Raw genomic sequence first — 56,387 nt, 5'->3', positions numbered from 1 at the left:
TGGGCGTGGGCCGGCAGATCGCGGTCAACTGCGTGTCGCGCCAAGCCAAGGTGCAGTTGGAAATGGGCGGCAAGAACCCGCAAATCATCCTCGACGACGCCGACCTCAAGCAGGCTGTCGAGTTGGCGGTGCAGAGCGCGTTCTACTCCACCGGCCAGCGTTGCACCGCGTCGAGCCGCTTGATCGTCACCGCCGGTATCCACGACAAGTTTGTCGCGGCGATGGCCGAGCGCATGCAGTCGATCAAGGTCGGTCATGCATTGAAGGCCGGCACTGATATCGGCCCGGTGGTCTCCGAGGCCCAGCTCAACCAGGACTTGAAGTACATCGACATCGGCCAGAGCGAAGGTGCGCGGTTGGTCAGCGGTGGTGGTGTGGTGACCTGCGACACCGAAGGTTATTTCCTGGCGCCGACGCTGTTCGCCGACAGTGAAGCCTCGATGCGCATCAGCCGCGAAGAAATCTTCGGCCCGGTCGCCAACGTCGTGCGCGTGGCTGACTACGAGGCGGCGCTGGCGATGGCCAACGACACCGAGTTCGGTCTGTCGGCCGGTATCGCCACCACCTCGTTGAAGTACGCCAACCACTTCAAGCGCCATTCCCAGGCGGGCATGGTAATGGTCAACCTGCCGACCGCCGGCGTGGATTACCACGTGCCGTTCGGCGGGCGCAAAGGTTCGTCCTATGGTTCGCGGGAGCAAGGCCGCTACGCGCAAGAGTTCTACACCGTGGTGAAGACCTCCTACATCGGCTCGTAATACGCAACACCGGACGGCGCCGGGCTCCGGCGCCGACCGTACAATTTGATTTCCCGCATAAAAATAAATAGTGGAAGTAGATTACATGCAAGAGACCAAGCCGACGCACGTCCGCTATTTGATCCTGCTCATGCTGTTTTTGGTGACGACGATCAACTATGCCGACCGTGCCACCATCGCCATCGCTGGTTCCAGCCTGCAAAAAGACCTCGGCATCGATGCCGTCACCCTCGGTTATATCTTCTCCGCCTTCGGCTGGGCCTACGTGGCCGGGCAGATTCCTGGTGGTTGGCTGCTCGACCGTTTCGGTTCGAAAAAAATCTATGCCCTGAGCATTTTCACCTGGTCGTTGTTCACCGTGCTGCAAGGCTATGTCGGTGAATTCGGCATGTCCACGGCCGTGGTGGCGCTGTTCATGCTGCGCTTCCTGGTCGGGCTGGCCGAAGCGCCTTCCTTCCCGGGCAACGCCCGTATCGTCGCGGCCTGGTTCCCCACCGCGGAACGCGGCACCGCCTCGGCGATCTTCAACTCGGCGCAGTATTTCGCCACCGTACTGTTCGCACCGCTGATGGGCTGGATCGTCTACCGCTTCGGCTGGCAGCACGTGTTTATCGTAATGGGCGTGATCGGTATCGTGTTCTCGCTGGTCTGGCTGAAGGTGATCTACAGCCCGCGCCAGCACCCGATGATCAACGAGGCCGAGTTCAATCACATCGCGTCCAATGGCGCGATGGTCGACATGGACCAGGACAAGGGCAAGGAAAAGAAAGCCGATGGTCCGAAGTGGGATTACATCCGCCAGCTGCTGACCAACCGCATGATGCTCGGCGTGTACCTGGGCCAATACTGCATCAACGGCATCACCTACTTCTTCCTCACCTGGTTCCCGGTGTACTTGGTGCAGGAACGCGGCATGACCATCCTCAAGGCCGGTTTCATCGCGTCCTTGCCAGCCATCTGCGGCTTTATCGGTGGCGTGCTTGGCGGGGTGATTTCCGACTACCTGCTGCGCAAGGGCCACTCGCTGACCTTCGCCCGCAAGGCGCCGATCATTGCCGGCCTGCTGGTGTCCAGCAGCATCGTGGCGTGCAACTACGTCGACATCGAATGGATGGTGGTGGGCTTCATGGCCCTGGCCTTCTTCGGTAAAGGCGTCGGTGCATTGGGCTGGGCCGTGGTCTCCGACACCTCGCCAAAACAGATCGCCGGCTTGAGCGGTGGCCTGTTCAACACCTTCGGCAACCTGGCGTCGATTACCACGCCAATCGTCATCGGCTACATCATCAGTTCCACCGGTTCGTTCAAGTGGGCGCTGGTGTTTGTCGGTTGCAACGCGCTGATGGCGGTGTTCAGCTACCTGGTGATCGTGGGCCCGATCAAGCGTGTCGTGCTCAAGGAACCAACGGCCAGGGATGCCGACATTTCCAGCCTGTCTGAAGCCAAATCCTGAGGAGCGGCGTCGATGAATCTGATTGAACATGCCGATTCGCCCCGTTACATCCGCCTGCATGAGCGGGACAACGTAGTGATCGTCGTCAACGACCAGGGCGTACCGGCCGGGACCGAATTCCCGGACGGCCTGGTCACCGTCGACTTCGTGCCGCAAAGCCACAAAGTCACCCTGGAGGATATTCCCGAGGGCGGCGAGGTGATTCGCTACGGCCAGGTCATTGGCTACGCGCTGCAGCCGATCCCGCGTGGCAGCTGGGTCAAGGAAGACCAGCTACGTATGCCCACCGCGCCACCGCTGGACAGCCTGCCGCTGTCGACCGACGTGCCGGCGGCCGATGCGCCGCTTGAGGGCTACACCTTCGAGGGTTATCGCAACGCCGACGGTACCGTCGGCACGCGCAACATCCTGGGTATCACCACCACGGTGCAGTGTGTGACCGGCGTGCTGGACCATGCGGTCAAGCGCATCAAGGATGAGCTGCTGCCCAAGTACCCGAACGTCGATGACGTGGTGGCGCTGACCCACAGCTACGGCTGTGGCGTGGCGATCACCGCCACCGATGCCTATATCCCGATTCGCACCGTGCGCAACCTGGCGCGCAACCCGAACCTGGGAGGCGAGGCGCTGGTGATCAGCCTGGGCTGCGAGAAATTGCAGGCCGGGCAGGTCATGCACGAGGGCGACAGTTCGGTGGATCTCAGCGAGCCATGGTTGTATCGCTTGCAGGACTCCAGCCATGGTTTCACCGAGATGATCGAGCAGATCATGGAACTGGCCGAGACCCGTCTGAAGAAACTCGACCAGCGCCGTCGCGAAACCGTGCCGGCCTCGGAGCTGATCCTGGGCATGCAATGCGGCGGCAGCGATGCGTTTTCCGGCATCACCGCGAACCCGGCCCTGGGCTACGCCTCGGATTTGCTGCTGCGGGCCGGTGCGACGGTGATGTTCTCCGAAGTCACCGAAGTGCGCGATGCGATCTACCTGCTGACGTCCCGGGCGCAAACCCGTGAGGTCGCCGAGGAGCTGGTGCGCGAGATGGACTGGTACGACCGCTATCTGGCCAAGGGCGAAGCCGATCGCAGCGCCAACACCACGCCGGGCAACAAGAAGGGCGGGCTGTCGAACATCGTCGAGAAATCCCTGGGCTCTATCGTCAAGTCCGGCAGCAGCGCTATCAACGGCGTGCTCGGCCCGGGCGAGCGCTTCAAGCAAAAGGGCTTGATCTTCTGCGCCACGCCCGCCAGCGATTTTGTCTGCGGTACGCTGCAACTGGCGGCGGGGATGAACCTGCATGTGTTCACCACCGGACGCGGTACGCCGTACGGTTTGGCGATGGCGCCGGTAGTGAAGGTCTCGACCCGCACCGAACTGGCCCAACGCTGGCCCGACCTGATTGATGTCGACGCCGGCCGGATCGCCACCGGGCGTGCAAGCATCGAAGAGTTGGGCTGGGAGCTGTTCCACTACTACCTGGATGTGGCCAGCGGCAAGAAACAGACCTGGGCCGAGCGGCACAAGTTGTACAACGACATCACGCTGTTCAACCCCGCGCCGATTACCTGATCTGGCGCTGATCGCGAGCAAGCTCGCTCCCACAGGGATGTGGGGTGCATGTGGATTTTGTGATCGCTGGAGATCCAGTGTGGGAGCGAGCTTGCTCGCGATGGGGGCGGTGCATTCAGCATTGATGCAAGCTGACCTGGCGCCTTCGCGAGCAAGCTCGCTCCCACAGGGATATGGGGTGAGTGTGGATTTGTGTCCGATCCAGTACAAATGTGGGAGCGAGCCCGCTCGCGAAGAGGCTCGACCAGACGCCAACGCCGTGAGTGGCTATCATTAGCCACCTAACGACACCCTCCTCAAGGTTCCCCGGCATGCTGGCAATTTTCCTCGAAACCCTGAACATCACCGCGCCGGTGTTTGCCATGCTGTTTCTGGGGACGCTGCTCAAGCGTATCAATTGGATCAACGACAACTTCATCTACATCGCCTCGTCGCTGGTGTTCAACGTCACCATGCCGGCGCTGTTGTTCCTCGGCATCCTGCATGCCGACCTGCATGCGGCTTTGCAGCCGGACCTGCTGATCTATTTCTCGATCGCCACCCTGGCGAGTTTTGCCATGGCCTGGGGCTGGGCGATCTGGCGGTGCCCGCGTGAAGATCGCGGTATCTACACCCAGGGCGCGTTTCGCGGCAATAACGGGGTAATCGGCCTGGCGCTGGCGGCGAGTATGTACGGTGACTACGGCATTTCCCTCGGCGCGATTCTCGCGGCGCTGGTGATCCTGTTCTACAACACCTTGTCGACCATCGTGTTGGCGGTCTACAGCCCGGTGATCAAGTCCGACCCATGGAGCATCTGCAAAAGCGTGGTCAGCAACCCGCTGATCATCAGCGTGCTCGCCGCCGCGCCGTTCGCCTATTGGCAAATCGGCCTGCCGAACTGGTTCGAGACCTCGGCCAGGTACTTGTCGCAAATGACCTTGCCCTTGGCGTTGATCTGCATCGGCGGCACGCTGTCGCTGGCGGCCTTGCGCAAAAGCGGCAAGATGGCCCTGAGTTCGAGTCTGGTGAAAATGGTCGGCCTGCCCCTGGTGACCACGTTGGGCGCCTGGCTGTGGGGCTTTCGCGGCGCCGAGTTGGGGATCCTGTTCCTGTACTTCGGCAGCCCCACCGCCGCCGCCAGCTTCGTCATGGCCCGCGCCGCGAATGGCAACCATGAGTTGGCGGCGGCAATCATCGTCATCACTACGCTGATGGCGGCGATTACCACCAACGTGGGGATTTTTGTGCTGCAGTGGGGTGGGTGGATCTAGCCGCGGATTTGCAGTGCCCTTTCGATCCATTCGCGAGCAGGCCCGCTCCCACATTCGATCGCATTTCCATGGAAGAACGCAGTCAATGTGGGAGCGGGCTTGCTCGCGAAGAGGCCTGGCCTGTCACCGCAAGGCTTGGGCCTTCACTCAGATTTCTGGTAGCTATCAATCACTTCCTGCGCCGCCCGAAACGCATCGATCGCCGCAGGCACGCCCGCGTATACCGCGCAATGCAGCAGTGCCTCACGAATCTCCTCTACCGTGCAGCCGTTGTTCAAGGCGCCGCGCACGTGGCCTTTGAGTTCCTGGGGGCACTTGAGGGCGGTGAGGGCGGCGAGGGTGATCAGGCTACGGGTTTTCAGCGGCAGGCCTTCGCGGCTCCAGACACTTCCCCAGGCGTGCTCGTTGACGAAATCCTGCAGTGGCTGGGTAAACTCGGTGGCGTTGCCCAGGGCGCGATCGACGAAGGCGTCGCCCATCACCTGGCGACGCATGTCAAGGCCGGTCTTCGGGGTGTCGGTCATGGCAAATCCCTCTTGTGGTGTTGGCGGCGCCAGGCGCGCACGGAAGTGAACAGCAAGAACGCCAGCAGCGCCGGCAGTACATAGAACAGCATCAGCCGTTCCAGTTGGCCGGCCAGGGGCATGCCGGTGGTGAACGACACCACGTGCAACCCGTAAGCCAGGTACAAGCCCAGCAACAGCAGCCCTTCGGCGCGGGTGACGCGGTAGCCGGAATAGAATACCGGCAGGCACAGCACCGCCACGCCGAGCATTACCGGCAGGTCGAAGTCCAGGGCATTGGGCGAGACCGAGAGCGGCGAAGGGGCGGCGAGGGCGGTCACGCCGAGTACGCCCAGCAGGTTGAACAGGTTGCTGCCGATCACGTTGCCCACCGCAATGTCCCGCTGGCCACGCAGTGCGGCGATCAGCGAGGTGGCGAGCTCCGGCAGCGACGTACTGACGGCAACGATGGTCAGGCCGATGATGCGCTCCGACAGTCCCAGGTCCGTCGCCACTTCCACTGCGGCGCCCAGTAACAGGTGCCCGGCGAAAACCAGCATGGCCAGGCCCGACGCGATCATTACCAGGCTTTTGGGCCAGGCCATGTCGACCACTTCGCCCAGCGGATGCGGTCGTCCCGAATGCCGGGACTGGCGCAGCAGCAGCGCCAGGTACACCGCCAGGGCTATCAGCAGCAGCGCTCCGTCCAGTCGGCTCAGCTCTTCGTTCCAGGCCAGTACGAAAACCAGCAGGCAAGCGCCGATCATCAGCGGGATGTCCAGGCGCACCAGTTGTCGCGAGACGCGCAACGGAATGATCAGGGCCGACAGGCCTAGAGTCACGAGGAGGTTGAAAATCGTGCTGCCGATGACGCTGCCCACGGCGATGTCGGCGTTTTGCGCCAGGGTCGCCTGCAGGCTGACAGCCATCTGTGGCGCGCTGCTGCCGAAGGCGACGACGGTCAGGCCGATGATCAGCGGACGCACCTGCAAGCGCGCCGCCAGGCCGACAGCGGCACGCACCAGCAGCTCGGCGCCGGCGATCAGTAACAGCAAGGCGCCGAGCAGTTCGATCAGGCTGAGCAGGGATAAAGCGTTGATCAGGGAAATGGCCGAACTCCGTCTGTCAGTCGTCGAGGGCTTGTACGCGCACCCGCGCGGTACCGCTACGCAGCATGCCCAACTGTTCGGCAGCGGCGCGCGATACATCGATCAGTCGGCCGCGTGAATACGGACCACGGTCGTTGATGCGGACCACGACGCTGTCGTTGTTTTTCAGGTTGGTGATTTTCACCCGGGTGCCGAACGGCAGCTGGCGATGAGCGGCTGTCAGGCCGTGCTGGTCGAAACGTTCGCCGCTGGCGGTGCGTTTGCCGTGATGCCGGGAACCGTAATAGGAGGCGACGCCGGTCTGGTCGTAGCCGTGTGGATCGACCGTCCCGCTCTGGCTGGCACAGCCGGCCAGCAGGGACAGCAGGGCGCAGGCGCCGAGGAGACGCTTCATGTAGGGGGTTCCACATCAGTGTGGTTGTGAAAGTTATTGTGGCGAGGGAGCTTGCTCCCGCTGGGTCGCGGAGCGACCCCCAACAATCCGTTGCCAGATAGAGGGGACTGCTGCGCAGTCCAGCGGGAGCAAGCTCCCTCGCCACGGGGGATCGAGCCAGACAGCGAGACTGGCTCCATGGCCATCAGCCCTCGAGCTTGCTTTTTAGCAGTTCGTTGACCTGTTGCGGGTTGGCCTTGCCCTTGGAGGCTTTCATGGCCTGGCCGACGAAGAAGCCGAACATCTTGCCGCGCTTGGCTTCGTCCGCCGCGCGGTACTGTTCGACCTGCTCGGCATTGGCCACGAGCATTTCATCGAGCACGGCGCTGATCGCACCGGTATCGGTAACCTGCTTCAAGCCGCGCTTCTCGATGATCTCGTCGGCGCTGCCTTCGCCATTGGCCATGGCTTCGAAGACCATCTTGGCGATCTTGCCGGAAATGGTGTTGTCCTTGATCCGCAACAGCATGCCGCCCAGTTGCTCGGCCGAGACCGGCGACTCGTCGATCTCCAGGCCCTGCTTGTTCAACAGGCTGCCCAGTTCGACCATCACCCAGTTGGCCGCCAGCTTGGCGTCGCCGCCGATGCTCACGACTTTCTCGAAGTAATCGGCCTGTTCGCGGCTGGTGGCCAGGACGTTGGCGTCATAGCTCGACAGCCCGAACTGCGCCTGGAAGCGCTCGCGCTTTTGCGGCGGCAGTTCCGGCAGGGTGGCGCGCACTTCGTCGAGGAACGAGTTCTCGATGACCACCGGCAGCAGGTCCGGATCGGGGAAGTAACGGTAGTCGTTGGCTTCCTCCTTGCTGCGCATCGGACGGGTCTCGTCCTTGTTTGGATCGTACAGGCGAGTCTGCTGGATGACCTTGCCGCCGTCCTCGATCAGTTCGATCTGGCGCTGGATCTCGCTGTTGATCGCCTTCTCGATGAAGCGGAACGAGTTGACGTTCTTGATCTCGCAGCGGGTACCGAACTCGGTCTGGCCCTTGGGCCGGATCGACACGTTGCAGTCGCAGCGCAGCGAGCCTTCGGCCATGTTGCCGTCGCAGATGCCCAGGTATCGCACCAATGCGTGGATCGCCTTGACGTAGGCCACGGCTTCCTTGGCGCTGCGCATGTCCGGCTCGGAGACGATTTCCAGCAACGGCGTGCCGGCGCGGTTCAGGTCGATGCCGGTGGCGCCGTTGAATTCTTCGTGCAGGCTCTTGCCGGCGTCTTCTTCCAGGTGCGCACGGGTGATGCCGACGCGCTTGACCGTGCCGTCCTCCAGGGCGATGTCCAGGTGGCCCTTGCCGACGATCGGCAGTTCCATCTGGCTGATCTGGTAGCCCTTGGGCAGGTCCGGGTAGAAGTAGTTCTTGCGGGCGAACACGTTGTGCTGGCCGATCTCGGCGTCGATCGCCAGGCCGAACATCACCGCCATGCGCACCGCTTCGGCGTTGAGCACCGGCAATACGCCGGGCATGCCCAGGTCTACCAGGCTGGCCTGGGTGTTGGGCTCGGAACCGAAGGTGGTCGAGCTACCGGAAAAGATTTTCGATCGGGTGGTGAGCTGGGTATGAATCTCCAGCCCGATCACGACTTCCCATTGCATGTGTTTCTCCTCAGAAGCCGGTTGGGGTGCGGGTGTGCCAGTCGCTGTTCAACTGATACTGGTGCGCCACGTTGAGCAGGCGGCCTTCCTGGAAGTACGGCGCGAGCAGCTGCACGCCCACCGGCAGGCCATCGACGAAGCCGGCCGGCATGGACAGGCCCGGCAAGCCGGCGAGGTTGGCGGTGATGGTGTAGACGTCTTCCAGGTACTCGGCGACCGGGTCGCTGTTCTTGGCGCCGAGCTTCCAGGCCGGGTTCGGCGTGGTCGGGCCGAGGATGATGTCGACCTCGTTGAAGGCGGCCATGAAGTCGTTTTTCACCAGGCGGCGGATTTTCTGCGCCTTGAGGTAGTAGGCGTCGTAGTAGCCGGCGGACAACGCGTAGGCGCCGACCATGATCCGGCGCTGCACTTCGGCGCCGAAGCCTTCGCCACGGGAACGCTTGTACAGGTCGACCAGGTTCTGCGGGTTTTCGCAGCGATAGCCGAAGCGCACGCCGTCGAAGCGCGACAGGTTCGAGGAGGCTTCCGCCGGAGCGATCACGTAATACGCGGGAATCGCGTGCTGCATGTTCGGCAGGCTGATTTCCTTGATGCTCGCGCCGAGCTTCTCCAGCTCTTTGACGCTGTTGTGGATCAGTTCGGCGATGCGTGGGTCGAGGCCGGCGCCGAAGTATTCCTTCGGCACGCCGATCCGCAGGCCTTGCAGCGAGCCGTTGAGGCTGGCGCTGTAGTCCGGCACCGGTTCATCGATGCTGGTGGAATCGTTCGGGTCGAACCCGGCCATGCCTTGCAGCAGGATTGCGCAGTCTTCGGCGGTGCGTGCCAGCGGGCCACCCTGGTCGAGGCTGGAGGCGTAGGCGATCATGCCCCAGCGCGAGACGCGGCCGTAGGTCGGCTTGAGGCCGGTGAGGTTGGTGAACGCCGCCGGCTGGCGGATCGAGCCGCCGGTGTCGGTCGCGGTGGCAGCGGGCAACAGGCGCGCAGCCACGGCGGCAGCGGAACCACCGGACGAACCGCCCGGTACGTGCTCCAGGTTCCAGGGGTTTTTCACCGCGCCGTAGTAGCTGGACTCGTTGGCCGAACCCATGGCGAATTCGTCCATGTTGGTCTTGCCCAGGGTCACGGTGCCGGCAGCGGCCAGCTTGGCGACCACGGTGGCGTCGTACGGGGCCTTGAAGTTGTCGAGCATCTTCGAGCCGCAACTGGTGCGGATGCCCTGGGTGCAGAACAGGTCCTTGTGGGCGATCGGCGCGCCGAGCAGGGCGCCGCTCTCACCGTTGGCGCGACGGGCGTCGGCGGCCTTGGCCTGGCTCAGGGCCAGTTCTTCGGTGAGGCTGATGAAGCTGTTGAGCTGCGGGTCGAGCTGGGCAATGCGCGCCAGCAGGGCCTTGGTCAGCTCTTCGGAGGAAAATTTCTTGTCGGCGAGTCCGCGGGCGATCTCGGCCAGGGTCATGTGATGCATGAGAGGCTCTTTCCCTTTAGTCGATGACTTTCGGAACCAGGTACAGGCCGTTTTCGACCGCCGGTGCGATGGACTGGTAGGCCTCGCGGTTATCGGACTCGGTGACGACGTCGGCGCGCAGGCGCTGGCTGGCTTCCAGTGGGTGGGCCAGCGGCTCGATACCGTCGGTGTCGACCGCCTGCATCTCGTCGACCAGCCCTAGAATGCTGTTCAGGGCAGAAGTAATGTGTGGAAGATCGGCTTCATTGAGGCCCAGACAGGCCAGATGAGCGATTTTTTCCACGTCGGAGCGTTCAAGCGCCATGGGATTCTCCAGTGGAAAACAAAACGGACGCAGTCTGTCCGTGTGTTAGATTGTCGGAACACTACCGCATTCTACGGCCCTACGGCCGCGATCTCGGGGTTTGGTGCACAGAAAAGCGGCCAATTTAACATATTGGCGCCTTGCCCAAAATCCCTGTCGTTGTTAGAGTTTGCCGCACTTTTTTACCCACGCGTTGCCTAGGGTCCCTTTCCCATGTTCAAGAAACTGCGTGGCATGTTTTCCAGCGATCTTTCCATCGACCTGGGCACTGCCAACACCCTTATTTACGTGCGCGAGCGCGGTATCGTCCTGAATGAACCCTCGGTCGTGGCCATCCGCACCCACGGTAACCAGAAAAGTGTCGTGGCTGTCGGTACTGAAGCCAAGCGCATGCTGGGCCGCACACCGGGCAACATTGCAGCCATTCGCCCGATGAAGGATGGCGTGATCGCCGACTTCAGCGTCTGCGAAAAGATGCTGCAGTATTTCATCAACAAGGTTCACGAAAACAGTTTCCTGCAGCCCAGCCCTCGCGTGCTGATCTGCGTGCCCTGCAAATCCACCCAGGTGGAGCGTCGCGCCATCCGGGAATCGGCCCTCGGTGCCGGTGCCCGTGAAGTATTCCTGATCGAAGAGCCGATGGCCGCTGCCATCGGTGCCGGCCTGCCGGTGGAAGAAGCCCGCGGTTCGATGGTCGTCGATATCGGTGGCGGTACCACTGAAATCGCCTTGATTTCCCTGAATGGCGTGGTCTATGCCGAGTCCGTGCGTGTCGGCGGCGACCGTTTCGACGAAGCGATCATCACCTACGTGCGCCGCAACTACGGCAGCCTGATCGGCGAATCCACCGCCGAGCGCATCAAGCAGGAAATCGGCACCGCCTACCCGGGCGGCGAAGTGCGTGAAGTCGACGTGCGCGGCCGTAACCTGGCCGAAGGCGTTCCTCGTGCCTTCACCCTCAACTCCAACGAAGTGCTCGAGGCGCTGCAAGAGTCGCTGGCGACTATCGTGCAGGCGGTCAAGAGCGCCCTGGAGCAGTCGCCGCCGGAACTGGCGTCGGACATCGCCGAGCGCGGCCTGGTGCTGACCGGTGGTGGTGCGCTGCTGCGTGACCTCGACAAGCTGCTGGCCCAGGAAACCGGCCTGCCGGTGATCGTCGCCGAAGACCCTCTGACGTGCGTTGCCCGCGGCGGTGGCCGTGCGCTGGAAATGATGGACAAGCACACCATGGACCTGCTCTCCAGCGAATAAGCTGGCGGGATCGTCTATGTTGTTCGCTTCCGGGCAGCACTTTGCAGTGCTGCCCGTTGGCGTTTATCTTCTGTCATTCGTATCCAGGCCGGTTGATGCCGTATGAATAAAGACAACATTTGCCTGGGAGGAGCGGCCTATTAAACCGCTTTTTGCCAAGGGCCCCTCATTGGGCGTACGCCTGCTGGTGTTGGCCGTGCTATCGGTCGCGCTAATGGTGGTCGATGCCCGCTTCACGCTGCTCAAGCCGGTGCGCAGCCAGATGTCGCTGGTGTTGATGGAGTCCTACTGGATCACCGACCTGCCGCAGCGGCTGTGGCAGGGTGTGGCCAGCCAGTTCGGCAGCCGCACCGAACTGGTCGCCGAAAACGAAAAACTCAAGACCGAAAACCTGCTGTTGCAGGGGCGCATGCAGAAGCTCGCGGCCCTCACCGAGCAGAACGTGCGGCTGCGCGAGTTGCTCAACTCCTCGGCGCTGGTCAATGAGAAGGTCGAGGTCGCCGAGTTGATCGGCATGGACCCCAATCCCTTCACGCACCGGATCATCATCAACAAGGGTGAGCGCGACGGCGTTGTCCTCGGCCAGCCGGTGCTCGACGCCCGTGGCCTGATGGGGCAGGTGGTCGAGCTGATGCCCTACACCTCCCGCGTGCTGCTGTTGACCGATACCACCCACAGCATTCCGGTGCAGGTCAATCGCAACGGCTTGCGGGCAATTGCCAGCGGCACCGGCAACCCCGAGCGCCTGGAGCTGCGGCACGTGGCCGACACCGCCGACATCAAGGAAGGCGACCTGCTGGTCAGCTCGGGTCTTGGCCAGCGATTCCCGGCGGGGTATCCGGTGGCGACGGTCAAGGAAGTCATCCATGATTCCGGCCAGCCATTCGCCATTGTCCGGGCGGTGCCCACGGCCGCGCTGAACCGTAGCCGTTACCTGCTGCTGGTGTTCAGCGACAACCGCACGCCTGAAGAGCGCGCCAATGACGCCGCCGTGGCCCAGGAAGTCCAGGATCGGCAAGGTGGCGAATCGACGGCGCCTGCTGCGCCTGCACCCGCACCTGCACCCGCGTCGGTCCCGGCCACGGTGCCAAAACCCCAAGTGACGGCGCCCGTCACGGCAACCACCCCGCCGGCCGCACCCGCTGCGACGCCTGCCCGGCCGGCCGCCCATGCGACGACATCCCAACCTGCACGGCCCGCGGCCAAGCCACCGGCCTCGACACCCGCCGCAACGCCGGCGACCAGGGGAGCACGAGAAGAATGAGCAGTACTCGATCCGGTAACGGCTGGATGGTCTGGCTGACCTTCGCCATCGGCCTGTTGCTCAGTGTGTCGCCGCTGCCGCAGTTCATGGAGATCCTGCGTCCGTTGTGGCTGGCCTTGCTGCTGGCCTTCTGGGCGCTGGCCCTGCCGCACAAGGTCGGCATGGTTACCGCCTGGTGCCTGGGCCTGACCGAAGATGTGCTTTATGGCACGTTGCTGGGGCAGAACGCGCTTATCCTGACCTTGATCACTTTCCTGGTGCTCTCGCTGCAACAGCGCCTGCGGATGTTTCCCATGTGGCAGCAGAGCCTGGTGATCCTGGTGATCTTTGGCCTGGCGCAACTGGTGCAATTGTGGCTCAGCGCACTGACCGGTAATCGTCAGCCGACGCTGGCGCTGGTGTTGCCGGCCCTGGTCAGTGCGTTGCTCTGGCCTTGGGTCAGCTTCGGTTTGCGTGGCTTGCGCCTGCGTTTCAAGATCAACTGATGCGGTCGGGATCTCTAGACTTTTTTTGATACCTACATCCCAGTGGCGAGGGAGCTTGCTCCCGCTGGGCTGCGTAGCGGCCCCATTTTTACGGTCGCTGCGCAACCGAGCGGGAGCAAGCTCCCTCGCCACAAAAGCCGGCGCGTACAAGGGAGATGTCTTGATGAAACCGCTTTACCTTGCCTCGGGCTCGCCGCGTCGGCGTGAACTGCTCACGCAGATCGGCGTTCCCTTTACCACTATCGGCGCGGACATCGACGAAACTCCCCTCGACCACGAAACCCCATCGGCCTATGTCGAGCGCCTGGCGCGCGGCAAGGCCGAGGCCGGGCTGCACTCGTTGCAGAACGGCACCGATTGCTGTGTGCTGGGTGCCGATACCGCCGTGGTACTGGATGGCCGGATTCTCGGCAAACCTCAGGACCAGGCTGATGCCAAGTCGATGCTGCTGAGCCTGTCCGGTCGCGACCATGAGGTATTGACCGCGATTGCCGTGCTCGATGGCCAGCGTTGCGAGTCCCGGGTGGTTCGCAGTCGGGTGCGCTTTCGCCCGGTCACGGAGCAGGAAGCGATTGCCTATTGGGCCAGCGGTGAACCCCAGGACAAGGCGGGCGGCTATGGTATCCAAGGGCTGGGCGCGGTGTTCATCGCCGACCTTGAAGGCAGTTATTCGGCCGTGGTCGGCCTGCCACTATGCGAAACCGCAGAACTGCTCGGCCATTTCGGCATACCCTGTTGGCAAACCTTGAGCGCGCGCTGAGCGCCGTCTGACCAGATGCGGCCATAAATCGTGAATATGCCTGAACGAGACCCTGCCATGAGCGAAGAGATCCTGATCAACATCACGCCGATGGAATCGCGCGTGGCGGTGGTTGAAAACGGCGTCCTGCAAGAGGTCCATGTCGAGCGTACGCAAAAACGCGGGATCGTCGGCAATATCTACAAGGGCAAGGTGGTACGGGTGCTGCCGGGCATGCAGGCGGCCTTCGTCGATATCGGCCTGGACCGCGCGGCGTTCATCCACGCCTCGGAAATTTCGATGCGCGAAGGGCCGGCGGTAGAGAGCATCAGCGCCTTGGTCCATGAAGGCCAGAGCCTGGTGGTGCAGGTCACCAAGGACCCCATCGGCTCGAAGGGCGCGCGCCTGACCACCCAGTTGTCGATTCCGTCGCGCTATCTTGTGTACATGCCGCGCACCGCCCACGTTGGCATTTCCCTGAAGATCGAGGACGAAGCCGAACGCGAGCGTCTGAAGAAGGTTGTCAGCGACTGCGTTGAGAAAGAAGGCATCAAGGAGGCCGGCGGTTTCATCCTGCGCACGGCCGCCGAGGGCGCCGGGGCCGATGAAATCCTCATGGATATCCGCTACCTGCGCAGGCTCTGGGACCAGATCGCCGAGCAGATCAAGACCATCGCCACGCCGAGTGTGATCTACGAGGACCTGGGCCTGGCGCTGCGGACCCTGCGGGACCTGGTCAGCCCGAAGATCGAGAAAATCCGTATCGATTCCCGGGAAACCTTCCAGAAAACCACCCAATTCGTCGCCGAGCTGATGCCGGAAATCGCCGACCGCCTGGAGCACTACCCTGGCGAGCGGCCGATTTTCGATCTGTACGGCGTCGAAGATGAAATCCAGCGAGCCCTTGAACGCAAGGTGCCGCTCAAATCCGGCGGTTACCTGGTGGTCGATCCGGCCGAGGCGATGAGCACCATCGACGTCAATACCGGTGCATTCGTCGGCCATCGCAACCTTGAGGAAACCATCTTCAAGACCAATCTTGAAGCGGCCACGGCCATCGCCCGGCAACTGCGCCTGCGTAACCTGGGCGGGATCATCATCATCGACTTCATCGACATGGAAGACGAAGAGCACCAGCGCCAGGTGCTGCGGACCCTGGAAAAACAGCTCGAACGCGATCACGCCAAGACCAACATCATCGGCATTACCGAACTGGGCCTGGTGCAGATGACCCGCAAGCGCACCCGCGAGAGTCTTGAGCAGGTGCTGTGCGAGCCGTGCAGCAGTTGCCAGGGCCGGGGCAAGCTGAAGACTCCGGAAACCGTGTGTTACGAAATCTTCCGGGAAATCCTCCGGGAGGCACGCGCCTACCAGGCCACCGGCTATAGAGTGTTGGCGAACCAGAAGGTGGTGGATCGCCTGCTGGATGAGGAGTCCGGCAACGTCGCGGAGCTGGAGGCCTTTATCGGGCGCACGATTCGCTTCCAGGTGGAAACCATGTATTCCCAGGAACAGTACGACGTGGTGTTGCTCTGAAGCGGCGCGCGCAGCGCCAGGGCCACGAATATGAATGCCTTTGCCAGGGGAGCCCGCTGACATGGAGCGTCTGACACGCCTTATGGGGACGCTGACTCGCTGGGGGCTGGGCCTGTGTGCGCTGCTGCTGATACTGCTGGCCCTGTATGTCAGCCTCGGCCGAGAGTTGATCCCGCTGGTGGCCGAGTATCGCGGTGGAGTCGAGAGCCGGGCCGGCGAAGCGTTGGGCATTCCCGTGCACGTTGGTAGCCTCGAAGGCAGTTGGAGCGCCCTGGCGCCCGTCCTGGCGGCGCGCGACGTGGTAGTCGGCGAGGGGCCCAACGCCTTGCACCTGGATCAGGTACGTGCCGTGCCTGCGGTGTGGGACAGCCTGCTGGCGCGCCAGGTGCGCATCGCTCATCTGGAAGTCAGCGGCCTGAAGGTCAGCCTGAAAGAGGGCGCTGACGGCAAATGGTCCCTTGAAGGCCTGCCGGTGAAGGACGATCAGCCGCTCGATCCGCAGCAATTGCTTGAACGCATGCAGATGATTTCAAAACTGTCGGTGCTCGACAGTCAGGTCACCTTGCAGCCGCTGGACCATCCGCCCCTGAGCCTGACCTATGTTGGTCTGAGCTTGCGCACCGGTCCGGCTCGCCAGCGCCTGGACGCACGTCTTACCCTGCCTGACGGCCAGCCCGTGGCGCTCAACCTGCGCACCCGTATCCGCGCCAGCGATTGGCGAAATGGCGAGGGCGACGCCTACCTGAGCCTGCCGCAAAGCGACTGGTCGAAATGGCTGCCGAAACGCCTGACCCGGCAGTGGAATTTTGCCGAGATCAAGGCCGGTGGGGAATTCTGGCTCAGTTGGGGCGGGGGCACGGTGCAAAGCGCCGCCGTGCGGTTGAACGCGCCACAGATCCAGGGCGCCTATGCCGATCGCAAGCCCGTGCAGATCCACAACCTGGCCCTCAACGGATATTTCCAGCGCAGCAGCCAGGGGTTCACCGCGACCTTCGACTCGCTGGCGATGAACCTGGGTGAGACGCGCTGGGAAACACGCCTGCAATTGCAACAGAACGGCGCCACCGAGAAGGTCGAGGAGCGTTGGCACGTGCAGGCCGATCGCCTTGACCTGACGCCGCTCACGCCGTTGCTAAATGCCCTGGCGCCATTGCCCGAAGGTGTCGCCACGGCGATCGACCGGCTCAAGGTGACCGGTGGCCTGCGCAACGTGTTGCTGGATTACCGGCCACAGAACACCGGTGATCAGAAAATCAGCTTCGCCACCAATCTGGACACGGTCGGGTTTGACGCCTATCGCGGCGCCCCGGCGGCGCGCAACGTCTCCGGCAGCCTCAGCGGTGACCTCGGCGGCGGTGAGCTGCGCATGGACAGTAAGGATTTTTCCCTGCACCTGGACCCGATTTTCGCCAAGCCCTGGCAATACTTGCAGGCCAATGCCCGGCTGACCTGGAAGCTCGACAAGCAGGGATTCACCCTGATCGCACCGTACTTGAAGGTGCTGGGAGAGGAAGGGCGGATTGCCGGTGACTTCCTGATCCGCCTGCATTTCGACCACAGCCAGGAAGACTACATGGACCTGCGGGTCGGCCTGGTGGACGGTGACGGGCGCTACACCGCCAAGTACCTGCCGGCCGTCCTCAGTCCGGCGCTGGATGAATGGTTGCGCACCGCCATCGTCAAGGGCGCGGTGGACGAGGGTTTTTTCCAGTACCAGGGCTCGCTGAACAAAGGTGCCGAGGACGCGTCTCGCAGCATCAGCCTGTTTTTCAAGGTGCATGACGCCGAGCTGGCGTTCCAGCCGGGCTGGCCTTCGGTCAGCAAGGTCAGCGGCGACGTCTTTGTCGAGGACAGCGGCGTGCGTATCTATGCCAGCCAGGGGCAACTGCTGGACACCCAGGTCAAGGATGTCGCGGTAACCATTCCCCATGCGCCGGCCGGGCAGAATGTCCATCTGTTGTTGGACGGCGGCTTCGCCGGGGTATTGGGCGACGGGCTGAAAATCCTCCAGACCGCGCCCATCGGCACGGCCGAGACCTTCGCCGGTTGGGAGGGCGAGGGCGATCTGCAAGGCAAGGTGAACCTGGATATCCCGCTGGCCAAAGGTGAACAGCCGAAGATCCTGGTGGATTTCAGTACCGACAAGGCCCGGCTCAAGCTCAGCGAGCCGGCGCTGGAGCTGACCCAGCTCAAGGGCGACTTCCGTTTCGACAGCAACAAGGGGCTCAGTGGCAAGAACATTGCGGCCCGGGCATTCGACCGGCCGGTAAGCGCGCAGATTTTTGCCGAGGGCCGTGCCGGTGCGCTCGACACACGGGTGGTGGCGTCCGGGCGGGTCGAGGTCAAGAAGCTTACGGACTGGTTGAGCGTGACCCAGCCGTTGCCCATCTCCGGCGTGGTTCCCTATCAGTTGCAAGTGACGCTCAACGGTGCCGACAGCCAATTATCGGTCAGCTCCGATCTCAAGGGCGTGGCGGTGGATCTGCCGGCGCCCTTCGGCATGGCTGCGGATGTCGGGCGCGATACAGTGTTCCGTATGACGTTGCAAGGGGCGGAGCGGCGCTACTGGGTCGACTATGGCGACGTGGCCAGTTTCACTTACGCCGCGCCGAGCGGAAAAATCGCTGACGGGCATGGCGAATTGCTGCTGGGCGCCGGCGAGGCGGTTCTGCCTGGCGCCAAGGGGCTGCGGCTGCGCGGCACATTGTCGGAGCTGGACGTGAGCCCCTGGCAGGATCTGTTGGGCAAATATGCCGGCAAGGACCCGGGCGGCAGTGCCCGGCAGGTGCTCAGCAGCGCCGACCTCAAGGTTGGCAAGCTCACCGCCATGGGCACGACACTTGACCAGGCCTCGGTACAGTTGGACCGTAAGGCTGATGCCTGGGCCCTGCGGCTCGACAGCCAGCAGGCCAAGGGCAGCGTCAACCTGCCGGATGCGAAGGCCGCGCCAATCGGGATCCGCCTCGACTATGTGCGCCTGCCGGCCGCGGACCCGACGGTCCAGGCCGACGAAAACGCCCCGGACCCGCTGGCCTCGGTCGACCCGAGCAAAATCCCGGCGATGGATATCGCCATCGACCAGTTGTTCCAGGGGCCGGATCTCATTGGTGCCTGGTCGCTGAAAGTCCGGCCGACGGGCAAGGGCATCGCGCTGAATGACCTGGACATGGGCCTCAAGGGCATGGTCCTGCATGGCAATGGCGCCTGGGAGGGCCTGCCCGGTTCCACCAGCAGTTGGTACAAAGGCCGGATCAAGGGCAAGAACCTCGCCGATGTGCTCAAGGGCTGGGGGTTTGCGCCTAGCGTGACAAGCCAGGAATTCCATCTGGACGTCGACGGACGCTGGCCCGGTTCGCCTGCGTGGGTCGCCACCAAGCGTTTCTCTGGCAGCCTCGATGCGTCACTCAACAAGGGCCAGTTCGTCGAAGTCGAAGGCAGCGCCCAGGCCTTGCGGGTTTTCGGCCTGTTGAACTTCAACTCCATCGGCCGGCGCTTGCGCCTGGATTTCTCCGATCTGTTCGGCAAGGGGCTGAGCTACGATCGGGTCAAGGGCCTGCTGGTGGCGAGCAGCGGTGTGTACGTGACTCGCGAGCCGATCACCCTGACCGGACCTTCGAGCAACCTGGAACTCAACGGAACGCTGGACATGGTGGCCGACCGGGTCGATGCCAAGCTGCTGGTAACCTTGCCTGTCACCAATAACCTGCCGATCGCCGCGTTGATCGTCGGTGCACCGGCGGTGGGTGGGGCGCTGTTTCTGATCGACAAGCTGATCGGCGACCGCGTGGCGCGTTTTGCCAGCGTAAGATACGACGTCAAGGGGCCGTGGAAAGAGCCGAAGATCACTTTCGACAAACCGTTTTGACAGGTAGTGACAATCCCTTTGTGGGAGCGAGCCTGCTCGCGAAGGCATAGGATCAGTGCAAGTGATGTGAACTGACCCAGCGCTTTCGCGAGCAGGCTCGCTCCTACAAGGGAGATTCGATAGTAAGGAGGCACCATGCCAATCGCCGTGATTCAAATGGTCAGCCAGAGCGATGTGCTCGCCAACCTGGCCCGTGCCCGGGTGTTGCTGGAGCAGGCCGCGGCGGGTGGCGCACGGCTGGCGGTGCTGCCGGAAAACTTTGCGGCCATGGGCCGGCGGGACGTTGCCGATATCGCGCGGGCCGAAGCCTTTGGTCAGGGTCCGATCCTGCCGTGGTTGAAACAGGTCGCGCGCGACCTCAGGTTATGGATTGTGGCCGGCACGTTGCCGTTGCCGCCGGTGGGCCAGCCCGAGGCCAAGGCCCATGCATGTTCGTTGCTGGTGGACGACCAGGGCGAGATCGTCGCGCGTTATGACAAGCTGCACCTGTTCGACGTGGACGTGGCGGACAATCGCGGTCGTTACCGCGAATCCGATGACTATGCTTATGGAGGCAACGTGGTGGTTGCCGACACACCGGTGGGCCGGGTTGGCCTGACGGTCTGCTACGACTTGCGTTTTCCCGAGCTCTACAGCGAGTTGCGGGCGGCCGGGGCCGAGCTGATTACCGCGCCTTCGGCGTTTACCGCGGTGACCGGCGCTGCGCATTGGGACGTACTGATTCGCGCCCGGGCCATCGAAACCCAGTGCTACGTGCTGGCGGCCGCCCAGGGTGGGTTGCATCCGGGGCCCCGGGAAACCTTTGGCCATGCCGCGATAGTCGACCCGTGGGGGCGTGTGCTGGCGCAACAGGATCAAGGCGAGGCCGTGCTGCTGGCCGAGCGCGACGACAGTGAACAGGCGTCCATTCGGGCGCGCATGCCGGTGGCGAGCCATCGGCGCTTTTTCTCGCAGGGCGCCCGACAGCGACCTGTCCAAGACGACGAATTCAAGGCGTAAAACATATGAGCGGGTTGTTGTCCTCAGTCAGTGAACACCTTTTAGCCCCCGGCGGCGTGACCCTCGAAAGCCTGCAAGGCGTGCTGGGCGACCTGGCCGGTCCGGGCATCGATGCGGCCGACCTGTATTTCCAGGGACAGATTTCCGAGTCCTGGTCGCTGGAAGACGGCATCGTCAAGGAAGGCAGTTTCAACCTCGACCAGGGTGTGGGCGTGCGTGCCCAATCCGGCGAAAAGACCGGGTTTGCCTACAGCAACGCCATCACCCTTGAGGCCCTCGGCGCTGCGGCTCGTGCGGCTCGCTCGATTTCCCGGGCCGGGCAGAATGGCACGGTCCAGGCGTTCAGCAGCCAGGACGTGGCCCAGCTGTATGCGCCGGACAACCCACTGGAAGTCATGAGCCGCGCCGAAAAGGTCGAGCTGCTCAAGCGCATCGACGTCGCCACGCGTGCCCTCGATCCGCGTATCCAGCAGGTATCGGTGAGCATGGCCGGGGTCTGGGAGCGGATTCTGGTGGCCTCCACCGACGGTGGCCTGGCGGCGGATGTACGGCCGCTGGTGCGCTTCAACGTCAGCGTGATCGTCGAGCAGAACGGTCGTCGTGAGCGCGGCGGCCATGGGGGTGGCGGTCGTACCGACTATCGTTATTTCCTCAGCGAAGACCGCGCCATGGGTTACGCCCGCGAAGCGCTGCGCCAGGCGCTGGTGAACCTGGAGGCCATCCCGGCCCCGGCCGGTACGTTGCCGGTGGTGCTCGGCTCCGGCTGGTCCGGCGTGCTGCTGCACGAAGCCGTGGGCCATGGCCTGGAAGGTGACTTCAACCGCAAGGGCAGCTCGGCCTACAGCGGACGCATGGGCGAGATGGTCGCCTCGAAACTCTGCACCATCGTCGACGACGGCACGCTCGCCGGGCGTCGTGGCTCGCTGAGCGTCGACGACGAAGGCACCCCGACCGAATGCACCACGCTGATCGAGAACGGCGTGCTCAAGGGCTACATGCAGGACAAGCTCAATGCCCGCCTCATGGGCGTGGCCCGCACCGGCAACGGTCGCCGCGAGTCTTACGCGCACCTGCCCATGCCGCGCATGACCAACACCTACATGCTCGGCGGCCAGAGTGATCCGGCGGAAATCATCGCGTCGGTGAAGAAAGGCATCTACTGCGCCAATCTCGGCGGCGGCCAGGTGGACATCACCAGCGGCAAGTTCGTGTTTTCCACCAGCGAGGCCTACCTGATCGAAGACGGCAAGATCACCGCACCGGTCAAGGGCGCGACGTTGATCGGCAACGGGCCGGAGGCGATGAGCAAAGTGTCGATGGTCGGTAACGACCTGGCGCTGGACAGCGGCGTGGGCACGTGTGGCAAGGACGGTCAGTCGGTGCCGGTAGGCGTCGGTCAACCGACCCTGAAGATCGATGCGATTACCGTGGGTGGCACGGGCGCATAAAAATATTCAAGGATGTGCGCACGTCATCGTGGCGAGGGAGCTTGCTCCCGCCGGGCTACGCAGTAGCCCCAATGCGGTTGCTACGCAACCGAGCGGGAGCAAGCTCCCTCTCCACGGTAACTGCCGCCTCTTGCAGAGGAGTCAAGCTGTTACGATCAGCGCAGGCCGCGTTGAGTCTCGTCCAGCTCACGGATGTACTTGAAGATTTTACGGCTCGACGCCGGCGGCTTGTTCTGCGCCAGTTCGTGCTGGGCCTGACGGATCAGCGAGCGCAGTTGCTGGCGATCGGCGTCCGGGTAGTCGATGACGAATTTTTCCAGAGTGCCGTCATCGCCTGCGATCAGGCGATCACGCCAGCGTTCCAGGTTGTGGAAACGCTCGTTGTACTGCCGGGTGGAGGCATCGAGCTGGTCGAGCAGAACCAGGATGGCGTCAGTGTCCTGGTCGCGCATCAGCTTGCCGATGAATTGCAGGTGCCGTTTACGCGCGATATTCGCGGTGTGCTTGGGCGCATCGGCCAGGGCCCGGCGCAAGGCGTCGGTCAAGGGCAGTTTGGCCAGCAAGTCAGGCTTGAGTGTTGTCAGGCGCTCGCCGAGGTCAACCAGAGCATGCAGCTCGCGTTTGACCTGGGATTTGCTTTTTTCACCCTCGTAGAGGGAGTCGTCGTAAGAATCAACCATGGTGGCAGTCCGCAAAGAAACGCCGCCATGATAACCAGTCGGGGGCCGCTTGTCCGGCCCGGTCGCTCGATGGCCATTACCGAAAGCAGAATTTGAGTGGAGAACACCATGAGTGCAGTTCAAAGCGTCGGCCCGCAAGCATTGCCGGCACTGCAGGAACAGGTCGAGCAGATCCTCGCCGAAGCCAGGCGACAGGGCGCCAGCGCGTGCGAAGTGGCGGTGTCGCTGGAGCAGGGGCTGTCGACGTCGGTGCGCCAACGCGAAGTGGAGACCGTCGAGTTCAATCGCGACCAGGGCTTTGGCATCACCCTTTACGTGGGACAGCGCAAGGGGTCGGCCAGCACCTCGGCCAGCGGCCCTGACGCCATTCGCGAAACAGTTGCCGCTGCACTGGCGATTGCCCAGCATACGTCGGAAGACGAAGCCTCCGGCCTGGCCGATGCCGCGCTGATGTGCAAGGAGCTCAAGGACTTCGATCTGTTCCACGCCTGGGACATCACGCCCGAGCAGGCCATCGAGCAGGCACTGCGCTGCGAAGCGGCAGCATTCGACGCCGACAGCCGGATCAAGAATGCCGACGGCACTACGCTCAATACCCACCAGGGATGCCGCGTCTATGGCAACAGCCATGGTTTCATCGGCGGGTACGCATCGACGCGTCACAGCCTCAGCTGCGTGATGATCGCCGAGGCCGACGGGCAGATGCAGCGCGACTACTGGTACGACGTGAGTCGCCAGGGCACATTGCTGGCGGACCCGGTGAGCATCGGCCAGAAGGCTGCGCAACGGGCCGCCAGTCGCCTGGGCGCGCGGCCTGTGCCGACCTGTGAGGTGCCGGTGCTGTTCTCCGCCGAGTTGGCCGGTGGCTTGTTCGGCAGCTTCCTGTCAGCGGTGTCCGGCGGCAACCTGTACCGCAAATCCTCGTTCCTCGAAGGCGCGCTGGGCCAGAAACTGTTTCCTGAGTGGATGACCATCGACGAGCGTCCGCACCTGATGCAGGCCATGGGCAGTTCGGCTTTCGACGGGGATGGCCTGGCCACCTATGCCAAGCCGTTCGTGGAAAACGGCGAGCTGGTTTCGTACATCCTCGGCACCTATTCGGGTCGCAAATTGGGCATGCCGAGCACCGCTAACGCCGGTGGCGTGCACAACCTGTTCGTCACTCATGGCGAGGAAGACCAGGCAGCGCTGCTGCGGCGCATGGGGCGTGGGTTGTTGGTCACCGAGCTGATGGGGCATGGCTTGAACATGGTGACCGGCGATTATTCCCGTGGCGCGGCGGGGTTCTGGGTCGAAAATGGCGAGATCCAGTTCCCGGTCCAGGAAGTCACCATTGCTGGCAACATGCGCGATATGTTCAAGCAGATCGTGGCGGTGGGCAGCGACTTGGAGCTGCGCAGCAACATCCGCACCGGCTCGGTGCTGATCGAGCGAATGATGGTGGCGGGTAGCTGAAACTCATCGCATCAAAAAAGGCGCGTCATCCGTTGGGATGACGCGCCTTTTTTGTACCCGCGGAGACCCGAGACAAGAGAGCTTTTGTGGCGAGGGAGCTTGCTCCCGCTCGGTTGCGCAGCGACCGCAAAATCCTGGGGCCGCTGCGCGACCCAGCGGGAGCAAGCTCCCTCGCCACGACGGTGAGTGCTATCTTGCTGTTGTGTTGGTTCTTATTATCATCTAATAATGAATCTCATTCGCCGAATGAGCCCCGGTCATGAGTCTTGCCCTGCACGAACAACCCTACCTTGAAAACTGGCGCTGGATGAGTCGCCAGATCCGCTGCGCGATGAGCCCGGACGAGCCGCGGCTGATCGAACACTACCTGGCCGAGGGGCGCTACCTGGCCTGCTGCACCGCCACGTCGCCGTGGATGATTAGCGAAACTGCCTTCCGGCTGTTGCTCGACACCGCTTCGGATGTCGCGCTGCCCTGGCACTGGCGCAACCTCTGCCTGGATCAAGCCTGGCGCCCGTTGCGTGAACTTGAGCGGCAGGCGCTTTGCCGCTGCCGCCTCAAGCGTTGGCAAAGCCATGCCTGGGCGCTGGCTACCTGCGCGCTGGAGCCGTCGATTTCTCTTATTGAACTGGAGCAAGGATTTCCCGATGAGTAATACCCGTATCGAACGCGACAGCATGGGTGAACTTCAGGTCCCCGTGGACGCACTCTATGGCGCGCAGACCCAGCGCGCGGTGGATAATTTTCCGGTCAGCGGCCAGCGCATGCCGGCGCAGTTCATTCGTGCCCTGATCCTGGCCAAGGCCGCCGCCGCACGAGCCAATGTCGAGTTGGAGCAAATCAGCGTCGCCCAGGGCAAAGCCATCGTCGATGCGGCCCAGGGCCTGCTCGAAGGCGACTTCATGGCGCATTTCCCGGTGGATATCTTCCAGACCGGCTCCGGCACCAGTTCCAACATGAACGCCAACGAAGTGATTGCCACGCTTGCCAGCCGCTTGCTGGGAGAGGTGGTCAACCCGAATGACCACGTCAATTGTGGCCAGAGCAGCAACGACATCATCCCCACCAGTATTCATGTCAGCGCCGCGCTGGCCCTGCACGAGCAATTGCTGCCGGCGCTGTTGCACCTGGTCCAGGTGATCGAACGCAAGGCCGAAGAAGTCCACCCCTTCATAAAGACTGGCCGCACCCACCTGATGGATGCCATGCCGGTGCGCTTGAGCCAGGTGCTCGACGGTTGGGCGCAACAGCTCAAGGCCAACATCGGCCACTTGCAGGATCTGTTGCCGAGCCTGCAGTCCCTGGCCCAGGGCGGTACGGCGGTTGGCACCGGCGTTAATGCCCATCCACGCTTCGCCGAATTGTTCAGCCAGCAGCTGACGCAACTGACCCAGGTGCAATTCACCCCGGGCAAGAACCTGTTCGCGCTGATCGGCTCCCAGGACACTGCCGTGGCGGTTTCCGGGCAGCTCAAGACTACCGCCGTGTCGCTGATGAAAATCGCCAACGACCTGCGCTGGATGAACTCAGGGCCGCTGGCCGGCCTGGGCGAGATCGAGCTCGAAGGCCTGCAGCCGGGCTCCTCGATCATGCCCGGCAAGGTCAATCCGGTCATTCCCGAAGCCACCGCCATGGTCGCGGCCCAGGTCATCGGCAACGACACGGTGATTACCATCGCCGGCCAGTCGGGCAATTTCGAACTCAACGTGATGCTGCCGATCATCGCCCAGAACCTGCTGAGCAGCATCGCCCTGATGTCCACCGCCAGCCGATTGCTGGCGGACAAGGCCATCGCCACGTTCAAGGTCAACGAAGCCAGGCTCAAGGAAGCGCTGTCGCGCAATCCTATCCTGGTCACGGCACTGAATCCGATCATTGGTTACCAGAAGGCCGCTGAAATAGCCAAGAAGGCTTATCAGCAAGGTCGCCCGGTGATCGATGTCGCCTTGGAACACACCGACCTGTCGCGCGCCGAACTGGAGATCCTGCTGGACCCGGAAAAGCTCACCGCCGGTGGTGTGTAACCCCGACACTTGTGTGGAGGACTCATCATGGAGCATTGGAAACGTACGATCGAACGGGCCAATCACCATTTCCTGCAGGGCGAGTGGGTGGATGCCCGCGAAGCCTACCTGCAGGCCCTGGCCCTGGCGCAGGTGTTGTTCGAGCGTTGGGCGGATGCCGACGAAGCCGTGGCCGCCTGTGTCGTGTCGCATCACAACCTGGCGGATCTGCACTTGCGCCTGAACCAGCCGGAGGAGAGCGCCGAGTACCTCTGCGCGATTCACCAACGGTTATTGCAGACCATGCAGGACGAACGCCTGGCGCCGGCCCTGCGTGCCGCCGCGATGCGCCAAAGCCACAGGACCTACGTCGAACTGCTGAATTTCATCAGCGAGCATGGCGAGTACCCACGCACTCAGCGCCTGCTGCACAACGCTGCCGTTTCGTCCCGGCACAGCCACGTCCCTCATCATTACGGAGTCCACTGAGATGGCTTTCACCTTGCCTGCATTGCCTTACGCTTACGACGCCTTGGAACCGCACATCGATGCGCAGACCATGGAGATTCACTACACCAAGCATCACCAGACTTACATCAACAACCTCAACGCGGCGGTGGATGGCACTGAATATGCCGATTGGCCCATCGAAAAACTGGTGGCCAGCGTGGAGCAATTACCGCAGGCGCTACGAGCCGCGGTGATCAACCAGGGCGGTGGTCATGCGAACCACTCGCTGTTCTGGGGAGTGATGACGCCCCACGGTGGCGGCCAGCCGGACGGTGCGCTGGCAGCGGCGATAGACGCGCAGTTGGGCGGTCTCGATCAGTTCAAGGAAGCCTTCACGAAAGCGGCACTGACCCGCTTCGGCAGCGGCTGGGCCTGGTTGAGTGTGACCCCGCAAAAGACTCTGGTGGTGGAAAGCAGCGGCAACCAGGACAGCCCGCTGATGGGCGGCAACACGCCGATCCTGGGCCTGGACGTCTGGGAGCATGCCTATTACCTGCTGTATCAAAACCGCCGTCCGGAATACATCAACGCGTTCTACAACGTGATCAATTGGCCAGAAGTCGCCCGGCGCTACCAGGCTGCGCTTGCTTGAGTTCTTATAAACAACCCAAGGCTGACTATGGACACTGAAACTCTGGCGATAGGCGGCGGGCGAATGTTCCGCTATGCCTTGGGCTCGCTGTTGCTGTTGGCCGGCATGACATTGTTGGTGGCCCAAGGGCTGGCGTGGCTGGAGCTTGAGCCAAAAATGTTGCGTGCGCTCCAGGGCGGTGGGCTTTGCGCCTTGGGTACGGCGTTGGGCGCGGTGCCGGTGCTGGTGATACGGCGCATGCCTCAGGCCATGAGCGACTCGCTGCTGGGCTTCGGGGCCGGGGTGATGCTCGCCGCCACCGCGTTTTCGCTCATCGTGCCGGGCATTGCCGCAGCCGAGCAGTTGGGCTTCACGCCTTGGGCGGCCAGCGGGCTCATCTGTTTCGGCATCCTGTCGGGGGCGTTCGGACTGTACCTGGTTGACCGCAAGGTCTCTGCCAGCCCTGAACGACTGGTTGCGACCCCAGGACGACCGGTTATTGCGCCGCGGATCTGGTTGTTCGTGTTCGCCATCATCGCCCACAACATCCCGGAAGGCATGGCGGTGGGCGTTTCGGCGGGCGGCGGCATGGCGGATGCCGATAGCCTGGCGATGGGCATCGCTTTGCAGGATGTGCCGGAAGGGCTGGTGATTGCGCTGGTGCTGGCCGCGGCGGGGATGTCGCGGGTCAAGGCGTTCCTGATTGGCGCAGCGTCAGGGCTGGTCGAGCCGGTGTTCGCATTGCTCTGTGCCTGGCTGGTGACGTTGGCCGAGGTGCTGTTGCCGTTGGGGCTGGCGCTGGCCGCTGGAGCGATGCTGTTAGTGGTGACCCATGAGGTCATCCCCGAGTCGCGTCGCAATGGGCATGAAAAACTGGCGAGCCTGGGGCTCTTGCTTGGGTTCTGCTTGATGATGGTGATGGATACGGCGTTGGGGTGATGCAAATCTGCAAGTGGATGAGCTTTTGTGGTGAGGGAGCTTGCTCCCTCACCACCGGCAAGTCAGCAGTGCCTGATTACTCGCCTTCGTCGAAATAGTTGTTGATCAGTGCCACCAGCGCATCCATGGCTTCCTGCGCCTGTTCACCTTCGGTACTCAGGTGGATCTTGGTGCCTTTACCCGCAGCCAGCATCATCATCGCCATGATGCTCTTACCGTCGACTGTTGCCTCCGGCGTGCGCCCGACCCTGATCGTGGTTTCTGGAAACTTGCCGGCGACACCTACAAATTTCGCCGATGCACGGGCATGCAAACCCAGCTTGTTGATGATTTCAATTTCCCGAGCAGGCATCGCGATGTGAATCCTTTAGCTGAGGTCGCGGTGGCGAACCTGGACATTCTTCAGGGATTTTTGCAGGAGCTGACCCAGGCGTTCGGTCAGGTACACGGAACGGTGATGACCGCCGGTGCAGCCGATGGCAATCGTGACATAGGCACGATTGCTGGCGGCAAAACGCGGTAGCCACTTGAGCAGGTAGCTGGAGATATCCTGGTACATTTCCTCGACATCCGGCTGGGCAGCCAGGTAGTCGATCACCGACTGGTCAAGCCCGGACTGCTCGCGCAGTTCGGGTTTCCAGTAAGGGTTGGGCAGGCAGCGGACATCAAATACCAGGTCGGCATCCACCGGCATGCCACGCTTGAAGCCGAACGACTCCACCAGGAACGCCGTACCCGGTTCCGGCTGGTTCAGCAGGCGCAACTTGATGGTGTCGCGCAACTGATACAGGTTCAAGTTGGTGGTGTTGACCTTCAGGTCCGCCAGGTCGGCAATCGGCCCCAGCAGTTGGCTCTCGTCATGGATCGCTTCAGCCAGGGAGCGGCTGGCGTTGCTCAACGGGTGGCGTCGACGGGTTTCCGAGAAGCGCTTGAGCAGGGTTTCTTCGTCAGCGTCGAGGTACAACACGTCGCATTGGATGTGCCGGCTGCGCACTTCTTCAAGCAATGCCGGAAATCGCGACAAATGGCTCGGCAGGTTACGCGCGTCGATCGAGACGGCGACCAGCGGTTGCGCCAGCTCGGTGTGGATCAAGGCGCGCTCGGCCAGTTGTGGGAGCAGGCCGGCTGGCAAATTGTCGATGCAATAGTAGCCACTGTCCTCAAGAACGTTAAGGGCCGTGCTTTTACCGGAGCCGGAGCGGCCACTGACGATGATCATGCGCATGTTTAATGACCGTTCTGCTCGTCCAGGACTACCTGATACAAGGCTTCGTTGCTCGGGGCGCTGCGCAGTTTTTCGCGTACTTCCTTGCGGTCGAGCATGCTGGCGATCTGGCGCAGCAGCTCGAGGTGCGCATCGGTCGCCGCTTCCGGGACCAGCAATACGAACAGCAGGTCGACCGGGGCGCCGTCGATGGCGTCGAAATCGATGGGGGCTTCAAGGTGTAGCAGCGCACTGATCGGCGCGGAACAACCCTTGAGGCGGCAATGGGGAATGGCGATGCCGTTGCCAAAACCGGTGGAGCCGAGTTTCTCACGGGCAACCAGCGCCTCGAAAACGTCCTGCATTTCCAGATCCGGTACTTCGCGGTGGATCAGGTTGGCGATTTGTTCGAGGGCTTTCTTTTTACTGCCACCCGGCGCGTTCACCTGGGAACGGCCGGGGGTCAGGATGGATTCTAGTCGGATCATGGATTGGGGGGGTTAACGACCGGTTGCGCCCTGGAGGAGGCTCTGGGTCTTTTCCTTATGCTTTTTGAGTTGGCGATCCAGCTTGTCGGTCAGCAGGTCAATCGCGGCATACATGTCTGAATGCTCTGCGTTGGCAACCACTTCTCCGCCGGGGATATGCAGCGTGGCTTCGATTTTCTGCAGCAGCTTCTCGACGTTCATCGTGACTTGCACATTGGTGATCTTGTCGAAATGCCTTTCCAATCGGTCGAGCTTTTCGCCGATGTAGGTGCGCAGGGGTTCGGTCACTTCCAGTTGGTGTCCACTGATGTTGACTTGCATACAGCTTCTCCTTCGTTGCCAGTGCATAAAGCGGCAGGTAGAAATACCTGCCACTGGAACGCTGTGGCGTGGCCTGTTACATCAACCGCTTGCGTTCGCTCGAAGGCGCGATTCCCAGGGATTCGCGGTATTTGGCGACGGTACGGCGGGCCACCTGAATGCCTTGTGCCTCCAGTAAACCAGCGATCTTGCTGTCACTCAACGGCTTTTTCTGATTTTCCGCAGCGACCAGTTTTTTAATGATCGCGCGGATGGCCGTGGACGAGCATTCACCGCCTTCGGAGGTACTGACGTGGCTGGAGAAAAAGTATTTCAATTCATAGATGCCCCTTGGGGTATGCATGAATTTCTGGGTAGTCACCCTCGAAATCGTCGACTCGTGCATGCCCACCGCCTCGGCGATGTCATGCAAGACCAACGGTTTCATCGCTTCGTCACCGTACTCCAGGAAGCCGCGCTGATGCTCGACGATCTGGGTGGCGACTTTCATCAGGGTTTCGTTGCGGCTTTGCAGGCTCTTGATGAACCAGCGCGCCTCCTGCAACTGATTGCGCATGAAGGTATTGTCGGCGCTGGTGTCGGCGCGCTTCACGAAACCGGCGTATTGGGCATTGACCCGCAGCTTGGGAACCGATTCCTGGTTCAGCTCCACCAGCCAGCGATCGTTGTGTTTGCGCACGATCACATCGGGGACGACATACTCGGGCTCGGTGGATTCGATTTGCGAGCCGGGGCGCGGATTCAGGCTTTGCACCAGCTCGATGACCTGGCGCAGCTCATCTTCCTTGAGCTTCATCCGGCGCATCAGCTGGCTGTAGTCGCGGCCGCCCAACAGGTCGATGTAATCGGTGACCAGGCGCTTGGCTTCGGCCAGCCATGGCGTCTTGGCGGACAGCTGGCGCAATTGCAGCAGCAGGCATTCGCCTAGGTTGCGAGCGCCAATGCCGGCGGGTTCGAATTGCTGGATGCGATGCAGGACAGCTTCGATCTCGTCCAGCTCGATATCGAGCTCCGGGTCAAAGGCTTCGAGGATTTCTTCGAGGGTCTCGTCCAAGTAGCCCTGGTTGTTGATGCAATCGATCAACGTCACCGCGATCAGACGGTCGGTATCCGACATCGGCGCCAGGTTCAGTTGCCACAGCAGATGGCTTTGCAGGCTTTCGCCAGCAGAGGTGCGAGTGGTGAAGTCCCACTCGTCGTCGTCACCGCCTGGCAGGCTGCTGGCGCTGGTCTGGTAGACGTCTTCCCACGCCGTGTCCACGGGCAGGTCATTGGGAATGCGTTCGCTCCATTCGCCATCGTCGAGGTTATCTACCGTCGGGGCGGCTTCCTGATAGGACGGTTCCGGGACCTCCGGGGTGGTTTTCTGCTCGATGTTGTCGGCCAGTGGGTCGGTATTGTCGAAGTCGTCGCCTTCTTCCTGGCGTTCGAGCATCGGATTGGACTCCAGCGCCTCCTGGATTTCCTGTTGCAGGTCCAGGGTCGACAATTGGAGTAGGCGGATAGCCTGTTGCAGCTGCGGTGTCATCGTCAGCTGCTGGCCCATTCTCAAGACTAGCGATGGTTTCATGGCTGGGGCTTAACACCTTATTCGCCGGCGCACATGCGCCATCCACTACAGGGCGCCGAAGCGCCAAACTTAAGCAAATTATATGCCTGAAACTGAAGTGTTTGCCTAGGGGGCTATCTCAATTAATTGAGGGCGCCCGGGCATCCGCCAGGCCACCTTCGGCTTAAAGGCGGAACTCATGGCCCAGGTATACTTCCTTGACCAGTTCGTTGGCCAGGATGGTGGCGGAGTCGCCCTCGGCGATCAGCTGGCCATCGTTGACGATGTAGGCGGTTTCACAGATATCCAGCGTCTCGCGCACGTTGTGGTCGGTGATCAGCACGCCGATTCCCTTGGCCTTGAGGTGATGGATGATCTGCTTGATGTCGCCCACCGAAATCGGGTCCACGCCGGCAAACGGCTCATCCAGCAGAATGAATTTCGGCGCGGTGGCCAGGGCACGGGCGATCTCCACGCGGCGACGTTCGCCACCGGAAAGGCTCATGCCCAGGTTGTCGCGAATGTGGCTGATATGGAACTCCTGCAGCAGGCTTTCCAGCTCCTGGCGACGGCCGGCCTTGTCGAGCTCCTGGCGGGTTTCCAGGATCGCCATGATGTTGTCGGCTACCGACAACTTGCGAAAGATCGACGCCTCTTGTGGCAGGTAGCCAATGCCAGCCTTTGCCCGGCCATGCATCGGCCGGTGGCTGACGTCCAGGTCATCGATCAGTACGCGACCCTGGTCGGCCTGCACCAGGCCGACAATCATGTAGAAACAGGTGGTCTTGCCCGCGCCATTAGGGCCGAGCAGACCAACGATCTGGCCGCTTTCGATGGACAGGCTGACATCACGCACGACTTGGCGGTTCTTGTAGCTCTTGGCCAGATGCTGAGCTTTCAGAGTTGCCATTACTGGGCCTTCTGCTCGTCGGTTTTCTTTTTCGGTTGGATCACCATGTCGATGCGTGGGCGCGATTCGGTGACCTTGCTGCCTGTGGCGCGACCGGCGCTGGCGAGTTTCTTGTTGGTGTCGTAGACGATTTTCTCGCCTTGGGTCACGTTGTTGTCCTTGTCGACAACCTTGGCGCGGTCGATCAATACGACGCGGTCTTGGGAGGCGTGGTACTGGATGGTGACGCCATAACCCTGGACCGGCTTGGTGTCGCCCGCGGTCTGCATTTGCTCGAAGTAGGCCAGGTTGCCTACCGAGGTAACCACGTCGATGTCGCCGGACTGGGTGCGGGTGATGGTCACGGTGTTGCCGGTGACCTTCATCGAACCCTGGGTGATGATCACGTCACCTTTATAAGTGGCGACGCCGTTCTTGTCGTCCAGTTGCGCGTCGTCGGCCTGGATGCGGATAGGCTGGTCGCGGTCGGTGGGGAGGGCCCAGGCGCTCGCGCTTCCCAGTGCTGCGCCCAGACTGAGCAAAATAGGGAGGGTTTTAGCGAGCTTCATACTGTCCTCTTACGTTCGATAGCAGGTGTATCCTGCTTTCCTTCAAATAGGCCTTCATTCCCGTGCCGGTCGACACGCCGCCGGCGCCGTCGATTCTAACGGGTTGCTCGGTCTGCGCATATTGGCGCTGCGGGAAGACTGTCATACGGGTACTGGTAATGATGGTCGTACGGTTCTTCTCATCGGTTCGGGCCACGCGTACCGAGTCGATCAGTTCCACCTCGGTGCCGCCGGGATTGACCTCGGCACGCTCGCTTTGTACGTGCCACGGAAACTCCGTGCCGCGGAACATGTTCAGATCCGGCTTGGTGACCAGCGTGATGTCGCTGGTCTTTACGTGATCGACCTTGTCCGAGGTCATCTCATACTGCACCTTGCCGTCAGGCAGGTACTGCAAGGTGTGCGTGTTGGTCGCGTACCAGTCGATATCGTTCTCCGGCGCCTGGACCGCGGGCTGGTCGAGGAAGCGTTCCGGGCTGATGTTCCAGTAGCCCACCGCCGCGAAGATCGCGGCGATACAGCCGAACACCAGGATGGTGCGAATTTTCTTGCTCAGCATAGGTGGCTCACAGGTACGCGGCGTTGGCCGCTTCGAGGTGGCCCTGGGCACGCAGGATCAGTTCACAGAATTCGCGGGCCGCGCCTTCGCCGCCCCTCGCCGTGGTAACGCCATGGGCGTGCTCGCGTACGAAGGCTGCCGCGTTGGCCACGGCCATGCCCAGGCCGACACGGCGGATCACCGGAAGGTCTGGCAGGTCGTCACCGAGGTAGGCGACCTGCTCATAGCTTAGATTGAGTTGGCCGAGGAGTTCATCCAGCACCACCAATTTGTCTTCGCGGCCCTGATAAAGGTGCGGGATGCCGAGGTTCTTCGCTCGCCGTTCGACCACCGGGGTCTTGCGGCCACTGATGATAGCGGTCTGCACGCCGGTGGCCATCAGCATCTTGATGCCCTGGCCATCAAGGGTGTTGAACGTCTTGAATTCGCTGCCGTCTTCGAGGAAATACAGGCGGCCATCGGTCAGCACACCATCCACGTCGAACACTGCCAGTTTGATTGCTTTGCCGCGTTGCAACAGGTCTGTGCTCATTACATGACTCCCGCACGCAGCAAGTCGTGCATATTCAGGGCGCCCACCGGGCGGTCTTCGTCGTCGACCACCACCAGGGCGCTGATCTTGTGGTCTTCCATGATCTTCAAGGCTTCGGCGGCCAGCATCTCGGCCCGGGCCGTCTTGCCGTGGGGGGTCATGACCTCGTCGATGGTCGTGCTATGGATATCGACGGTGCGATCCAGGGTGCGACGCAGGTCGCCGTCGGTGAAGATTCCGGCGAGCTTGCCGTCCGCCTCCAGGATAACGGTCATGCCCAGCCCCTTGCGGGTCATTTCCATGAGGGCGTCCTTGAGCAGCGTGCCACGTTGTATCTGCGGCAATGCTTCCCCCGCGTGCATCACGTTCTCGACCTTGAGCAGCAGCCGGCGGCCCAGGGCGCCACCGGGGTGGGAGAAAGCGAAATCCTCGGCGGTAAAGCCCCTGGCTTCCAGCAAGGCCACGGCCAGGGCGTCGCCCATGACCAGCGCCGCCGTGGTGGAAGAAGTGGGGGCCAGGTTCAGCGGGCAGGCTTCGTGTTCGACATGCACGTTGAGGTTTACCTCTGCGGCCTTTGCCAGCGGCGAGTCGGGATTGCCGGTGAGACTGATCAACTGGATGCCCAGGCGCTTGATCAACGGCAGCAGGGTAACGATTTCATTGGTGGAGCCGGAGTTCGACAATGCCAGGATGATGTCGTCCCGAGTGATCATGCCCATGTCACCGTGGCTGGCTTCGGCAGGATGGACAAAAAACGCCGGGGTGCCGGTGCTGGCCAGGGTCGCGGCAATCTTGTTGCCGATGTGCCCGGATTTGCCCATGCCTACCACCACCACGCGGCCCTTGCTGGACAGAATCATCTCGCAGGCCCGTACGAAATCAGCATCGATATGAGCCAGCAAACCTTGCACGGCTTCGAGTTCGAGGCGGAGGGTACGTTGTGCCGATTGAATCAGTTCGCTGGATTGTCTCATGTCGAAATCGTATAGCCCGATGAAAAGGCGGCGATTATACCGGCAATGAACGATTCCCTCACGTTAGTTCGTCGTGCTTTGTTCGGGTAGCCCCACGGCCTGACATGAAATGTGACGCTTTACTTCAAGCGAGGCTTAACGGGCGGGCGCCGGCCTTGGGCGCTTGGCCGTTGCAGTGATATAGTTCGCCGCCGGTTCGTGTGCCCGGCGTTACCGGCGTTTGTCGGCTGGCCGGGACATCCGAATATGAGGCTGCATCGCAAGGAGTTTAGATGAGTGCCGACAACGCCTACGCGGTCGAGCTGAAGGGGCTGTCCTTCAAGCGAGGGACGCGCAGCATTTTTAATGACATCGATATTCGCATCCCGCGCGGCAAGGTGACCGGTATCATGGGGCCCTCCGGCTGCGGCAAGACTACGCTGCTGCGCCTGATGGGGGCACAATTGCGCCCCAGCGCCGGCGAAGTCTGGGTCAATGGCCAGAATCTTCCAGAATTGTCGCGCAGCGATCTGTTCGACGCGCGCAAGCATATGGGCGTGCTGTTCCAGAGCGGTGCGCTGTTTACCGATCTGGACGTGTTCGAAAACGTGGCGTTTCCCCTGCGGGTCCATACGGAGCTGCCGGAAGAGATGATCCGCGATATTGTCCTGCTCAAATTGCAGGCAGTCGGGCTGCGCGGTGCCCTGGAGCTGATGCCGGACGAACTGTCCGGTGGCATGAAGCGTCGGGTCGCGTTGGCTCGGGCGATTGCCCTCGATCCGCGGATACTCATGTACGACGAGCCCTTCGTCGGGCAGGACCCTATCGCCATGGGCGTGCTGGTGCGCCTGATCCGCTTGCTCAACGATGCGTTGGGCATCACCAGTATCGTGGTGTCCCACGATCTGGCCGAAACCGCGAGCATCGCTGACTACATCTATGTGGTCGGCGATGGCCAGGTGCTGGGGCAGGGCACGCCCCAGGAGCTGAAGGAATCGGACAACCCGCGTATTCGCCAATTCATGAAAGGTGATCCGGACGGCCCGGTGGCGTTCCATTTTCCGGCCACGGATTACCGTACCGATCTGCTGGGGACGCGCTGATGCGCAAGAAGTCATTGATAGAAAGAGTCCGCCTGTTCGGTCGCTCCGGCATCGACGTGGTGGCCGTGCTGGGGCGTTCCTCGCTGTTCCTGATGCATGCCTTGCTCGGTCGCAACTCGACCGGCGGCGGTTTTGGCCTGCTGGTCAAGCAACTGCATTCGGTGGGGGTGATGTCCCTGGTGATCATCGTCGTCTCGGGGATTTTCATCGGCATGGTCCTGGCGCTCCAGGGCTTCAGCATATTGTCCAGCTACGGTTCGGAGCAGGCGGTCGGGCAGATGGTTGCGCTGACCTTGCTGCGTGAGCTCGGCCCCGTGGTCACGGCGCTGCTGTTTGCCGGGCGCGCCGGTTCGGCGTTGACGGCCGAGATCGGTAACATGAAGTCCACCGAACAGTTGTCGAGCCTGGAAATGATCGGGGTCGACCCGCTCAAGTACATCATTGCCCCACGCTTGTGGGCCGGCTTCATTTCCCTGCCGGTGCTGGCAATGATCTTCAGTGTCGTAGGGATCTGGGGCGGCTCATGGGTTGCCGTCGATTGGCTGGGGGTCTATGAAGGCTCCTACTGGGCCAACATGCAGAACAGCGTCGATTTTCTCGACGATGTGCTCAACGGTGTGATCAAGAGTGCCGTATTCGCTTTCGTGGTGACCTGGATCGCCGTGTTTCAAGGTTATGACTGTGAGCCCACGTCAGAGGGGATCAGCCGTGCCACAACCAAGACCGTGGTATACGCCTCGTTGGCCGTCCTGGGCCTTGACTTTATTCTGACCGCCTTGATGTTTGGAGATTTCTGATGCAAAACCGCACCCTGGAAATCGGTGTCGGCCTTTTCCTGCTGGCTGGCATCCTGGCTTTGCTGTTGCTGGCCCTGCGGGTCAGTGGACTGGCGCCGACCGCAAGCACCGATACTTATAAACTTTATGCTTATTTTGACAATATCGCCGGTTTGACTGTCAGAGCCAAGGTGACCATGGCCGGTGTGACCATCGGCAAGGTCACGGCAATCGATCTGGATCGCGACAGTTTCACCGGTCGGGTGACGCTGCAGCTGGAAAAGCGCGTGGATAACCTGCCGACTGACTCCACTGCATCTATCCTCACGGCTGGGCTGTTGGGTGAGAAATACATCGGTATCAGCGTGGGCGGGGAAGACTCCCTGCTCAAGGATGGCGGGACCATTCACGACACGCAGTCGTCGCTGGTGCTTGAGGACCTGATCGGTAAATTCCTGCTCAATACCGTTAGCAAAGACGCCAAATGAGGAGCTTTTGAATGATCTCTATCCTGCGACGCAGCCTGCTGGTCCTGCTGGCGGCGCTGCCGCTGATGGGCAACGCCGTGGCGGCGCCTTCGGCGCACGACATCATCAAGACGACCACCGACCAACTGTTGGCCGATCTGTCGGCGAACAAGGAAAAGTACAAGCAGGACCCGGGCGCATTCTACGAGTCCTTGAATCGTATCGTCGGGCCGGTGGTGGATGCCGACGGTATTTCCAAGAGCATCATGACCGTCAAGTATTCGCGCAAGGCTACGCCCGCGCAGATGACCCGCTTCCAGGAAAACTTCAAGCGCAGCCTGTTCCAGTTCTATGGCAACGCCTTGCTCGAGTACAACAACCAGGGGATCACGGTCGACCCGGCCAAGGATGAGTCAGGCGAGCGCACCAGCGTCGGCATGACGGTCAAGGGTAACAATGGCGCCGTTTACCCGGTTTCCTACACGCTCGAGAAAATCAACGGCGAGTGGAACGTACGCAACGTGATCATCAACGGCATCAACATCGGCAAGTTGTTCCGTGACCAGTTCGCCGATGCGATGCAGCGTAATGGCAATGACCTGGACAAGACCATCAACGGTTGGGCCGGTGAAGTCGCCAAGGCCAAGGAAGTTGCCGAAGACGCCCAAGAGAAGCAGCAACAATGAATGAGCCGGTGAGTGAATCGGCCATTCGCCTGGGCGAGGCCGGCGTGCTGCTGCTCAGCGGCGTGCTGGATTACCGTACCGGCCCTGGATTGCGCAAGCAGGGCCAGGCGCTGATCAAGTCCGCGAAGACTGCGGAGCTGGTTATCGACTGTTCGGGCGTGCAGAAGTCCAGCAGCGTCGGCCTGTCGCTGCTGCTGTGCTTCATGCGCGACGCCAGGGCCGCCGGCAAGACGTGGAGCATCCGCGGGATGCCCGAAGACATGCGCGAAATAGCCCAGGTCAGCGAATTGACCGAGCTGTTGGCGCATCCCTGACCCACATCGCTGGAAGAGCCCCCTGTCAGAGTCCTGCTTCGCGGGGTTCGCAGGCGCGGGGCTTTTTTGTATGATGTGCGACCCGTGCGCACAGGGCGCCGATTGAGGTTGAGCATGCAGGCTGTAGAAGTGAAGAGCTTCCTTGAAGGAAAGCTGCCTGGTACGCAGGTGGAAGTTGAAGGCGAAGGCTGCAACTTTCAGTTGAACGTGATCAGCGATGAACTGGCGGCGTTGAGCCCAGTGAAGCGTCAGCAGAGCATCTATGCCCATTTGAACCCATGGATCGCCGATGGCAGCATCCACGCGGTCACGATGAAATTTTTCAGCAGCGCGGCCTGGGCCGAGCGCACCTGAGCCCAAGGGCCTCGAGATTCTTATGGATAAACTGATTATTACCGGCGGCGTTCGTCTTGATGGCGAAATCCGTATTTCCGGGGCAAAGAACTCCGCCCTGCCGATCCTGGCCGCGACGCTGCTGTGCGATGGCCCGGTGACTGTGGCCAACCTGCCGCACCTGCACGACATCACCACGATGATCGAGCTGTTCGGTCGCATGGGCATCGAGCCTGTGATCGACGAGAAGCTCAGCGTCGAAATCGACCCGCGCACCATCAAGACCCTGATCGCGCCGTACGAACTGGTGAAGACCATGCGTGCGTCGATCCTGGTACTCGGCCCGATGGTCGCTCGTTTCGGTGAAGCCGAAGTCGCCTTGCCTGGCGGTTGCGCCATCGGTTCGCGTCCGGTGGACCTGCACATCCGTGGCCTCGAAGCCATGGGCGCGGTGATCGACGTCGAAGGCGGCTACATCAAGGCCAAGGCGCCTGAAGGCGGCCTGCGTGGCGCGCATTTCTTCTTCGACACCGTCAGCGTGACCGGTACCGAAAACATCATGATGGCCGCCGCCCTTGCCAAGGGCCGCAGCGTGCTGCAAAACGCTGCCCGCGAGCCTGAAGTCGTCGACCTGGCGAACTTCCTGATCGCCATGGGCGCCAAGATCAGCGGCGCCGGCACCGACACCATCACCATCGATGGCGTCGAGCGCCTGCACTCGGCCACCTATAAAGTGATGCCGGACCGTATCGAAACCGGCACCTACCTGGTAGCCGCCGCCGTCACCGGTGGTCGCGTCAAGGTCAAGGACACCGATCCGACCATCCTCGAAGCCGTCCTGGAGAAACTCAAGGAAGCCGGTGCCGAAGTCACCTGCGGTGCAGACTGGATCGAAGTGAACATGCACGGCAAGCGGCCGAAAGCCGTCAACGTGCGGACCGCTCCATACCCGGCGTTCCCGACTGACATGCAGGCGCAGTTCATCTCCCTCAACGCCATTGCCGAAGGCACGGGCGCGGTGATCGAGACGATCTTCGAAAACCGTTTCATGCACGTCTACGAGCTGCACCGCATGGGCGCAAGGATCCAGGTCGAAGGCAACACGGCCATCGTCACCGGGACCGAAAAACTGAAAGGCGCGCCTGTCATGGCGACCGACCTGCGGGCTTCGGCCAGCCTGGTCATCTCTGCACTGGTTGCCGAAGGCGACACGCTGATCGACCGCATCTACCACATCGACCGTGGCTACGAGTGCATCGAAGAGAAGCTGCAGATGCTCGGCGCCAAGATCCGTCGCGTACCGGGCTAGTACCGGCTGAACGGGCACACGGAAGTGCCCTCTGATTTCGTTTCACATCGAGGGTGGTTGCACCCTCGATGTCTGTCTGGCGCCGCTTGCGACCAGGCATGAGTACCTTGATAAGGACTGACGTTTCCCATGTTGACCATCGCACTGTCCAAGGGCCGCATCCTTGACGACACCCTGCCGCTTCTGGCCGAAGCGGGCATCGTGCCGACCGAGAATCCGGACAAGAGCCGCAAGCTGATCATTCCTACGACCCAGGCCGACGTGCGCTTGTTGATCGTGCGCGCCACCGATGTGCCGACCTATGTGGAACATGGCGCCGCCGATCTGGGCGTAGCCGGCAAGGACGTGCTGATGGAGTATGGCGGCCAGGGCCTTTACGAGCCGCTGGACCTGCGGATCGCCCGTTGCAAGCTGATGACCGCCGGCAAGGTCGGTGCCCCCGAGCCCAAGGGCCGCCTGCGGGTGGCGACCAAGTTCGTCAACATTGCCAAGCGTTACTACGCCGAACAAGGCCGTCAGGTCGACATCATCAAGCTCTACGGCTCGATGGAGCTGGCGCCGCTGATCGGCCTGGCGGACAAGATCATCGACGTCGTCGACACCGGCAATACGTTGCGGGCCAATGGTCTTGAGCCGCAGGATTTCATCGCCGACGTCACCTCCCGGCTGGTCGTCAACAAGGCTTCGATGAAAATGCAGCACGCCCGCATCCAGGCTCTGATCGATACCCTGCGCAAGGCAGTGGAATCGCGACACCGCGGCTGATTCACCTGCGCGACTTCTGCGTCGCGCCCGTCTATCCGCGTCATAGCCAATTTTCTCAGGTGCCCACGCGAATGGACTGGTAGCTTAGGGCGCCTGAGCATTTGCCATTAATGAGGCCCTCGCCATGACCGCTCCCACCTCGATTCGCCGACTCAACGCTGCCGACCCGGATTTCGCACATCATCTGGATCATCTGCTGAGCTGGGAGAGTGTGTCCGACGACTCGGTCAATCAGCGTGTGCTCGACATTATCAAAGCCGTGCGCGAGCGTGGTGATGCCGCGCTGGTGGAGTTCACCCAGAAGTTCGACGGCCTGCAAGTCGCCTCGATGGCCGACCTGATCCTGCCGCGCGAGCGCCTGGAGCTGGCCCTGACCCGAATCACCGTGCCCCAGCGCGAAGCCTTGGAAAAAGCTGCGTCCCGCGTGCGCAGCTATCACGAGAGACAGAAGCAGGATTCCTGGAGCTACACCGAAGCCAATGGCACGGTGCTTGGCCAGAAGGTCACGCCGCTGGACCGCGCCGGCCTGTATGTGCCGGGCGGCAAGGCCTCCTATCCGTCTTCGGTGTTGATGAACGCGATTCCGGCCAAGGTGGCTGGCGTGACCGAAGTGGTCATGGTCGTCCCGACTCCGCGCGGGGAAATCAACGAACTGGTGTTGGCGGCCGCCTGCATCGCCGGCGTCGACCGAGTGTTCACCATCGGCGGTGCGCAGGCCGTGGCTGCGTTGGCCTATGGCACCGAAAGCGTGCCGCGGGTCGACAAGGTGGTCGGGCCGGGCAATATCTATGTCGCCACCGCCAAGCGCCACGTATTTGGCCAGGTCGGCATCGACATGATCGCCGGCCCTTCGGAGATACTCGTGGTCTGCGACGGCCAGACCGACCCGGACTGGATCGCCATGGACCTGTTTTCCCAGGCCGAGCACGACGAAGATGCCCAGGCCATCCTGGTCAGTCCGGATGCCGGGTTCCTCGACAAGGTCGCTGCCAGTATCGCCAAGCTGCTGCCGACCATGGACCGCGCCGAGATCATCAACACCTCGATCAATGGCCGTGGAGCGCTGATCAAGGTCGAAGACATGGAGCAGGCCATCGAGGTCGCCAACCGCATCGCGCCGGAACACCTGGAGTTGTCGGTGGCTGACCCGCAAGCCTGGCTGCCGAAGATTCGCCATGCCGGTGCGATTTTCATGGGCCGTCACACGTCCGAGGCATTGGGTGATTATTGCGCGGGCCCCAACCACGTGCTGCCGACCTCCGGCACCGCGCGTTTCTCGTCGCCGCTGGGCGTTTACGATTTCCAGAAACGTTCGTCGATCATTTTCTGCTCCGAGCAGGGCGCGTCCGAACTGGGCAAGACCGCTTCGGTGCTGGCCCGCGGCGAATCGCTGAGCGCCCACGCCCGTAGCGCCGAGTACCGCATTCTTGACGAGCCATCCATTGAAGGGCAGGGGAACTGAAATGAGTAAATTCTGGAGCCCGTTCGTCAAGAACCTGGTGCCCTACGTGCCGGGCGAACAGCCGAAGCTGACCCGGCTGGTCAAGCTCAACACCAACGAAAATCCCTACGGTCCATCGCCCAAGGCCCTGGCCGCGATGCAGGCCGAGCTGAACGACAATCTGCGCCTGTATCCGGACCCCAACAGTGATTTGCTGAAAAGCGCCGTGGCCCGGTATTACGCAGTGCAGACCAACCAGGTGTTCCTGGGCAACGGTTCGGATGAAGTGCTGGCACACATTTTCCACGGCTTGTTGCAGCACGATCAGCCGTTGTTGTTCCCGGACATCAGCTACAGCTTCTATCCGGTTTATTGCGGGCTGTACGGTATCCAGTTCGATGCGGTGCCGCTGGATGAACAATTCCGGATCGACCCGGCAGACTACGCCAAGCCCAATGGCGGGATCATTTTCCCCAACCCGAATGCGCCGACCGGTTGCCTGCTGGCGCTGGACGCGGTGGAACAGATCCTCAAGGCCAGCCCGGATTCAGTGGTAGTGGTCGATGAGGCCTATATCGATTTCGGCGGCGAAACGGCCATCAGCCTGGTGGATCGTTATCCGAACCTGCTGGTGACACAAACCCTGTCCAAGTCACGCTCGCTGGCGGGGCTGCGCGTGGGCCTGGCGGTGGGCCATCCGGACTTGATCGAAGCGTTGGAGCGGATCAAGAACAGCTTCAACTCCTACCCGCTGGATCGCCTGGCGAATGTCGGCGGCGCGGCAGCGTTCGATGATCGCGAGTATTTTGACCAGACCTGCCGGTCGGTCATCGAGCACCGCGAATGGGTAGTTGGGCAGCTTGAAGTCAGGGGTTTTGAAGTACTGCCGTCGGCGGCCAACTTCATCTTCGCCCGTCACCCCCGACATGACGCGGCGGGGCTGGCGGCGAAACTGCGCGAGCAGGGCGTGATCGTGCGGCACTTCAAGCAGGCGCGCATCGCCCAGTTCCTGCGGATCAGCATCGGCACACCGGAGCAGAACCAGGCACTGATCGAGGCTCTCGGCGAGCTCTAACCTTCAGCACGGCCCTGTGGGAGCGAGCTTGCTCGCGAAGGCGTCGGCTCAGCTCCCGCAGTTTTCGACTTCACTCGTGATGCGGCTCACCGAGGAATGTCAGCGAAGTAAACACCCCGCGCGTCGCGACGTCCTTGTTGTCCTTGAGCGGGATTTCCATGCTTGCGGCGATCACGTTCAAGCCTTCATTGCGCACCAGCACCTTGGCCCGGCCTTCGGCGTCGGTTTCAGTGCTCACGGTGTTCGGTGCGCTGCGGTAGTCGCCGACCAGCTTCACGCCGGCCGCCGGTTTGCCATCGAGCAGCACCCGCACCGGCAACGATTGGCCGGGGCCGACGGTCAGCGGGTCGATTTCCGGCAGGATCACGAACTTGATCGGTTCGAGCTTCGGCAGCTTGGCGCCCGGCTCGTAGATCGCTAGGCTGTACTTGAAGGTCTGGGTTGATTCAATCGCCCCAGGCACTTTGCTGCGGCCTTCGTTGATCCACTTCTTGTCGGCGGTCTGCGACCACATGCCGTTGTCCAGGGCGACCGCTAGCACGGCCGGCGGCTTGAGCGGCTGCAGGCGCGCGTGGTCCGACAAACGCTCCACCGTGACCGGGATCATCTTGCCGCCGAGGTCGTAGGCCCAGGCGCCACTGATTTTCTGCGCCTTGAAGGCGTTGTCTTCGGCGCCGTGGCCGTAGATCACCTCGATATTGCCGCGGCGTTGTTCGGTCCACAGGCCATGGGCCGAGGCGTCGATAGCCAGGAGCATGCCGAGCAGGGCAAAGGTCTTGGGGTATTTCATGCTGATTTTCCTTTTTATAGATCGAGGGTGAGGCTGACAGTGAAGTTGCGCGGATCGCCGGGGGTGACCCAGTAATTGCTGTAGGAGCGTTCGTAGTATTTTTCGTCGAGGACGTTGTTCAGGTTCAGGCCGACGGTGACGTTGTCACTGGCCTTGTAATGGGCCAGCAGATCCACGGTGTGGTAGGCCGGCAGTTCGAAGTCCTTGCCGGCCTCGCCCGAGCGATCGCCGACATAAGTGAATGCCGCGCCAACGTCCGAGCCGCGCAGGTGGCCGTCTTGGAATTCGTAGACCCCAAGCAGGCTGCCGCTGCGCTTGGCAACGCCGAGGATCCGGCTGCCGTCGGGAATCTGCTCGTCGCCCTTGGTCACTTCGGCATCGATGTAGGCGAAGGCGCCAATTACCCGCACGGCGTCGGTCACCTGGCCGGTGACCTGGAGGTCGATGCCCTGGCTGCGGGCCTTGCCCACGGCGCGGCTGAAGTCGGTTCCGGCGACTTGGGTCAGGACGTTTTCCTTCTCTATATGAAAAGCCGCCAGGGTGGTGCTCAGGCGATCGTCGAACAGCTCGCTCTTGATTCCGACTTCATAACCGACACCTTCCTCCGGGTCGAAGGTTTTGCCGCTGGCATCCAGGCCATTATTGGGCTTGAACGAAGTGGAGGCGTTGGCGAACAGCCCGACTTCAGGCGTCAATTGATACAGCAGCCCCGCGCGTTGCGTCAGGGCGTCATGGCGCTGGCGACTGGTGACGTCGTTGACATGATTGTCGATGCTTTGCTCGAAGTGCTCGTAACGCACGCCAAGCAGGCCGCGCAGTTTGTCGGTGAAGACGATCTGGTCCTGCAGGTTCAGGGCCCTGCTTTCGACATGCTCGAAGAAGTCCGTGCCGGAGCGCGTACCGTTGGGTTTTGGCTGGCCGTAGATCGGGTTGTAAATGTCGATGGGATAAGCGCTGCCGGCGATGGTCGTCACGCGCTCGTTCTTGCGGTAGTCCTCGTATTCCGTGCCGATCAGCAGTTCATGTTGCCAGGGGCCGAGGTCGAACTGGCCGCGCAGTTCCAACTGGGTGATGCTGTCGTGCCAATCATTGTCGCGCTCGCGGTAGCGGCGATTCACGGTGTGGCCGTCGGCGTTCAGGGCGCGCGCCTCTGAGGCGAAGCCCCAGAGTTCACCCTGCTTGTAATGGCTGGCCAGACGCAGTTGCCAGGTATCGTTGAGCTGATGCTCAAGGGCGGCCTGGAGCATATTGTTGTGATTGTCGATGTCGCCGTCGTTGGGTTCGCCGAGGAAAGTCGAGCGGGAGACGCCACCCCAGCGATTATTCGGAGCGACGATGCCGCGATCGAACGTCGAGCTGTGGCGCACGATTTCGCTTTCCACCAGCAGTCGAGTGTCCGGGCTCAGTTGCCAACTGATGGACGGGGCCACGAAGACGCGCTTGCTGTCGACGTGATCACGGAAGCTGTGGTTGTCCTCCACCGCCAGGTTTACTCGCGACAGCAGGTTGCCTTCGGCGTCCAGTGGCGTATTGACGTCCAGCGCGGTGCGATAGCGGTCCCAGCTGCCTGCGCTGGTCTGCAGTGTGGTGAAGGCTTCGGGTTGGGGTTTCTTGGTGACAATGTTCACCGTCCCGCCAGGGTCTCCCCGACCATAAAGGCTGGCCGCCGGGCCCTTCAGAACTTCGATGCGTTCGATATTGGCGGCGTCCGGGGTGCTTGGGTAACCGCGGTTGGCGCTGAAGCCGTCCTTGTAGAACTCCGACGTGGTAAAGCCGCGCACGCTGTATTCATAAAGCGTCAGGCCGCCGAAATTGTTCTGCTTCGATACGCCACCGGCATATTCCAGCGCCCGTTCGACGCTGGTACTGCCCATGTCCTTGAGCACGCTGGCGGGAATCACGCTGATGGATTGCGGGACGTCGCGCAGGGCGGTGTCGGTTTTGGTCGCGCTGGCGGAGCGGGTGGCGCGATAGCCTGAAACGGGGCCGGTAGGGGATTCGTACTCGGACGTGACGTTGATGGCGTCCAGTTCCAGGGGCTGGATTTCTTCGGCGAAGGCGGGGTCACCGAGCAGGCCCAGGGCGAGACTGGCAGCGGAAATCCGTTTGAAGGATGACATGTTATGTTGTTCCAATTTTTAGTATTGAAACAATATAACACTACTAATGAGAATTTATGCTATTTCTGGCTCCTGCGATTCGCGGATAGTTTTTGTGGCGAGGGAGCTTGCTCCCGCTGGGTCGGTCCGACGCTTCGGGCGAAGCGGCCCCAGCAGGATCGGATGCGGTCGGTCTGATAGTTTTGAGGTGACAGGTTTTAGGGCCGCTGCGCGACCCAGCGGGAGCAAGCTCCCTCGCCACGGGGGGATGCAGTTTTACTCTTCTTCCTTGAGCACCACCGGTGCCGGCGGTGGACGCAGGCCGATCTCGGCGGTGAGCTTGAGCTCCTTGCCGTTGCGCATCACCTGGATGGTGACCTTGTCGGTGGGCTTGATCCGCGCCACCTGGTTCATCGAGCGGCGGCCGTCGCCGGCCGGTTCGCCGTCGATGCTGAGGATCACGTCGCCCAATTGCAGGCCGGCTTTCTGGGCCGGACCGTCGCGGAAAATCCCCGCCACGACGATGCCGGGGCGCCCGGACAAGCCAAAGGATTCCGCCAGCTCCTGGGTCAGCGGCTGGACTTCAATGCCCAGCCAGCCGCGAATCACCTGGCCGTGCTCGATGATCGACTTCATCACCTCCATGGCCAGCTTCACCGGAATGGCGAAGCCAATGCCCTGGCTGCCGCCGGACTTGGAGAAGATCGCCGTATTGATCCCGGTGAGGTTGCCATTGGCATCCACCAGCGCACCGCCGGAGTTGCCGGGGTTGATCGCGGCGTCGGTCTGGATGAAATCCTCGTAGTTGTTCAGGCCCAACTGGTTGCGACCGGTGGCGCTGATGATGCCCATGGTCACGGTCTGGCCGACGCCGAACGGGTTGCCGATCGCCAGGGCCACGTCGCCGATACGGATGCTGTCGGAGCGGCCGATGGTGATTGCCGGCAGGTTTTTCAAATCGATCTTCAGCACGGCCAGATCGGTTTCCGGGTCGCTGCCGATCACCCGCGCCAGGGTTTCACGACCGTCCTTGAGTGCCACCACGATCTGGTCGGCACCACTGGTGACGTGGTTGTTGGTCAGGATGTAGCCTTCCGGGCTCATGATGACGCCCGAGCCCAGGCTTGATTCCATGCGCTTCTGCTTGGGGGAGTTGTCACCAAAGAAGCGTCGGAATTGCGGGTCCTCGAACAGCGGGTGACCGGACTTGTTGACGACCTTGGTGGTGTACAGGTTGACCACCGCCGGCGCGGCGAGGGTCACCGCATCCGCATAGGACACGGGGCCCTGCTGCGGAGCCTTGGCCTGCGGTGCCTGTTGCAGGTTGACGTCGAGGCTTGGCAAGCCGACCCATTCCGGGTAGCGCTGGATAATCAGTAGTGCGACAAGTACGCCGGCCAACAGCGGCCAGCCGGAAAAACGCAGCGCCTTGAGCATTAAGCACGTCCTACAGAGGTTGCAGGCGGAATGGGACCGCCCATAATGTCGCGCATTATACGAGGCCGCGCACGCCTCTGAACGGGATATTTAGGAGTCTTTTTATGGCCGTAGCCCTGAGCACCCTAGTTGAAGAAGCGGACCGATACCTGGCAAGCAGCCGGGTCGCCGATTACTGCCCCAATGGCTTGCAGGTCGAGGGCGCGCCGCAGGTGATGCGCATCGTCAGCGGCGTGACCGCCAGCCAGGCGCTGCTCGACGCCGCCGTGGAGGCCAGCGCCGACCTGGTGCTGGTGCATCATGGTTATTTCTGGAAGGGTGAGAACCCGTGCATCACCGGCATGAAGCAGCGGCGCCTGAAAACGCTGCTCAAGCACGACATCAGTCTCCTGGCCTACCACTTGCCGCTGGATCTGCACCCCGAGGTGGGCAACAACGTGCAACTGGCCCGGCAGCTGGACATCACCGTCGAGGGGCCGCTGGATCCGGAGAACCCGAAAATCGTCGGCCTGGTCGGCTCCTTGTCCGAGCCGATGACGCCCCGGGATTTCGCCCGCAAGGTCCAGGAAGTGATGGGGCGCGAGCCGTTGTTGATCGAAGGCGAGCAGATGATCCGCCGGGTGGGCTGGTGCACCGGCGGCGGCCAGGGCTACATTGATCAGGCGGTACTCGCCGGGGTTGACCTGTATCTCAGCGGCGAAGCGTCGGAGCAGACCTTCCACAGCGCCCGGGAGAACGGCATCAGCTTCATTGCTGCCGGGCATCATGCGACCGAGCGCTACGGCGTCCAGGCGCTGGGTGACTATCTGGCGCGACGCTTCGCCTTGGAGCACATCTTCATCGATTGCCCGAATCCGATCTGACTGTTTATATCCCTGTGGGGAGTTGTAGCCCCTGTGGGAGCGAGCTTGCTCGCGATAGCGGCGGATCAGTCGACATTAATGTAGCTGACACTCCGTCATCGCGAGCAAGCTCGCTCCCACAGAAAAGCATGTGCGGGGCCCGAACCACTGGGCATATCCATATGCTGTTTCGATCTAGTTGGCGCCCTGATTAGAAGAGGTCGCTGTGCTAGGATTCCCCGCTCGAACACGGCCCGCTGGCCGTTCATAAGAAAGCTTTCGTGAGTAGCCATGGTCGACAAACTGACGCATCTGAAACAGCTGGAGGCGGAAAGCATCCACATCATCCGCGAGGTGGCCGCCGAGTTCGATAACCCGGTGATGCTGTACTCCATCGGTAAAGACTCCGCCGTGATGCTGCACCTGGCACGCAAGGCGTTTTTCCCCGGCAAGCTGCCGTTTCCGGTGATGCACGTCGACACCCGCTGGAAATTCCAGGAGATGTACAAGTTCCGCGACAAGATGGTCGAAGAACTGGGCCTGGACCTGATCACCCACATCAACCCGGACGGCGTCGCGCAGAACATCAACCCGTTCACCCACGGTAGCGCCAAGCACACCGACATCATGAAGACCGAGGGCCTGAAGCAGGCGCTCGACAAGCATGGTTTCGACGCTGCATTCGGCGGCGCCCGTCGCGATGAAGAGAAGTCCCGCGCCAAGGAGCGCGTCTACTCGTTCCGCGACAGCAAGCACCGCTGGGACCCGAAGAACCAGCGCCCCGAGCTGTGGAACGTCTATAACGGCAAGGTCAATAAGGGCGAGTCGATCCGCGTCTTCCCGCTGTCGAACTGGACCGAGCTGGACATCTGGCAGTACATCTACCTCGAAGGCATCCCGATCGTGCCGTTGTACTTTGCCGCCGAGCGTGAAGTGATCGAGAAGAACGGCACGCTGATCATGATCGACGACGAGCGCATCCTCGAGCACTTGTCCGACGAAGACAAGGCGCGCATCGTCAAGAAGAAAGTGCGTTTCCGTACCCTTGGCTGCTACCCGTTGACGGGCGCGGTGGAGTCCGAGGCGGAAAGCCTGACGGACATCATTCAGGAAATGCTCCTGACGCGAACTTCCGAGCGCCAGGGCCGGGTCATCGACCACGATGGCGCAGGCTCGATGGAAGACAAGAAACGTCAGGGTTATTTCTAAGGGGTTGTCATGTCGCACGTATCTGATTTGATCAGCGAGGACATCCTCGCCTACCTGGGCCAGCACGAACGTAAAGAGCTGCTGCGCTTTTTGACTTGCGGTAACGTCGACGACGGCAAGAGCACCCTGATCGGGCGCCTGCTGCACGACTCGAAGATGATCTACGAAGATCATCTGGAAGCGATCACTCGCGATTCGAAGAAAGTCGGCACCACCGGTGACGACATCGACCTGGCGCTGCTGGTCGACGGCCTGCAGGCCGAGCGCGAGCAAGGCATCACCATTGATGTCGCCTACCGCTATTTCTCCACCGCCAAGCGTAAATTCATCATCGCCGACACGCCCGGCCATGAGCAGTACACCCGCAACATGGCCACCGGTGCCTCCACCTGTGACCTGGCGATCATCCTGGTGGATGCCCGCTACGGCGTGCAGACCCAGACCCGTCGCCACAGCTTCATCGCCTCGTTGCTGGGCATCAAGCACATCGTCGTGGCCATCAACAAGATGGACCTCAAGGACTTCGACCAGGGCGTATTCGAGTCGATCAAGGCCGACTACCTGAAGTTCGCCGAAGGCTTGAAGATGAAGCCCACCAGCATGCACTTCGTGCCGATGTCTGCGCTCAAGGGCGACAACGTGGTGAACAGGTCCGAGCGTTCGCCGTGGTACACCGGCCAGTCGCTGATGGAAATTCTCGAGACCGTGGAAGTGGCGGGCGACCGCAATTTCACCGACCTGCGTTTCCCGGTGCAGTACGTCAACCGTCCGAACCTGAACTTCCGCGGTTTCGCCGGCACCCTTGCCAGCGGCATCGTGCACAAAGGCGACGAAGTCGTGGTGCTGCCGTCGGGCAAGAGCAGCCGCGTGAAATCCATCGTCACCTTCGAGGGCGAGCTGGAACACGCCGGCCCAGGCCAGGCTGTGACGTTGACCATGGAAGACGAGATCGATATCTCCCGTGGCGACCTGCTGGTACACGCCGACAACGTTCCGCCGGTGACCGACAGCTTCGAAGCGATGCTGGTATGGATGGCCGAAGAGCCGATGCTGCCGGGCAAGAAGTACGACATCAAGCGCGCCACCAGTTACGTGCCCGGCTCGATTGCCAGCATCGTCAACAAGGTCGATGTGAACACCCTTGAAGAAGGCCCGGCCAGCGCATTGCAGCTCAACGAAATCGGCAAGGTGAAGATCGCCCTGGATGCGCCGATCGCCCTGGACGGCTACGAGAGCAACCGCACCACCGGCGCCTTCATCATCATCGACCGCCTGACCAACGGCACCGTCGGTGCCGGCATGATCGTCGCCCAGCCGCTGGCTCACGGCAGCAGCACGCACCATGGCAAACTGGCCCATGTGTCGGTGGAAGAACGCACCCAGCGCTTCGGCCAGCAGCCGGCCACCGTGTTGTTCAGCGGTCTGTCGGGGGCGGGCAAGAGCACGCTGGCCTATGCGGTAGAGCGCAAGCTGTTCGACATGGGTCGCGCGGTGTTCGTGCTCGATGGTCAGAACCTGCGCCAGGACTTGAACAAAGGCCTGCCGCAGGACCGTGCCGGGCGCACCGAGAACTGGCGTCGTGCGGCTCATGTGGCCCGTCAGTTCAACGAAGCGGGCCTGTTGACCCTGGCCGCGTTCGTTGCGCCGAGTGCCGAAGGGCGTGAGCAGGCCAAGGACCTGATCGGCCGCGAGCGCCTGCTGACAGTCTACGTCCAGGCCTCGCCGACGGTGTGCGCCCAGCGTGATCCGCAAGGGTTGTACGCCGCCGCCGGCGACAACATCCCGGGCGAGTCCTTCCCGTACGACGTGCCGCTGGATGCTGATCTTGTGATCGACACCCAGTCGCTGACCCTGGAAGAGAGCGTAAAGCAGGTGCTGGATCTGCTGCGCAAGCGAGGGGCGATCTAAGCCTCGGCGCTGTAACTAAAAAGCCCGCAGATGAGTGATCATCCGCGGGCTTTTTTGTTGTCTGGAAAATTGCTATCGCGAGCAAGCCCGCTCCCACAGTAGATTCGTGGCGCTCACACATACCCTGTGGGAGCGAGCTTGCTCGCGATGAGGCCTGTACAGTCACCTCAAGACTTGGCGGGATACTCGCGATGCATCTGCTCAAGCAGCGCATCCTTGTCTTGCCACAACTGATTGATCCAACCCTGGAATTCCAGGCGATACTCCCCATCCTGGTCGTAGCTTTTGCCGATGAACTGCGGTGGGATCCTCAACTCCTGGAAATGCACCACCACCTCGCCAACGTTGCCGCAGAGCAAATCCCAATAGCCCGGACGACCGCCCGGATAATGGATCGTCACGTTGATGATCGACTCCAGTTGCTCGCCCATCGCATCAAGCACAAACGCGATGCCGCCGGCCTTGGGCTTGAGCAGGTAGCGAAACGGTGATTGTTGCTGGGCATGCTTACCCTCGGTGAAGCGCGTGCCTTCGACGAAATTGAAGATGCCCACGGGGTTGTTGCGAAACTTCGCGCAGGTCTTGCGGGTGGTTTCCAGGTCCTTGCCTTTCTTCTCCGGATGCTTTTCCAGATACGCCTTGGAATAACGCTTCATGAACGGAAACCCCAGCGCCCACCAGGCCAGGCCGATCACCGGCACCCAGATCAGCTCCTGCTTGAGAAAGAACTTCAATGGGCGGATGCGTCGGTTCAGCACGTATTGCAGCACCATGATGTCGACCCAGCTCTGGTGGTTGCTGGTGATCAGGTACGAGTGCTGGTAGTCCAGGCCTTCCAGGCCGCTGAGGTGCCAGCGGGTAGGGCGTACCAGGTTCATCCAGGCCTTGTTGTTACTGATCCAGGCTTCGTGGATGTGGCTCATCAGCCAGTCGGTGAAACGCTGGGCGGCGGGGAAGGGCAGCAACAGCTTGAAGATCGCCACGACGAACAGCGGCGTACAGCAGGCGATGGTGTTCAGCGCCAACAGCAGCGAGGCAATGACGCCGCGCACGGGGGCAGGCAGGAAATCCAGCATTTAAATGTCCAGAGGTCGGTTGGCGGCTTGGATCGCTGTCAGGGCGATGGTGTACACGATGTCATCGACCTGGGCGCCGCGCGGCAGATCGTTCACCGGTTTGCGCAGGCCTTGCAGCATCGGCCCGAGGCTGACGCAGTCGGCGCTGCGCTGCACGGCCTTGTGGGTGGTGTTGCCGGTGTTCAGGTCCGGGAAAATGAACACCGTGGCGCGGCCGGCTACCTGGCTGTTGGGCGCCAATTGCCGGGCCACGGCCTCGTTGGCGGCGGCGTCGTATTGCAACGGGCCGTCGATCAGCAAGCCATGTTGTGCCTCGTGGGCCAGCAGGGTGGCTTCGCGGACCTTCTCCACTTCTTCACCGCTGGCCGATTCGCCGCTGGAATAGCTGAGCATCGCCACCCGTGGCGTGATGCCGAACGCTGCGGCTGAGTCGGCGCTTTGCAGGGCGATTTCGGCCAGCTCTGCTGCGCTGGGGTGCGGGTTCATCACGCAGTCGCCGTAGACCAGCACTTCCTCGGGAAACAGCATGAAAAATACCGAGGACACCAGCGAACAGCCGGGTGCGGTCTTGATCAGTTGCAACGCCGGGCGAATGGTATTGGCGGTGGAGTGGATGACCCCCGAGACAAGCCCGTCGACTTCATCCAGCGCCAGCATCATGGTGCCGATCACCACGGTGTCTTCCAGTTGCTGCTCGGCCATCGGTGCGTTCAGGCTCTTGCTTTTGCGCAGCCGCACCATGGGTTCCACGTAGCGCTCGCGGATCGTATCCGGGTCGAGAATCTCCAACCCAGGCGGCAGTTCGATGCCTTGGGCGCGGGCCACCGCTTCGACGTCGGCCGGCTTGGCCAGCAGCACGCAACGGGCGATGCCTCGGGCCTGGCAAATCGCCGCCGCCTGTACGGTCAGCGGTTCGCTGCCTTCGGGCAAGACGATGCGCTTGTTGGCGGCCTGGGCGCGCTGGATCAGTTGGTAGCGGAACACCGCCGGCGACAGGCGCATTTCCCGGGGCGTGCCGCAGCGTTGGTGCAGCCAGTTGGCGTCGAGGTGACTGGCAACAAAATCGGTGATGATCTCCGCGCGTTCGCGGTCATCGATGGGGATTTCCTTGTTCAGGCTGTTGAGCAGGTTGGCGGTGTCGTAGGAGCCGGTACTCACCGACAGCACCGGCAACCCCGCCTGCAAGGCGCCTCGGCACAAGTCCATGATGCGCGGGTCGGGCAGGGTGTCGCTGGTCAGCAGCAGGCCGGCCAGCGGCACGCCGTTGATCGCCGCCAGGCTCACAGCCAGGATGATGTCATCGCGATCGCCCGGGGTGACCACCAGTACGCCGGGCTTGAGCAGCTCCACCGTGTTGCGCATGGTGCGGGCGCAGATGATGATGTTGCTCATGCGCCGGGTTTCGTAATCGCCGGCGTTGAGCACCTGCGCGCCCATCAGGTCGGCCACGTCGCGGGTGCGCGGGGCGTTGAGTTCGGGGCGAAAAGGGATGCAGCCGAGCAGGCGGAAGTCGCCGCTGCGCAGCAGGGGCGAGTGCTCCTTGAGCCGTGCTGAAAACGCTTCCATGCTTTCGTCGGTGCGCACCTTGTTGAGGATCACGCCGAGGACCTTCGGATCTTTCGGCCCGCCGAACAGTTGCGCCTGCAACTCGACACGACCGGACAGTTCGGTCAGCACTTCGTTTTCCGGCGCCGACACCAGGATCACCTCGGCGTCCAGGCTCTTGGCCAGGTGCAGGTTGACCCGGGCGGCGTAGCTGGCGCTGCGGGTCGGGACCATGCCCTCGACGACCAGCACGTCCTTGCCGATCGCGGCCTGTTGATAGAGCGTGATGATTTCTTCCAGCAACTCATCGAGCTGGCCATCGCCGAGCATGCGCTCCACATGGGCCAGGCCCAGTGGTTGCGGCGGCTTGAGGCCGTGGGTACGGGCCACCAGTTCGGTGGAGCGTTCCGGGCCGGTATCGCCAGGGTGGGGCTGGGCGATGGGTTTGAAAAAGCCGACTTTCAGCCCGGCCCGTTCGAGGGTACGCACCAGCCCGAGGCTGATGGAGGTCAGACCCACACCAAAGTCGGTGGGCGCGATAAAAAAAGTCTGCATGCGGATTCTCTAGAGGGGCATGGCAAGGCTGCAGCCTATGACTGGCTGTCTACCGTCAATTCAGTCGCCAAGGTTAGCGCTAACCGGGCCTTGAGCGCACCAGCCGCAATCAAAGGTCTGGCCTATTTTTTCAGTACGTTGCGCCGGGTCCAGCACCCAGGCTCGGGATTGCCACGGTGGCTGGTGGCGCAGGTGCTGGGTGTGGCCGCAGGACAGCTCGGCCACCCAGTGCCGGTCCTCATCCTGATGGAAACCGGTGACCGTTGGTCTGTTCGAGCTAGCCCGTTTGTCCGGGTTCCGTTCGCTTTCGGGCAAATCCTTGTTTAGACTTGTCCGTTCTTCATTCTTATGCAAAAGGTCTCGCCCCATGCTGATCGCCGCCAATAAGGCTGTCTCCATCGACTATACCCTGACCAACGACGCTGGTGAGGTCATCGACAGCTCCGCCGGCGGCGCTCCGCTGGTCTACCTGCATGGCGCAGGCAACATCATCCCGGGCCTGGAAAAAGCCCTGGAAGGCAAAACCACCGGTGACGAGCTGAAAGTGGCCGTTGAGCCGGAAGACGCTTATGGCGAATATTCCGCCGAACTGGTCAGCACCCTGAGCCGCAGCATGTTCGAAGGCGTGGATGAGCTGGAAGTGGGCATGCAGTTCCACGCTTCGGCGCCTGATGGCCAGATGCAGATCGTCACTATCCGTGACCTCGACGGCGACGACGTGACTGTCGACGGCAACCACCCGTTGGCCGGTCAGCGCTTGAACTTCCAGGTCAAGATCGTCGACATCCGTGATGCCAGCCAGGAAGAAATCGCCCATGGCCACGTCCATGGTGAAGGCGGCCATCAGCACTGATTTCTGCGCTACGCTCAAGTTGACTGGAGAGGCGCCCTATGGCGCCTTTTTAGTAGCTAGCTGTTAGCATCGCCCATGGCTGTTTTGAAAAGATCCGCAAACCCTGGAGTTCGTCATGAGTGCTTTCCACGACCTTAAACTGCAAGCCCTGGATGGTCAGGAGCTTCCCCTCGCGCCATTCAAGGGCCAAGTCGTGCTGGTGGTCAACGTCGCCTCCAAATGTGGCCTGACGCCTCAGTACGCGGCGCTGGAAAATCTTTATCAGCAATACAAGGACAAGGGGTTCAGCGTGCTGGGCCTGCCCTGTAATCAGTTCGCCGGCCAGGAGCCTGGGACCGAGCAGGAGATCCAGGAATTCTGCAGCCTCAATTACGGCGTGACGTTTCCGCTGTCGAGCAAGCTGGAAGTGAACGGCCACGACCGTCACCAGCTGTACCGTCTGTTGGCGGGTGAAGGTGCCGAGTTTCCCGGGGACATCACCTGGAACTTCGAAAAATTCCTGCTCGGCAAGGACGGCCGGGTGCTGGCGCGTTTCTCGCCGCGCACGTCGCCGGATGATCCTTCGG

The 56,387-nt window shown here is 62.0% G+C and carries 56 protein-coding genes (2 of these 56 running past the window's edge); 33 read left to right on the top strand and 23 right to left on the bottom strand.

What is annotated here, in order from left to right; translation table 11 throughout:
- The 4 genes from J3P96_RS23840 to J3P96_RS23825 all read left to right on the top strand — a co-directional run.
- On the top strand, positions 1–758 hold the 3' portion of the coding sequence (locus tag J3P96_RS23840; RefSeq protein ID WP_434653682.1) for an aldehyde dehydrogenase family protein. Its footprint begins 688 nt before the window's first position; only the last 758 of its 1,446 coding nucleotides appear in the window; its start codon lies beyond the left edge, outside the window; the stop codon is at positions 756–758.
- 85 nt (positions 759–843) lie between these two features.
- Positions 844–2,208, top strand: coding sequence for an MFS transporter (locus J3P96_RS23835; protein WP_434626133.1), 1,365 nt, complete (start codon positions 844–846; stop codon positions 2,206–2,208).
- Positions 2,209–2,220: 12 nt separating this feature from the next.
- The gene (gene garD / locus J3P96_RS23830; RefSeq protein ID WP_434602819.1) at positions 2,221–3,774 is read left to right on the top strand and encodes a galactarate dehydratase; all 1,554 of its coding nucleotides are present in this window, start codon (positions 2,221–2,223) and stop codon (positions 3,772–3,774) included.
- Positions 3,775–4,085: 311 nt separating this feature from the next.
- On the top strand, positions 4,086–5,027 hold the full coding sequence (locus tag J3P96_RS23825; protein WP_434569817.1) for an AEC family transporter: 942 nt from the start codon (positions 4,086–4,088) through the stop codon (positions 5,025–5,027).
- Between the two features lie 143 nt (positions 5,028–5,170).
- Here J3P96_RS23825 and J3P96_RS23820 read toward each other — a convergent pair whose 3' ends face one another.
- From J3P96_RS23820 to gatC, 6 genes are all read right to left on the bottom strand, one after another.
- Complete coding sequence (locus J3P96_RS23820; protein WP_076383558.1) at positions 5,171–5,551, bottom strand: carboxymuconolactone decarboxylase family protein; 381 nt, start codon at positions 5,549–5,551, stop codon at positions 5,171–5,173.
- The gene (locus J3P96_RS23815) at positions 5,548–6,606 is read right to left on the bottom strand and encodes a calcium/sodium antiporter (RefSeq protein ID WP_434604992.1); all 1,059 of its coding nucleotides are present in this window, start codon (positions 6,604–6,606) and stop codon (positions 5,548–5,550) included. Before J3P96_RS23815 ends, J3P96_RS23820 begins: the two co-directional genes overlap by 4 nt.
- 49 nt (positions 6,607–6,655) lie before the next feature.
- Positions 6,656–7,033, bottom strand: a complete 378-nt coding sequence (locus J3P96_RS23810) for a septal ring lytic transglycosylase RlpA family protein (RefSeq protein ID WP_434569816.1) — start codon at positions 7,031–7,033, stop codon at positions 6,656–6,658.
- A 184-nt stretch (positions 7,034–7,217) separates the two neighbouring features.
- On the bottom strand, positions 7,218–8,663 hold the full coding sequence (gatB, locus tag J3P96_RS23805) for an Asp-tRNA(Asn)/Glu-tRNA(Gln) amidotransferase subunit GatB (RefSeq protein WP_434653681.1): 1,446 nt from the start codon (positions 8,661–8,663) through the stop codon (positions 7,218–7,220).
- Between the two features lie 10 nt (positions 8,664–8,673).
- The gene (gene gatA / locus J3P96_RS23800; RefSeq protein ID WP_434653680.1) at positions 8,674–10,125 is read right to left on the bottom strand and encodes an Asp-tRNA(Asn)/Glu-tRNA(Gln) amidotransferase subunit GatA; all 1,452 of its coding nucleotides are present in this window, start codon (positions 10,123–10,125) and stop codon (positions 8,674–8,676) included.
- A 16-nt stretch (positions 10,126–10,141) separates the two neighbouring features.
- Entirely contained in the window at positions 10,142–10,429 is a 288-nt protein-coding gene (gatC, locus tag J3P96_RS23795; RefSeq protein WP_072388421.1) for an Asp-tRNA(Asn)/Glu-tRNA(Gln) amidotransferase subunit GatC, read from the bottom strand.
- A gap of 213 nt (positions 10,430–10,642) precedes the next feature.
- Here gatC and mreB point away from each other — a divergent pair, with 213 nt between their 5' ends.
- From mreB to tldD, 8 genes are all read left to right on the top strand, one after another.
- Positions 10,643–11,680, top strand: a complete 1,038-nt coding sequence (mreB, locus tag J3P96_RS23790; protein WP_002555108.1) for a rod shape-determining protein MreB — start codon at positions 10,643–10,645, stop codon at positions 11,678–11,680.
- A gap of 169 nt (positions 11,681–11,849) precedes the next feature.
- Complete coding sequence (mreC, locus tag J3P96_RS23785; RefSeq protein ID WP_434653679.1) at positions 11,850–12,944, top strand: rod shape-determining protein MreC; 1,095 nt, start codon at positions 11,850–11,852, stop codon at positions 12,942–12,944.
- Positions 12,941–13,429 (top strand): rod shape-determining protein MreD, encoded by a 489-nt coding sequence (mreD, locus tag J3P96_RS23780; protein WP_305496816.1) that lies wholly within the window; start codon positions 12,941–12,943, stop codon positions 13,427–13,429. Before mreC ends, mreD begins: the two co-directional genes overlap by 4 nt.
- A 163-nt stretch (positions 13,430–13,592) precedes the next feature.
- Entirely contained in the window at positions 13,593–14,189 is a 597-nt protein-coding gene (locus J3P96_RS23775) for a Maf family protein (RefSeq protein ID WP_434653678.1), read from the top strand.
- A gap of 57 nt (positions 14,190–14,246) precedes the next feature.
- On the top strand, positions 14,247–15,704 hold the full coding sequence (rng, locus tag J3P96_RS23770) for a ribonuclease G (RefSeq protein WP_305496813.1): 1,458 nt from the start codon (positions 14,247–14,249) through the stop codon (positions 15,702–15,704).
- Positions 15,705–15,765: 61 nt separating this feature from the next.
- The gene (locus tag J3P96_RS23765) at positions 15,766–19,569 is read left to right on the top strand and encodes a YhdP family protein (protein WP_434653677.1); all 3,804 of its coding nucleotides are present in this window, start codon (positions 15,766–15,768) and stop codon (positions 19,567–19,569) included.
- A 135-nt stretch (positions 19,570–19,704) separates the two neighbouring features.
- Positions 19,705–20,568 carry a carbon-nitrogen hydrolase family protein gene (locus tag J3P96_RS23760; RefSeq protein WP_434569809.1) on the top strand — a complete coding sequence of 288 codons (864 nt, stop codon included), beginning with the start codon at positions 19,705–19,707 and terminating at the stop codon, positions 20,566–20,568.
- Between the two features lie 5 nt (positions 20,569–20,573).
- The gene (tldD, locus tag J3P96_RS23755; RefSeq protein WP_003197828.1) at positions 20,574–22,016 is read left to right on the top strand and encodes a metalloprotease TldD; all 1,443 of its coding nucleotides are present in this window, start codon (positions 20,574–20,576) and stop codon (positions 22,014–22,016) included.
- 155 nt (positions 22,017–22,171) lie between these two features.
- Here tldD and yjgA read toward each other — a convergent pair whose 3' ends face one another.
- Complete coding sequence (gene yjgA, locus J3P96_RS23750) at positions 22,172–22,696, bottom strand: ribosome biogenesis factor YjgA (protein WP_305496807.1); 525 nt, start codon at positions 22,694–22,696, stop codon at positions 22,172–22,174.
- A gap of 108 nt (positions 22,697–22,804) precedes the next feature.
- On the opposite strand from yjgA, the gene pmbA reads away from it, so the two are divergent.
- The 6 genes from pmbA to J3P96_RS23720 all read left to right on the top strand — a co-directional run bounded on the left by pmbA (position 22,805) and on the right by J3P96_RS23720 (position 28,174).
- Positions 22,805–24,151 (top strand): metalloprotease PmbA, encoded by a 1,347-nt coding sequence (pmbA, locus tag J3P96_RS23745; protein WP_434626111.1) that lies wholly within the window; start codon positions 22,805–22,807, stop codon positions 24,149–24,151.
- Between the two features lie 259 nt (positions 24,152–24,410).
- Positions 24,411–24,806, top strand: a complete 396-nt coding sequence (locus tag J3P96_RS23740; RefSeq protein ID WP_434653676.1) for a FagA protein — start codon at positions 24,411–24,413, stop codon at positions 24,804–24,806.
- Positions 24,799–26,175 (top strand): class II fumarate hydratase, encoded by a 1,377-nt coding sequence (locus tag J3P96_RS23735; RefSeq protein WP_305496802.1) that lies wholly within the window; start codon positions 24,799–24,801, stop codon positions 26,173–26,175. Before J3P96_RS23740 ends, J3P96_RS23735 begins: the two co-directional genes overlap by 8 nt.
- A 27-nt stretch (positions 26,176–26,202) precedes the next feature.
- Positions 26,203–26,643, top strand: coding sequence for a hypothetical protein (locus tag J3P96_RS23730; protein ID WP_434626105.1), 441 nt, complete (start codon positions 26,203–26,205; stop codon positions 26,641–26,643).
- A 1-nt stretch (position 26,644) separates the two neighbouring features.
- Entirely contained in the window at positions 26,645–27,256 is a 612-nt protein-coding gene (locus tag J3P96_RS23725; RefSeq protein ID WP_434653675.1) for a superoxide dismutase, read from the top strand.
- A gap of 27 nt (positions 27,257–27,283) precedes the next feature.
- Positions 27,284–28,174 (top strand): ZIP family metal transporter, encoded by an 891-nt coding sequence (locus tag J3P96_RS23720; RefSeq protein ID WP_434626103.1) that lies wholly within the window; start codon positions 27,284–27,286, stop codon positions 28,172–28,174.
- A 76-nt stretch (positions 28,175–28,250) separates the two neighbouring features.
- On the opposite strand, the gene J3P96_RS23715 is transcribed toward J3P96_RS23720, so the two are convergent.
- The 10 genes from J3P96_RS23715 to J3P96_RS23670 all read right to left on the bottom strand — a co-directional run bounded on the left by J3P96_RS23715 (position 28,251) and on the right by J3P96_RS23670 (position 35,259).
- Entirely contained in the window at positions 28,251–28,526 is a 276-nt protein-coding gene (locus tag J3P96_RS23715; RefSeq protein WP_434602828.1) for an HPr family phosphocarrier protein, read from the bottom strand.
- A 15-nt stretch (positions 28,527–28,541) separates the two neighbouring features.
- Positions 28,542–29,399, bottom strand: coding sequence for an RNase adapter RapZ (rapZ, locus tag J3P96_RS23710; RefSeq protein ID WP_434626100.1), 858 nt, complete (start codon positions 29,397–29,399; stop codon positions 28,542–28,544).
- Positions 29,400–29,401: 2 nt separating this feature from the next.
- On the bottom strand, positions 29,402–29,866 hold the full coding sequence (ptsN, locus tag J3P96_RS23705; RefSeq protein WP_210642854.1) for a PTS IIA-like nitrogen regulatory protein PtsN: 465 nt from the start codon (positions 29,864–29,866) through the stop codon (positions 29,402–29,404).
- Positions 29,867–29,878: 12 nt separating this feature from the next.
- Positions 29,879–30,187, bottom strand: coding sequence for a ribosome hibernation-promoting factor, HPF/YfiA family (gene hpf, locus J3P96_RS23700; RefSeq protein ID WP_039592236.1), 309 nt, complete (start codon positions 30,185–30,187; stop codon positions 29,879–29,881).
- A gap of 76 nt (positions 30,188–30,263) precedes the next feature.
- Positions 30,264–31,757: an RNA polymerase factor sigma-54 gene (locus J3P96_RS23695; protein WP_434653674.1), complete on the bottom strand. Its 1,494-nt coding sequence runs from the start codon at positions 31,755–31,757 to the stop codon at positions 30,264–30,266.
- Between the two features lie 163 nt (positions 31,758–31,920).
- Positions 31,921–32,646, bottom strand: a complete 726-nt coding sequence (gene lptB / locus J3P96_RS23690) for an LPS export ABC transporter ATP-binding protein (protein WP_305496791.1) — start codon at positions 32,644–32,646, stop codon at positions 31,921–31,923.
- Positions 32,646–33,194 (bottom strand): lipopolysaccharide transport periplasmic protein LptA, encoded by a 549-nt coding sequence (gene lptA, locus J3P96_RS23685; protein ID WP_305496790.1) that lies wholly within the window; start codon positions 33,192–33,194, stop codon positions 32,646–32,648. Before lptA ends, lptB begins: the two co-directional genes overlap by 1 nt.
- The gene (gene lptC, locus J3P96_RS23680) at positions 33,181–33,753 is read right to left on the bottom strand and encodes an LPS export ABC transporter periplasmic protein LptC (RefSeq protein WP_434653673.1); all 573 of its coding nucleotides are present in this window, start codon (positions 33,751–33,753) and stop codon (positions 33,181–33,183) included. Before lptC ends, lptA begins: the two co-directional genes overlap by 14 nt.
- 7 nt (positions 33,754–33,760) lie before the next feature.
- Positions 33,761–34,285: a KdsC family phosphatase gene (locus tag J3P96_RS23675; protein ID WP_305496788.1), complete on the bottom strand. Its 525-nt coding sequence runs from the start codon at positions 34,283–34,285 to the stop codon at positions 33,761–33,763.
- On the bottom strand, positions 34,285–35,259 hold the full coding sequence (locus tag J3P96_RS23670) for a KpsF/GutQ family sugar-phosphate isomerase (RefSeq protein ID WP_434653672.1): 975 nt from the start codon (positions 35,257–35,259) through the stop codon (positions 34,285–34,287). Before J3P96_RS23670 ends, J3P96_RS23675 begins: the two co-directional genes overlap by 1 nt.
- Positions 35,260–35,531: 272 nt before the next feature.
- Here J3P96_RS23670 and J3P96_RS23665 point away from each other — a divergent pair, with 272 nt between their 5' ends.
- The 10 genes from J3P96_RS23665 to hisC all read left to right on the top strand — a co-directional run bounded on the left by J3P96_RS23665 (position 35,532) and on the right by hisC (position 43,507).
- Complete coding sequence (locus J3P96_RS23665; protein WP_434653671.1) at positions 35,532–36,341, top strand: ATP-binding cassette domain-containing protein; 810 nt, start codon at positions 35,532–35,534, stop codon at positions 36,339–36,341.
- On the top strand, positions 36,341–37,138 hold the full coding sequence (gene mlaE / locus J3P96_RS23660) for a lipid asymmetry maintenance ABC transporter permease subunit MlaE (protein ID WP_434561153.1): 798 nt from the start codon (positions 36,341–36,343) through the stop codon (positions 37,136–37,138). The genes J3P96_RS23665 and mlaE overlap by 1 nt, the downstream gene beginning before the upstream one ends.
- The gene (mlaD, locus tag J3P96_RS23655) at positions 37,138–37,605 is read left to right on the top strand and encodes an outer membrane lipid asymmetry maintenance protein MlaD (protein WP_186613429.1); all 468 of its coding nucleotides are present in this window, start codon (positions 37,138–37,140) and stop codon (positions 37,603–37,605) included. The genes mlaE and mlaD overlap by 1 nt, the downstream gene beginning before the upstream one ends.
- Positions 37,606–37,616: 11 nt before the next feature.
- On the top strand, positions 37,617–38,270 hold the full coding sequence (locus tag J3P96_RS23650) for an MlaC/ttg2D family ABC transporter substrate-binding protein (protein WP_434653670.1): 654 nt from the start codon (positions 37,617–37,619) through the stop codon (positions 38,268–38,270).
- 8 nt (positions 38,271–38,278) lie between these two features.
- Positions 38,279–38,584, top strand: a complete 306-nt coding sequence (locus J3P96_RS23645) for an STAS domain-containing protein (protein WP_434658311.1) — start codon at positions 38,279–38,281, stop codon at positions 38,582–38,584.
- 114 nt (positions 38,585–38,698) lie between these two features.
- Complete coding sequence (locus tag J3P96_RS23640) at positions 38,699–38,938, top strand: BolA family protein (protein ID WP_007953556.1); 240 nt, start codon at positions 38,699–38,701, stop codon at positions 38,936–38,938.
- Positions 38,939–38,960: 22 nt separating this feature from the next.
- Positions 38,961–40,226: a UDP-N-acetylglucosamine 1-carboxyvinyltransferase gene (murA, locus tag J3P96_RS23635; protein ID WP_305496778.1), complete on the top strand. Its 1,266-nt coding sequence runs from the start codon at positions 38,961–38,963 to the stop codon at positions 40,224–40,226.
- Between the two features lie 129 nt (positions 40,227–40,355).
- On the top strand, positions 40,356–40,991 hold the full coding sequence (gene hisG / locus J3P96_RS23630; RefSeq protein ID WP_305496776.1) for an ATP phosphoribosyltransferase: 636 nt from the start codon (positions 40,356–40,358) through the stop codon (positions 40,989–40,991).
- Between the two features lie 124 nt (positions 40,992–41,115).
- On the top strand, positions 41,116–42,453 hold the full coding sequence (gene hisD, locus J3P96_RS23625; protein ID WP_434653669.1) for a histidinol dehydrogenase: 1,338 nt from the start codon (positions 41,116–41,118) through the stop codon (positions 42,451–42,453).
- 1 nt (position 42,454) lies between these two features.
- Positions 42,455–43,507 (top strand): histidinol-phosphate transaminase, encoded by a 1,053-nt coding sequence (gene hisC, locus J3P96_RS23620; RefSeq protein ID WP_434653668.1) that lies wholly within the window; start codon positions 42,455–42,457, stop codon positions 43,505–43,507.
- A 70-nt stretch (positions 43,508–43,577) separates the two neighbouring features.
- On the opposite strand, the gene J3P96_RS23615 is transcribed toward hisC, so the two are convergent.
- The 3 genes from J3P96_RS23615 to algW form a co-directional block, all read right to left on the bottom strand.
- On the bottom strand, positions 43,578–44,297 hold the full coding sequence (locus J3P96_RS23615; RefSeq protein WP_434653667.1) for a DUF4198 domain-containing protein: 720 nt from the start codon (positions 44,295–44,297) through the stop codon (positions 43,578–43,580).
- A gap of 14 nt (positions 44,298–44,311) precedes the next feature.
- On the bottom strand, positions 44,312–46,417 hold the full coding sequence (locus J3P96_RS23610; protein ID WP_434653666.1) for a TonB-dependent siderophore receptor: 2,106 nt from the start codon (positions 46,415–46,417) through the stop codon (positions 44,312–44,314).
- A gap of 255 nt (positions 46,418–46,672) precedes the next feature.
- Complete coding sequence (algW, locus tag J3P96_RS23605; RefSeq protein WP_305496771.1) at positions 46,673–47,833, bottom strand: Do family serine endopeptidase AlgW; 1,161 nt, start codon at positions 47,831–47,833, stop codon at positions 46,673–46,675.
- A gap of 104 nt (positions 47,834–47,937) precedes the next feature.
- Between algW and J3P96_RS23600 the strand changes: the two genes are divergently transcribed.
- The 3 genes from J3P96_RS23600 to cysN all read left to right on the top strand — a co-directional run bounded on the left by J3P96_RS23600 (position 47,938) and on the right by cysN (position 51,792).
- The gene (locus J3P96_RS23600; RefSeq protein ID WP_434653665.1) at positions 47,938–48,696 is read left to right on the top strand and encodes a Nif3-like dinuclear metal center hexameric protein; all 759 of its coding nucleotides are present in this window, start codon (positions 47,938–47,940) and stop codon (positions 48,694–48,696) included.
- Positions 48,697–48,966: 270 nt separating this feature from the next.
- Entirely contained in the window at positions 48,967–49,884 is a 918-nt protein-coding gene (cysD, locus tag J3P96_RS23595; protein ID WP_007912374.1) for a sulfate adenylyltransferase subunit CysD, read from the top strand.
- Between the two features lie 9 nt (positions 49,885–49,893).
- On the top strand, positions 49,894–51,792 hold the full coding sequence (gene cysN / locus J3P96_RS23590; RefSeq protein ID WP_434653664.1) for a sulfate adenylyltransferase subunit CysN: 1,899 nt from the start codon (positions 49,894–49,896) through the stop codon (positions 51,790–51,792).
- 167 nt (positions 51,793–51,959) lie between these two features.
- On the opposite strand, the gene J3P96_RS23585 is transcribed toward cysN, so the two are convergent.
- The 3 genes from J3P96_RS23585 to J3P96_RS23575 are packed head-to-tail and all read right to left on the bottom strand — an operon-like array spanning position 51,960 to position 55,367.
- A complete protein-coding gene (locus J3P96_RS23585) occupies positions 51,960–52,868 on the bottom strand; it encodes an acyltransferase (protein ID WP_434653663.1) in 909 nt (302 codons plus the stop codon).
- Positions 52,869–54,968: a phosphate acetyltransferase gene (gene pta / locus J3P96_RS23580; RefSeq protein ID WP_305496764.1), complete on the bottom strand. Its 2,100-nt coding sequence runs from the start codon at positions 54,966–54,968 to the stop codon at positions 52,869–52,871.
- Between the two features lie 60 nt (positions 54,969–55,028).
- Positions 55,029–55,367 (bottom strand): DUF3565 domain-containing protein, encoded by a 339-nt coding sequence (locus J3P96_RS23575; RefSeq protein ID WP_434653662.1) that lies wholly within the window; start codon positions 55,365–55,367, stop codon positions 55,029–55,031.
- Between J3P96_RS23575 and J3P96_RS23570 the strand changes: the two genes are divergently transcribed.
- Together J3P96_RS23570 and J3P96_RS23565 are read left to right on the top strand one after the other, a co-directional pair.
- Positions 55,336–55,821 carry an FKBP-type peptidyl-prolyl cis-trans isomerase gene (locus J3P96_RS23570; protein ID WP_305496761.1) on the top strand — a complete coding sequence of 162 codons (486 nt, stop codon included), beginning with the start codon at positions 55,336–55,338 and terminating at the stop codon, positions 55,819–55,821. The two genes, J3P96_RS23575 and J3P96_RS23570, sit on opposite strands and share 32 nt — an antisense overlap.
- 115 nt (positions 55,822–55,936) lie before the next feature.
- Positions 55,937–56,387: the 5' portion of a glutathione peroxidase gene (locus J3P96_RS23565; RefSeq protein WP_434653661.1), read on the top strand. The gene runs 32 nt beyond the window's last position; 451 of the gene's 483 nt are visible here — the first part of the coding sequence; the start codon lies at positions 55,937–55,939; the stop codon falls past the right edge of the window.

The organism is Pseudomonas sp. R3-56 (genome assembly GCF_051132075.1).
GTDB lineage: Bacteria > Pseudomonadota > Gammaproteobacteria > Pseudomonadales > Pseudomonadaceae > Aquipseudomonas.
This window is presented reverse-complemented; position numbering and strand designations above follow the sequence as displayed.

Coding starts and splice junctions, on each gene's coding strand:
- J3P96_RS23575 (WP_434653662.1), bottom strand. CDS start 55,367: ATGGAGACAGCCTTATTGGCGGCGATCAGCATGGGGCGAGACCTTTTG.
- J3P96_RS23765 (WP_434653677.1), top strand. CDS start 15,766: ATGGAGCGTCTGACACGCCTTATGGGGACGCTGACTCGCTGGGGGCTG.
- algW (WP_305496771.1), bottom strand. CDS start 47,833: ATGCTCAAGGCGCTGCGTTTTTCCGGCTGGCCGCTGTTGGCCGGCGTA.
- lptB (WP_305496791.1), bottom strand. CDS start 32,646: ATGGCAACTCTGAAAGCTCAGCATCTGGCCAAGAGCTACAAGAACCGC.
- J3P96_RS23825 (WP_434569817.1), top strand. CDS start 4,086: ATGCTGGCAATTTTCCTCGAAACCCTGAACATCACCGCGCCGGTGTTT.
- J3P96_RS23760 (WP_434569809.1), top strand. CDS start 19,705: ATGCCAATCGCCGTGATTCAAATGGTCAGCCAGAGCGATGTGCTCGCC.
- mreB (WP_002555108.1), top strand. CDS start 10,643: ATGTTCAAGAAACTGCGTGGCATGTTTTCCAGCGATCTTTCCATCGAC.
- hisG (WP_305496776.1), top strand. CDS start 40,356: ATGTTGACCATCGCACTGTCCAAGGGCCGCATCCTTGACGACACCCTG.
- pta (WP_305496764.1), bottom strand. CDS start 54,968: ATGCAGACTTTTTTTATCGCGCCCACCGACTTTGGTGTGGGTCTGACC.
- rapZ (WP_434626100.1), bottom strand. CDS start 29,399: ATGCGCATGATCATCGTCAGTGGCCGCTCCGGCTCCGGTAAAAGCACG.
- lptA (WP_305496790.1), bottom strand. CDS start 33,194: ATGAAGCTCGCTAAAACCCTCCCTATTTTGCTCAGTCTGGGCGCAGCA.
- J3P96_RS23820 (WP_076383558.1), bottom strand. CDS start 5,551: ATGACCGACACCCCGAAGACCGGCCTTGACATGCGTCGCCAGGTGATG.
- cysN (WP_434653664.1), top strand. CDS start 49,894: ATGTCGCACGTATCTGATTTGATCAGCGAGGACATCCTCGCCTACCTG.
- cysD (WP_007912374.1), top strand. CDS start 48,967: ATGGTCGACAAACTGACGCATCTGAAACAGCTGGAGGCGGAAAGCATC.
- J3P96_RS23810 (WP_434569816.1), bottom strand. CDS start 7,033: ATGAAGCGTCTCCTCGGCGCCTGCGCCCTGCTGTCCCTGCTGGCCGGC.
- ptsN (WP_210642854.1), bottom strand. CDS start 29,866: ATGATCCGACTAGAATCCATCCTGACCCCCGGCCGTTCCCAGGTGAAC.
- J3P96_RS23670 (WP_434653672.1), bottom strand. CDS start 35,259: ATGAGACAATCCAGCGAACTGATTCAATCGGCACAACGTACCCTCCGC.
- hisD (WP_434653669.1), top strand. CDS start 41,116: ATGACCGCTCCCACCTCGATTCGCCGACTCAACGCTGCCGACCCGGAT.
- rng (WP_305496813.1), top strand. CDS start 14,247: ATGAGCGAAGAGATCCTGATCAACATCACGCCGATGGAATCGCGCGTG.
- lptC (WP_434653673.1), bottom strand. CDS start 33,753: ATGCTGAGCAAGAAAATTCGCACCATCCTGGTGTTCGGCTGTATCGCC.
- hpf (WP_039592236.1), bottom strand. CDS start 30,187: ATGCAAGTCAACATCAGTGGACACCAACTGGAAGTGACCGAACCCCTG.
- J3P96_RS23730 (WP_434626105.1), top strand. CDS start 26,203: ATGGAGCATTGGAAACGTACGATCGAACGGGCCAATCACCATTTCCTG.
- J3P96_RS23725 (WP_434653675.1), top strand. CDS start 26,645: ATGGCTTTCACCTTGCCTGCATTGCCTTACGCTTACGACGCCTTGGAA.
- murA (WP_305496778.1), top strand. CDS start 38,961: ATGGATAAACTGATTATTACCGGCGGCGTTCGTCTTGATGGCGAAATC.
- J3P96_RS23615 (WP_434653667.1), bottom strand. CDS start 44,297: ATGAAATACCCCAAGACCTTTGCCCTGCTCGGCATGCTCCTGGCTATC.
- J3P96_RS23610 (WP_434653666.1), bottom strand. CDS start 46,417: ATGTCATCCTTCAAACGGATTTCCGCTGCCAGTCTCGCCCTGGGCCTG.
- J3P96_RS23740 (WP_434653676.1), top strand. CDS start 24,411: ATGAGTCTTGCCCTGCACGAACAACCCTACCTTGAAAACTGGCGCTGG.
- J3P96_RS23775 (WP_434653678.1), top strand. CDS start 13,593: ATGAAACCGCTTTACCTTGCCTCGGGCTCGCCGCGTCGGCGTGAACTG.
- gatA (WP_434653680.1), bottom strand. CDS start 10,125: ATGCATCACATGACCCTGGCCGAGATCGCCCGCGGACTCGCCGACAAG.
- mlaD (WP_186613429.1), top strand. CDS start 37,138: ATGCAAAACCGCACCCTGGAAATCGGTGTCGGCCTTTTCCTGCTGGCT.
- yjgA (WP_305496807.1), bottom strand. CDS start 22,696: ATGGTTGATTCTTACGACGACTCCCTCTACGAGGGTGAAAAAAGCAAA.
- J3P96_RS23665 (WP_434653671.1), top strand. CDS start 35,532: ATGAGTGCCGACAACGCCTACGCGGTCGAGCTGAAGGGGCTGTCCTTC.
- J3P96_RS23640 (WP_007953556.1), top strand. CDS start 38,699: ATGCAGGCTGTAGAAGTGAAGAGCTTCCTTGAAGGAAAGCTGCCTGGT.
- J3P96_RS23715 (WP_434602828.1), bottom strand. CDS start 28,526: ATGCCTGCTCGGGAAATTGAAATCATCAACAAGCTGGGTTTGCATGCC.
- J3P96_RS23675 (WP_305496788.1), bottom strand. CDS start 34,285: ATGAGCACAGACCTGTTGCAACGCGGCAAAGCAATCAAACTGGCAGTG.
- J3P96_RS23585 (WP_434653663.1), bottom strand. CDS start 52,868: ATGCTGGATTTCCTGCCTGCCCCCGTGCGCGGCGTCATTGCCTCGCTG.
- mreD (WP_305496816.1), top strand. CDS start 12,941: ATGAGCAGTACTCGATCCGGTAACGGCTGGATGGTCTGGCTGACCTTC.
- gatB (WP_434653681.1), bottom strand. CDS start 8,663: ATGCAATGGGAAGTCGTGATCGGGCTGGAGATTCATACCCAGCTCACC.
- gatC (WP_072388421.1), bottom strand. CDS start 10,429: ATGGCGCTTGAACGCTCCGACGTGGAAAAAATCGCTCATCTGGCCTGT.
- tldD (WP_003197828.1), top strand. CDS start 20,574: ATGAGCGGGTTGTTGTCCTCAGTCAGTGAACACCTTTTAGCCCCCGGC.
- J3P96_RS23835 (WP_434626133.1), top strand. CDS start 844: ATGCAAGAGACCAAGCCGACGCACGTCCGCTATTTGATCCTGCTCATG.
- pmbA (WP_434626111.1), top strand. CDS start 22,805: ATGAGTGCAGTTCAAAGCGTCGGCCCGCAAGCATTGCCGGCACTGCAG.
- J3P96_RS23600 (WP_434653665.1), top strand. CDS start 47,938: ATGGCCGTAGCCCTGAGCACCCTAGTTGAAGAAGCGGACCGATACCTG.
- J3P96_RS23570 (WP_305496761.1), top strand. CDS start 55,336: ATGCTGATCGCCGCCAATAAGGCTGTCTCCATCGACTATACCCTGACC.
- J3P96_RS23735 (WP_305496802.1), top strand. CDS start 24,799: ATGAGTAATACCCGTATCGAACGCGACAGCATGGGTGAACTTCAGGTC.
- garD (WP_434602819.1), top strand. CDS start 2,221: ATGAATCTGATTGAACATGCCGATTCGCCCCGTTACATCCGCCTGCAT.
- J3P96_RS23695 (WP_434653674.1), bottom strand. CDS start 31,757: ATGAAACCATCGCTAGTCTTGAGAATGGGCCAGCAGCTGACGATGACA.
- mlaE (WP_434561153.1), top strand. CDS start 36,341: ATGCGCAAGAAGTCATTGATAGAAAGAGTCCGCCTGTTCGGTCGCTCC.
- J3P96_RS23720 (WP_434626103.1), top strand. CDS start 27,284: ATGGACACTGAAACTCTGGCGATAGGCGGCGGGCGAATGTTCCGCTAT.
- hisC (WP_434653668.1), top strand. CDS start 42,455: ATGAGTAAATTCTGGAGCCCGTTCGTCAAGAACCTGGTGCCCTACGTG.
- J3P96_RS23650 (WP_434653670.1), top strand. CDS start 37,617: ATGATCTCTATCCTGCGACGCAGCCTGCTGGTCCTGCTGGCGGCGCTG.